This window comes from Streptomyces sp. CB02009 (assembly GCF_001905825.1).
In the GTDB taxonomy this organism is placed as follows: domain Bacteria; phylum Actinomycetota; class Actinomycetes; order Streptomycetales; family Streptomycetaceae; genus Streptomyces.
In genome coordinates, this window is sequence record NZ_LIVV01000007.1 from 400,748 (window position 1) to 458,418 (window position 57,671).

The following is a 57,671-nucleotide window of genomic DNA, read 5'->3' on the forward strand; positions in this document are numbered from 1 at the left end:
TACGAGGTCACGGCACTCCTGCCGACAGGCCTGCGGCACTGACACCGCCGAAGCCGGTCGGCCGTCGCTCCGGCGAAGCCCCCGCGGCGCGCGCGTCGGTTCAGCGCGTCGTCTCCGCCTTCCCCATCACCCGCTGCAGCCCCTCGAAGTCCTCCACGCACCGCCCCGAGCCCAGCACCACGCATTCCAGCGGCCGGTCCGCGACGAAGACCGGGATGCCCGTCGCCGAGGCCATCCGCAGGTCGAGGCCCGGCAGCAGCGCTCCGCCGCCGGTCAGCACGATGCCGTGCTCCATGACGTCGCCGGACAGCTCCGGCGGGCACTCCTCCAGGGTGGCCCGTACCGCCGAGATGATCGCCTCGACGGGCTCGTCGAGCGCCTCCCGCACCTCGGGCACCGTCAGCCGCACCGTCCGGGGCAGTCCGCCGACCTTCTCCCGGCCGCGCACGGTGAAGGTCGCGTCCTCCCGCTCCTCCTCGCCCGGCACCGGCCAGGCCGTGCCGATGGCGACCTTGACGTCCTCGGCGGTCCGCTCGCCGATGAGCAGCGCGTGCCGCTTGCGGACGTACTCGGTGACGGCCGTGTCCAGACGGTCGCCGCCGACCCGCAGCGACCGGGCCGTGACGATCCCGCCGAGCGAGATCACCGCCACCTCGGTCGTACCGCCGCCGATGTCGACGACCATCGATCCGCGCGGGGAGGAGACGGGCAGCCCGGCTCCGATCGCCGCCGCCATCGGCTCCTCGATCAGGTGCACCGCCCGCGCGCCGGCCGAGAGCGAGGCGTGCACGATGGCCCGCCGCTCGACCTGGGTCACCCCGCTCGGCACGCACACGACCATCCGGGTACGGGGCCGGCGACGGCCCGGGACGGCCTTGCGCACGAAGTGCCGGATCATCTCCTCGGCCGCCTCGTAGTCGCTGATCACGCCGTCCCGCAGCGGGCGGATCGCGGTGATCGAACCGGGTGTGCGGCCGATGGTCTCCTTCGCCTCCGTGCCGACCGCGAGCGCCTGCCGCGAGCCCGCCTGGACCGCCACCACCGACGGTTCGTCGAGCACGATGCCCTGGCCCCGTGCGTAGAGGAGCGTGTTGGCCGTGCCGAGGTCGATCCCTATGTCCATGATCGCCAAGTTTGCCCGGCCGGTCCGGCGGACGGTGGACCGAAGGTCCCGAATGGGGTGGGTCCAATGTCCTGTCAGTACCGCTCCGTAGACTGGGCCCGTGAGCGAGCCGAGCGACCCGAGTGACCAGTTCGACGACATCGTCGACGCCGAGACCGACCGAGACCCCGACCTGGCGGTGATCGAGGCAGGCAGCCGTACCCTGCGCACCCAGGGCGGCCGGCCCCAGGGCGACCCGGTGCCCAGCCGCCCCGAGGACCCGGAGCTCGACAAGGCCCTGCGCGAGGTCGAGACCGAGCTGTCCACCCGCTGGGGCGAGACCAAGCTGGAGCCCTCGGTCACCCGGATCGCGGCCCTGATGGACGTCCTCGGCGATCCGCAGCGCGCGTACCCGTCGATCCACATCACCGGCACCAACGGCAAGACGTCCACGGCCCGCATGATCGAGGCCCTGCTCGGCGCCTTCGAGCTGCGCACCGGTCGGTACACGTCGCCGCACGTGCAGACCATCACCGAGCGCATCAGCCTGGACGGCGCCCCGATCTCCGCCGAGCGGTTCGTCGAGACGTACCAGGACATCAAGCCGTACGTGGAGCTGGTCGACGCCCGGGAGGAGTACCGGCTCTCCTTCTTCGAGGTCCTCACCGGAATGGCGTACGCGGCCTTCGCCGACGCCCCGGTCGACGTGGCCGTCGTCGAGGTCGGCATGGGCGGCACCTGGGACGCGACGAACGTCATCGACGGCTCCGTCGCCGTGGTGACCCCCATCGACCTGGACCACACGGACCGGCTCGGCTCGACCACCGCCGAGATCGCCGGCGAGAAGTCCGGGATCATCAAGCAGGGCGCGACCGTGATCCTGGCCCAGCAGCCGGTGGACGCGGCGCAGGTCCTGCTGAAGAAGGCCGTCGAGGCGGACGCCACCGTGGCCCGCGAGGGCATGGAGTACGGCATCGTCGCCCGCGAGGTGGCGGTCGGCGGCCAGCTCCTCACCCTGCGCGGCCTGGGCGGCGAGTACGACAACATCTTCCTGCCGCTGCACGGCGCCTACCAGGCGCACAACGCGGCGGTGGCGCTGGCGGCGGTCGAGGCCTTCTTCGGGATCGGCGCGGACCACGCGCGGACCCTGGACCTCGACACGGTCCGGCAGGCGTTCGCCCAGGTGGCCTCGCCCGGTCGGCTGGAGATCGTGCGCTCGTCCCCGACGGTCATCCTGGACGCCGCGCACAACCCGCACGGCGCGCGGGCGACGGCGGAGGGCGTCAGCGAGGCCTTCGGCTTCTCCCGGCTCGTCGGCGTGGTCTCCACGAGCGGCGACAAGGACGCCAAGGGCCTCCTGGAGGCCTTCGAGCCGATCTTCGCGGAGGTCGTCGTCACGGCGAACTCCAACCCCCGTGCCACGGACGTGGACGCGCTCGCCGCCCTCGCGGTCGAGGTCTTCGGCGAGGACCGGGTCGTCGTGGAGCCGCGGCTGCCCGACGCCCTGGAGGCGGCCATCACCCTCGCGGAGGAAGAGGCCGAGTACGGCGGCGCGGGTGTCCTCGTGACCGGTTCGATCTTCACGGTCGGCGACGCCCGGCTGCTGCTGCGAAGGGGCTGAACCCGATGCGTACGCTCTGTTCCTCGACGCTCATCGGCGAGTTCTTCGTGATCGGTTTCGCCGGTCTCGTCGCGATGAAGGACGACAGTCTCACGATGTCCACCGTCTGGTGGGTCTGCGGTGTCGCGATGGTCGTCTCCGTGCTGCTCTGTGGGATGGTCACCCGCCCCGGCGGTGTGCAGCTCGGCTGGGCCCTGCAGATCGGCCTGATCCTCAGCGGTTTCGTCGTGCCGACGATGTTCTTCCTCGGGGCGGTTTTCGCCGGTCTGTGGTGGGCGTCCGTTCACTATGGGCGACGGATCGACGACATCAAGGCACGGTGGGCCGAGGCCCAGGCCGCGGAAGCCTCGGCAGGGCCTGACGCTGCGTAATCGAGGGGCGTGCGGGGCCTGTAGCCTCGGAGGTCCCGCACACCGCTTTTCCGAAGGAGTTCCCCCGTGAGCCAGCGCACGCTCGTCCTGCTCAAGCCCGACGCCGTCCGCCGTGGCCTGGTCGGCGAGATCATCGGCCGCATCGAGCGCAAGGCCGGCTGGTCCCTGGCGGCCCTGGAGCTGCGCGAGCTGGACCAGGAGACCCTGGAGCAGCACTACGGCGAGCACAAGGGCAAGCCCTTCTACGAGCCGCTGATGGGCTTCATGTCCTCCGGTCCCGTCGTCGCGCTCGTCGTCGAGGGCGAGCGGGTCATCGAGGGCGTCCGCCAGCTGGCCGGTCCGACCGACCCGATCGCCGCCGCGCCCGGCTCGATCCGCGGCGACTTCGGCACCATCGTCCGGGAGAACCTGATCCACGCCTCCGACTCGGAGGAGTCGGCCCTGCGCGAGCTGAAGATCTTCTTCCCCGGTCTCGTCTGAGCCGACCCGACTCCGCTGACTCGGCGTCAGCCGAACGCAGCAGCCTGTGGGGCGACCGAAGGAATTCGGTCGCCCCCAGGCATATGAACGCCGATCCCGGGAACGGATCGCCGCGTCCTACCGTCACCTGTACAGAGGTGGACCACCGCGCGGTATCCGGGCGGGCGGCACTACGATGGAAAACTCCACGCCGCACCACCTTCAGCCACCCACTTCAGCACCGTTTCGCCTGCCTGAGCAGCCGTCAACGCTCGCTGGGGAAGGCCCGAAGCATCCTCATGGGAAACAAGGGGAACTCAATGTCGTTCATCGGCCGTGACATGGCTATCGACCTCGGGACTGCCAACACGCTGGTGTACGTCAGGGGGCGTGGCATCGTCCTCAACGAGCCGTCCGTCGTCGCGATCAACACCAACACCGGCGGCATCCTCGCGGTGGGCGCCGAGGCGAAGAAGATGATCGGCCGGACGCCCGGCAACATCGTCGCCGTCCGGCCCCTGAAGGACGGCGTGATCGCCGACTTCGAGATCACCGAGCGGATGCTCCGCTACTTCATCCTCAAGATCCACAAGCGCCGCTACCTGGCCCGCCCCCGGGTCGTCGTCTGCGTGCCCTCCGGCATCACCGGAGTGGAGCGCCGCGCCGTCATCGAGGCCTCGACGCAGGCCGGCGCCCGCCAGGTGCACATCATCGAGGAGCCCATGGCGGCGGCCATCGGCTCGGGCCTCCCGGTCCACGAGGCCACCGGCAACATGGTCGTGGACATCGGCGGCGGCACCACCGAGGTCGCCGTCATCTCCCTCGGCGGAATCGTCACGGCACAGTCGATCCGGGTCGCCGGCGACGAGCTGGACAACGCGATCATCCAGCACATCAAGAAGGAGTACTCGCTCCTCCTCGGTGAGCGCACCGCCGAGCAGATCAAGATCACCATCGGCTCCGCGTACGACCTCGACAAGGACGAGCACACCGAGATCCGCGGCCGCGACCTGGTCTCCGGCCTGCCCAAGACCGTCGTCATCTCGGCCGCCGAGGTCCGCAAGGCCATCGAGGAACCGGTCAACGCCATCGTCGACGCGGTGAAGACCACCCTCGACAAGTGCCCGCCCGAGCTCTCGGGTGACGTCATGGACCGCGGCATCGTTCTCACCGGTGGCGGCGCCCTGCTCCGCGGCCTCGACGAGCGCCTCCGCCGCGAGACCGGCATGCCGATCCACATCGCCGAGGACCCGCTGGACTCGGTGGCGCTCGGCTCCGGCAAGTGCGTGGAGGAGTTCGAGGCCCTCCAGCAGGTCCTGGACGCCCAGCCGCGCCGCTAGCACCACCCGTACGGCCCACGCGAGCACCACAGCAGGGCCGTACGGCCGCACAGCCCGACAACCGAACCCCGAGGAAAGGCACGGCCGCCGCACGTGAGGGACACACGAGAGAGCCGGCTGCTCCTGGTGCTGCTGATCGCCATCGCGTTCGCATTGATCACGGTGGACATCCGCGGCGGCCAGGAGTCACCCGTCGACGGTGCCCGACAGGCCGCAGCGGCGGTCTTCGGGCCGGTCGAGAACGGTGTGGCGGCCGCCGTCGATCCCATCGGCAACGCCATAGGCGCGGTCAGGGACTCCGGCGAGCGGCACACCCGGATCGCGGCCCTGGAGAAGGAGAACGCCGAGCTCAAGGCGGAGCTCGGCAGCGACGACCGCAACCGCAACCGGCTGCGCGAGCTCGACTCCATCCTGAAGACCGCCGGCGCCGGGCAGTACGGCATCAAGGGCGCCCAGGTCATCGCCATAGGAGCGGCCCAGGGCTTCTCCTGGACCGTCACCGTCGACGTGGGCGCGCGCGACGGCATCAAGCGGGACATGACCGTCCTGAACGGCTCCGGGCTCGTCGGCCGCGTCACCACCGTCGGTCCCTCGACCTCCACCGTCCTCCTCGCCAACGACCCCGACTTCACCGTCGGCACGCGCATGGAGAAGTCCGACGAACTCGGCTTCGCCACCGGCCAGGGCGACCGCCCGCTGCTCGTGCAGCTCCTCAACGGCAAGGCCAAGGTGAAGAACGGCGACCGGCTCGTCACCTTCGGCTCGCGCGCCGACAAGCCGTTCGTGCCGGGCGTCCCGGTCGGCGAGGTCGTCCGCGTCGACCCCGCGGGCGGCGGCCTGACCCGCAACATCTACGTCCGCCCGTACGTCGGCTTCACCAAGCTCGACATCGTCGGCATCGTGGTCCAGGCCCCCCGCGCCGACCCGCGCGACACGGTCCTCCCGCAGAAGCCCAAGCCGGCGCCGACCGTCACCGTCACGGTCACGCCGACGGCGACGCCGCAGGACGGGCAGCAGGCCGCCGACGGACAGCCGAACACGCAGGGCCGGAACCAGCAGCAGGGCCAGGACCAGGGGGACGTGACACCGTGAAGTTCAACCGGATCCTCCTCTCCGCCACCCTGATCGTGGTGGCCCTGGTCGTGCAGGTCTCCGTGCTCGCCCGGCTCCAGCTGCCCGGCGCCGTCCCCGACCTGGTCCTGCTCACCGTGGTCGGCCTGGCCCTGGTGTACGGACCGGTCAGCGGCTCGCTCATCGGCTTCAGCGCCGGCCTCCTCGCCGACCTGGCCCCGCCCGCCGACCACGCCGCCGGCCGCTACGCCCTCGTGCTCTGCGTCATCGGCTACCTCGTGGGCCTGGCCCGCCCGGAGAACGGCCGGCTGACCTCGGCGGCCGGCCCGATGGCCGTCGTCGTCGCGGCCGCCGTCGGCTCCACCCTGCTGTACGCGGGGGTGGGCGCCCTCGTCGGCGACACCGCCGCCCGCCATGTCGGCCTGGGGTTCCTGCTGTTCACCGCGGCCGTGTACGACCTGCTCCTCGCGCCCTTCACGGTGCCGCTCATCATGGCGCTGGCCCGACGCGCGGAGAACGACCCGCTCGCCGACGCGGGCGGGGGCAACGGCGCCGACGTCGCCTCCGGCTGGCTCTCCTCCGGCACCGGCCTGAGGATCGGCAACCAGCGCGGCGGCCTGCGGGTGAAGACCGCCCGGAGCCGCGCCTCACGGGCCGGACGCATCAAGGGAGTCAAGCGACTGTGACCGAGGGGGCCCCGACCGTATGAGCAACATCCCCGAGACAGGGCGGACCCCTCGGGTCCAGATCCGGCTCGTCGTCATCCAGATCCTCGTCTTCTCGCTGCTGCTGACCCTGGGGGGCCGGCTCTGGTACCTCCAGATCCGCAACGGCAAGGAGTACACGGACGAGGCGAAGAACAACCACGTCCAGCAGGTCGTGCAGCCCGCCGTGCGCGGCTCCGTCCTCGATGCCCGCGGCGTCCCGCTCGCGGACAACGAGACCCGGCTCGTGGTCTCCGCGTCCCGCACCGAGATGATGAAGATGAAGGACCGCGGCAGGACGGTCCTGACCCGGCTCGCCGACGTCCTCGACATGAAGCCCGACGACGTCATCAACAAGATCCGGCTCTGCGACTCCAAGACCCCGAAGCCCTGCTGGAACGGTTCTCCCTACCAGCCGATCCCGGTCACGGACGAGGCCACCACCCAGCAGGCCCTCCAGATCCGCGAGCGCGCCGAGGACTTCCCCGGCATCACCGCCGAACCCACCGCCGTACGCCGCTACCCGGCGCCCGGCAAGGCCCGCACCTCGCAGGTCCTCGGCTACCTCTCGCCCGTCACCGACGGCGAGATCGAGAAGGCCAAGGACACCGACTCGCCGTTCCTCCGCTCCGACCAGATCGGCCGGTCCGGCATCGAGCGCACCTACGACAAGGAACTGCGCGGCAAGGCCGGCGTCACCCGCTACGAGGTCGACAACCTCGGCCGGGTCATCGGCCAGGCCCAGAACGACCCCGCGGTCCCCGGCTCCAACGTCGTCACCTCCATCGACGCCCGCGTGCAGGCGGTCGCCGAGTGGGAGCTGCACAACGCGATGGTCGAGGCCCGCAAGGTGTACGACAAGAACACCAGCGAGAACTACAAGGCCGACTCCGGCGCCGTCGTCGTCATGGAGAACAAGACCGGCCGGATCGTCGCCATGGCCTCCCAGCCCGACTACGACCCCAACGCCTGGGTCGGCGGCATCTCCGCCAAGGACTACGCGGCCCTCACCGGCAAGGACTCCAACTTCCCGCTCCTCAACCGGGCCATCCAGGGCCAGGCCGCCCCCGGCTCGATCTTCAAGGTCATCCCGACCACCGCCGCGGTCAACGCCGGATACGACTTCAACGGGCGCTACCCGTGCCCCTCCTCGTACTCCATCGGCAACCAGGTCTTCAAGAACTTCGAGTCCCAGGGCCACGGCTCCATCACCCTCGGCCAGGCCCTCGAGGTCTCCTGCGACACCGTCTACTACGCCCTCTCCCACCAGCAGTGGCAGAAGGACGGCGGGATGAAGCCGAAGAAGAACGCCAACGACTGGTTCTACAAGACGGCCCACCAGTTCGGCCTCGGCGCCGAGACCGGCATCGACCTTCCCAACGAGGTCACCGGCCGGGTCCCCGACCGGAAGTGGAAGCAGGACTTCTGGGCGGCCAACAAGGACTACTGGTGCAAGATCGGCAAGCGCGGCGGCACCTACGTGCAGCAGCTCTCCTACGAGAACTGCCTCGAAGGCAACCTGATGCGCGCCGGTGACTCGGTCAACTACTCCATCGGCCAGGGCGACACCCTCGTCACCCCCATCCAGATGGCCACCATCTACGCCGCCATCGCCAACGGCGGCACCCTCTGGAACCCCACCGTCGGCAAGGCGATCATCAGCCCCGACGGCAAGGACGTCACCGAGATCAAGCCCAAGGCACACGGCAAGCTCCCCATGGACACCAAGACGCAGGCCTTGATAGAGGAAGCCCTCGCGGGAGTCGCCACCCGCGGTACGGCCGCCTGGCGATTCGGCGGCTGGCCGCAGGACAAGATCCCGATGCACGCCAAGACGGGTACCGCCGAGGTCTACGGCAAGCAGACGACCTCCTGGTTCGCCACGTACACCAAGGACTACGCGATCGTCATGACGATCGCCCAGGGCGGTACGGGCTCCGGCGCCTCGGGCCCCGCCGTCCGCAACATCTACGACGCGCTCTACGGACTCGACGACGCCGGCAACCAGGACCTCAAGCGGGCCCTGCTGCCGCAGCCGCAGAAGACCCTCCCGAAGATCGAGGCCGACGGCTCCATCGACCCCCCGAAGGTCACGCCGTACGACCCGGAGATCGGGAAGATCGACCCCGACGCGCCCCTGAGCACGCCGGACGGCACCCAGCAGCCCGACCCGGCCGACCCCGGCGGGACCGACCCGGCCGACCCCGGCCAGGCCGACCCCGACAAGCCCGACCAGCAGGAACTCGCGGGCCCGCCCGCCGCCTGGCGGAGGGACTGAACCGATGACCGCACCCCACGGCTTCTCCGTCTCCCGGTACGCCCCCGAGCGCGGCACGCTCGCCAAACTGGCCGCCCGCGACTCGGTGGTCCGCCGGCTCGACTGGCCGATCCTGCTCTCCGCGCTCGCGCTCTCCTTCATCGGGGCGCTGCTCGTCTGGTCCGCCACCCGCGGCCGCACCGAGCTCAACCAGGGCGACCCGTACTACTTCCTCTTCCGGCACCTGCTCAACACCGGCATCGGCGTCGCCCTGATGATCGGCACGATCTGGCTCGGCCACCGCACCCTGCGGGGCGCGGTCCCGGTCCTCTACGGCCTCTCGATCGTGCTGATCCTCGCCGTGCTCACCCCGCTCGGCGCCACCATCAACGGCGCCCACGCGTGGATCGTCGTCGGCGGCGGCTTCTCGCTCCAGCCCAGTGAGTTCGTGAAGATCACGATCATCCTGGTGATGGCGATGCTGCTGGCCGCCAAGGTCGACGCGGGCGACCAGATCCACCCCGACCACCGCACCGTCGCCAAGGCCCTCACCCTGGCCGCGCTCCCCATGGGCATCGTCATGCTGATGCCGGACCTCGGCTCGGTCATGGTCATGGCGGTCATCGTGCTCGGCGTGCTGCTCGCGTCCGGCGCCTCCAACCGCTGGGTCCTCGGACTGATCGGCGCCGGCGTCGGAGGCGCGGTCCTCGTCACCGCGCTCGGGATGCTCGACGAGTACCAGATCAACCGCTTCGCGGCCTTCGCCAACCCCGACCTCGACCCGGCCGGCGTCGGCTACAACACCAACCAGGCCCGGATCGCGATCGGCTCCGGCGGCCTCCTCGGCGCCGGGCTCTTCAAGGGCTCCCAGACCACCGGCCAGTTCGTGCCCGAGCAGCAGACCGACTTCGTCTTCACGGTCGCGGGGGAGGAGCTGGGCTTCGTCGGCGCCGGCCTGATCCTGCTGCTCCTCGGCGTCGTCCTCTGGCGGGCCTGCCGGATCGCCCGCGAGACCACCGAGCTCTACGGCACGGTCGTCGCGGCCGGGATCATCGCCTGGTTCGCCTTCCAGTCCTTCGAGAACATCGGCATGACGCTCGGCATCATGCCGGTCGCCGGACTGCCGCTGCCGTTCGTCTCGTACGGCGGCTCGTCGATGTTCGCGGTGTGGGTGGCGATCGGACTGCTCCAGTCGATCAGGGTCCAGCGGCCCATGACCGCCTAGAGGACGTCCGGCGGATCCCCCAGGGGATTTCCGGACAGGCTGACGGGCGTACTCCCGCGGAGTTCACTTCCCGTCTAGATTCGATTCATGGCGGACACGAAGCGAGAGATCGAGCGGAAGTACGAAGCCACCCCCCGGACCGGCCTCCCGGACCTGACCCGGGCGGCCGGGGTGGCGTCGGTCACCGACGAGGGCGTCACCGAACTCGACGCCGTCTACTACGACACCCCCGACCTGCGGCTCGCCGCCGACGCGCTCACCCTCCGCCGCCGCACCGGCGGCGCGGACGCCGGCTGGCACCTGAAGTTCCCCGTCGCCTCCGGCATCCGCGACGAGATCAGAGCCCCGCTCTCGGACACGCTCCCGCGGTCCCTGGCGGGGCTCCTGCGTTCCCGCGTCCGGGACGCCGAGGTCGTCCCCGTCGTCCGCCTCCGCTCCTCCCGCGACGTCCGCCACCTCCGCGACGGCGACGGCACCCTCCTCGCCGAACTCTCCGTGGACACCGTGCACGCCGAGGGCCTCACGAGCGGGGGAGAGGCCGCCTGGACCGAGATCGAGGTCGAACTCGCCGACGACACCGACCCCGCCGTCCTCGACGCCGTCGAGAAGCGCCTCAGGAAGGCCGGCATCCGGCCCTCGGACTCCCCGTCGAAACTCTCCCGCGCGCTCACCGAGACGGGCGTGGAGCCCGAGACGCCCGCGGCCCCGCCGGAGCCCCCCGGTGCGCCCGGCACCGCCGGAGCCGCCGTCCTCGCCTACGTACGGGAGCAGGTCGAGGCGGTCGTCGCGTACGACCCCGCCGTACGGCGGGGCCTGCCCGACGCCGTCCACCAGCTGCGCGTCGCCTGCCGCCGGCTGCGCAGCGCCTTCAAGACGTACCGGAAGGTCCTCGACCGGGAGGTCACCGACCCGATCGGCGAGGAGCTGAAATGGCTCGCCGGAGAACTCGGCGTCGCCCGCGACCAGGAGGTCCTCGACGAACGGCTGCGCGCCCGCCTCGACGAGCTGCCCCGCACCCTGGTCCTCGGCCCGGTCAAGGCCCGGCTGCGCCGCCGTGACGCCGCCCACGGCAGGACCGCCCGCCGCCAGGCCCTCGCCGCCCTCGACTCCGCCCGCTACCTCGCCCTCCTCGGCACCCTCGACGCCCTGCTCGCCGACCCGCCGCTGCGCGCGGACGCCGCCGGCGACGCCCGGACGGTCCTCGCCCGCGCCGTCCGCAAGGACCACGCCCGCCTCGGTCACCGGATCGGCCACGCCCTCTCCCTCGAACCCCCGCACGCACGCGACCTCGCCCTCCACGAGGCCCGCAAGGCCGCCAAACGCGCCCGGTACGCGGCCGAGGCGGCTCGCCCCACCCTCGGCAAGCCCGCGAAACGGCTTGCGAAGCGGGTGAAGGCCGTCCAGAGCCTGCTCGGCGAGCACCAGGACGCCGTCGTCGCCCGGGGCGCCCTGCGCGAGCTCGCGGTCGTGGCCCACGGCGCCGGCGAATCGGCCTTCACCTGGGGACTTCTGTACGGACACGAGGAGGCCGCCGCGCTGGCCGCCGAGCGGGCGCTCCCCGGGGTCTGGGCCAGGGCCTCGGCCCCGGAACTCACGGCGTCCCTGACCCGCTGAGCACCGGGGTACGCTTGAGAGTCGCCCCCCTGCCAGCTCACGAAGGTTCGAGATGTCTGCTGCCGAGTCTGTCTTCCCGCAGCTCGAAGCTCTGCTCCCGCACGTGCAGAAGCCGATTCAGTACGTCGGTGGAGAGCTGAACTCCACGGTCAAGCCGTGGGAGTCCGCCGATGTCCGCTGGGCGCTGATGTACCCGGACGCGTACGAGGTCGGTCTGCCCAACCAGGGCGTGATGATCCTGTACGAGGTGCTCAACGAGCGCGAGGGCGTCCTCGCCGAGCGCACCTACAGCGTCTGGCCGGACCTCGAAGAGCTGATGCGGGAGCACAAGGTCCCGCAGTTCACGGTCGACAGCCACCGCCCCGTCGGCGCGTTCGACGTGTTCGGCCTGAGCTTCTCCACCGAGCTCGGCTACACGAACATGCTCACCGCCCTCGACCTGGCCGGCGTCCCGCTGGAGTCGAAGGACCGGACCGTCGACCACCCGATCGTGCTCGCGGGCGGCCACGCGGCCTTCAACCCCGAGCCGATCGCGGACTTCATCGACGCGGCGATCATCGGCGACGGCGAGCAGGCCGTCCTCGACATGACCGAGATCATCCGCGCCTGGAAGGCCGAGGGCCGGCCGGGCGGCCGCGAGGAGGTCCTCTTCCGCCTCGCCAGGACCGGCTCGGTGTACATCCCGCGGTTCTACGACGTGGAGTACCTGCCGGACGGCCGCATCGGCCGCGTCGTGCCCAACAGGTCCGGCGTGCCGTGGCGCGTCTCCAAGCACACCGTCATGGACCTCGACGAGTGGCCCTACCCCAAGCAGCCCCTCGTGCCGCTCGCGGAGACCGTCCACGAGCGCATGTCCGTCGAGATCTTCCGCGGCTGCACCCGCGGCTGCCGCTTCTGCCAGGCCGGCATGATCACGCGCCCCGTGCGGGAGCGAAGCATCACCGGCATCGGCGAGATGGTCGAGAAGGGCCTCAAGGCGACGGGCTTCGAGGAGGTCGGCCTCCTCTCGCTGTCCTCCGCGGACCACTCCGAGATCGGTGAGATCGCCAAGGGCCTCGCCGACCGGTACACGGAGGACAAGGTGGGCCTGTCCCTCCCGTCCACCCGTGTCGACGCCTTCAACGTGGACCTGGCCAACGAGCTGACCAGGAACGGACGCCGCTCCGGCCTCACCTTCGCCCCCGAGGGCGGCTCCGAGCGCATGCGCAAGGTCATCAACAAGATGGTCTCGGAGGAGGACCTCATCCGGACCGTCTCCACCGCGTACGGCAACGGCTGGCGCCAGGTGAAGCTGTACTTCATGTGCGGCCTGCCGACGGAGACCGACGAGGACGTCCTCCAGATCGCCGACATGGCGATGAACGTGATCGCCGAGGGCCGCAAGGTCTCCGGCCAGAACGACATCCGCTGCACCGTCTCCATCGGCGGTTTCGTCCCCAAGCCGCACACCCCGTTCCAGTGGGCCCCGCAGCTGTCGGCCGAGGAGACGGACGAGCGGCTGCGCAAGCTCCGCGACAAGATCCGCGGCGACAAGAAGTACGGCCGCTCGATCGGCTTCCGCTACCACGACGGCAAGCCGGGCATCGTCGAGGGCCTCCTGTCCCGCGGCGACCGCCGCATCGGCGCGGTCATCCGCGCGGTGTACGAGGACGGCGGCCGCTTCGACGGCTGGCGCGAGCACTTCTCGTACGACCGCTGGATGGCCTGCGCCGAGAAGACGCTGCCGGAGATGGGCGTCGACGTCGCCTGGTACACGACCCGCGAGCGCACCTACGAGGAGGTCCTGCCCTGGGACCACCTGGACTCCGGTCTCGACAAGGACTGGCTCTGGGAGGACTGGCAGGACTCGCTCGACGAGACCGAGGTCGAGGACTGCCGCTGGACCCCGTGCTTCGACTGCGGCGTCTGCCCGCAGATGGACACCCACATCCAGATCGGCCCCACCGGCAAGAAGCTGCTGCCGCTGTCGGTCGTGAAGTAGCCCACGCGGGACCCGCGCGAAGGACCGGACCCCGGACCCGCGCGGACAGGCACGAAGAAGAGGCGCCCGGAGCGGATTCGCTCCGGGCGCCTCTTTCGTACGCGCGGTCCGTGGTCGGCCGCCGGCCGCTAGGCCCGGGCCACCGGGCGGTCCTCCGTGTCCGCCTGGGCGTCCGCCTGGCGCGGCACCGACGCCTCGGCCACCCGCGGCGACGGGGCCGGGGTGCGCTCGGCCACGGGCACCACGGCCGGCCGGGGCCGCTCCTCGCCGAGGAAGACCCGGCGGACGACCCGCTCGGCGGCGAAGCCGTCGTCCCAGGAGCAGAAGCGCTCCCGGAAGGCCTGCCGCAGGGCGGCGGCCGGCTCGGCCTCCCAGGCGCCGCCGCGGAAGGCCTCGATCAGCTCGTCCTCGGTGGTGGTGATCACACCGGGGGTGTCACCCGGCTCGCCCGAGAGCAGGTCGAAGGTCACACCGCGGCAGGTGCGGTACATCTCCCAGTCGTCGGCGTACGTCACGATCGGCCGGTCGAGGTTGGCGTAGTCGAACATGATCGACGAGTAGTCGGTGATCAGGGCGTCCGACGCCAGGCAGAGCTCCTCCACCGACGGGTACCGCGACACGTCGATCAGCGCGCCCCGCTCGGCGAGGGCGGCCAGCTCCGGGTCGCCGCCGTAGAAGTAGTGGGCACGGACCAGCAGGACGAAGTCCGGGCCGAGTTCGCGGGCGAAGCGCGCGAAGTCGAGGCGCGGGACGAAGGAGTCCTTCTGGTGGTCGCGCACGGTGGGGGCGTACAGGACCGCCTTCCTGCCGTGCCCGATGCCGAGTTCGCCGCGGATCCGGCGGACGTCCGCGGCGGTGGCGCGGTAGTACACGTCGTTGCGCGGGTAGCCGGTGTTCAGGGTCCGGAAGGCGGCCGGGTAGACCCGCTCCCAGTGCTCGGTGGAGTGCTGGTTCGACGAGACGCTCCAGTCCCAGCGGTCCACCCGCTCCAGGAGCTTGTCGAAGTCCATGCTGCGGGCGACGGCCGGGTACTGCTGCTGGTCGAGACCCATCCGCTTGAGCGGGGTGCCGTGATGGGTCTGCAGGTGCACCTGGCCGGGGCGCTTGACCACGGAGTCCGGGAAGTTCACGTTGTTGACCAGGTACTTGGCCCGGGCCATCGCCTTCCAGTAGCCGAAGGTGGCCGGGGCGATCCGGGTCACACCGGCCGGCACGCTGCCCGCGTACGCCTGGTTCACGACCCACACGCCGCGCAGCGCGGGCGCGAGCTTCTTGGCGGCCTCGTGCACCGCGAGCGGGTTGCAGCCGGGGGTGCGGCCCCAGTACGCCGAGTAGACGGCGAGGTTCTCGTCCAGCGGGAGGCGGCGCTGCACACCGTAGTAGGCGCGCAGGGCCTTGCGGCCGCCCCAGCGCTTGGTCCGGCCGAGGGCGCCGAAGGCCGTCTCCCGGGTGCCGTTGACCGTCTTGAGGGCCTCGAACGCGGCGTACGAACCGGTTCGCATCACCTTGAACTTCAGGCCGAGCATGCCGGGCGGCGGGGTGAAGCCCGCGGGCTCGTTCCTGCGGTAGGTCTTGCCGGCCTGCTTGATGTAGGCGCGCCGGTGGCTGCGGGGTATTCGGAAGCCGCGGGCGAAGGTGAAGAGGAAGTGCGCGACCATCCGCTCGAAGACGAGCCTGCGGTACGCGTCGAGACCGGGACGGCCCTCGAGGTGGTCGAAGACCCGCTGGTACTGATCGAAGATCACGAAGTGCTTGCGCGGGGAGCTGCTGCGCATCGAGCTGCCCTGGCGGCGCTGGCGGTACTCGACGACCACGTACTCCAGGCCCGCGACGCGCTGGGCGTCGGCCATGGTCGTGTAGACCATGAGCGCGTCCTCGTACAGCCCGTCGGTGAAGGTGTAGCCCCCGCCGGTGAAGAAGTCGCGGCGGTAGACGCGGTTCCACACCACGGCGAAGATCCGCAGCAGTTCGAGCTCGTCGACGGGGCTGACCACCCGGTCGCGGATGGCGGCCAGGTACGGGCCGGTCTTGCTGGTCTCGACGCTGCCGTCCACATGGGTGCGGACGTGGTCGAACAGCAGGATCTCGGGGTCCCGGGCCGCGTCGAGGCGGTCGGCCATGGCCTGCAGCGAGCCGGGGCGGATCGAGTCGTCGCCGTCGATGAAGAGCAGGTAGTCGCCGCGGGCGTGCTCGACGCCCGTGTTGCGGGCGGCGCCGATGCCGCCGTTCTCGGCGCGGTGGACGGCGCGGACCCGCGGGTCACGGGCGGCGAACTCGTCGATGATGGCGCCGCTGCTGTCCACGGAGCAGTCGTCGACCGCGATGATCTCGAAGTCCCCGTACCCCTGCGACGTCACCGACTCGAGGCACTCACGGATGTAGCCCTCGACCCCGTAGACCGGGATGATCACGCTGAATCTGGGGGTAGCTGCAGCCGCCATGCCTTGTCGTCTCCTCAGTCGAACCGCTCGGATGAAGTATGACAGGAGCCCTTCCGCGCCCCCGAGGCCGCGGGCGGCCGCCCCGGAACCGTTCCCGCCCACGTCACCGCCGCTTTCGCCCCCTGCGGGGCCCTCCGTCCGATCGGTGACCCGGCGACGAAGGGGTGATGACGGACACAACGGCAGGAAAACGGCCGTGGTACGGATCGTCTATTCTGGAGTGCTGCGGCGGCCGGGGGGTCGCCGCAGAGTCGTATAGGCCGAGCGGAACCAGGTCTTGCCGAGGGCTGGGCGGGTTTTTCCCGGAGGGCGGAGACGCCCTCGTCGGTCCGCAGGAAAACCGAAGAGCACGCCCCGTCACCCCTCAGGCGCTCGAGCTTGTCGAGCGGGTCTGAAACGGAAAGGAACGCAGAACTACATGGCACCCCGGCTCAGCGTCATCGTCCCGATCTACAACGTGGCGCAGTACCTGCCCGCCTGCCTCAACTCGTTGGCCGTGCAGACCTTCCAGGACCTGGAAGTTCTCATGATCGACGACGGCTCCACCGACGAGTCCCACGCGATAGCGGCGGAGTACGCGGCCAAGGACGCCCGTTTCCGGCTGATACGCAAGGAGAACGCCGGCCTGGGTGCCGCCCGTAACACGGGTATCGACAGCCTGGCCCCGCAGAGCGAGTTCCTGGCGTTCGTCGACAGCGACGACATGATCCCGCCGGACGCCTACCGGATGATGATCAGCAGCCTGGACGAGACCGGCTCCTCCTTCGCCACCGGCAACGTCGAGCACATCAACTCGACCAAGGTGTGGCAGTCCCCGATGCACCGGTTCCTTTCCCGGGGCGCGGTCAAGCGCACGCACGTCAGCAGGAAGCGCCAGCTCCTCACCGACCGGATCGCCTGCAACAAGGTCTTCCGCCGCGACTTCTGGGACCAGCACGCGCTGCGCTTCCCCGAGGGCGTGCTGTACGAGGACACCCCGGTCATCGTGCCGGCCCAGTACCTCGCCGAGTCCGTCGACATCATCAGCCAGGCCACGTACTACTGGCGGCTGCGCGAGGGCGAGGCGAGCCCCTCGATCACCCAGCGCCGCAACGAGCCGAAGGCCGCCCGCGACCGGGCGTCGGCCGTGGAGTCCGTGAGCCGCTTCTTCGCCGCGCAGAAGGACCCCGTCGCCGACTCGCTGAAGCGTGAGTACGACCACACCGTCCTCACCGGCGACCTCCGCATCTTCCTCAACGTGCTGCCCGACGGCGACGAGGAGTACCGCGCCGAGTTCCTGCGCGTGGCCAACAAGTACCTCGACCAGGTCGACATCAAGGCCCTCGACCGGCTGCCCACCGCGCTGCGCGTCAAGTGGCTGCTCGTCCGCAAGCACGCCATGGCCGAGATCCTCGAGTTCATCGAGGCGGAGCGGCTCGGCGAGCCCGTCGAGCTCGGCGGTGTCATCCGCAAGTACGCCAAGTACCCCTCGCTCGAGTCCCACGCGGACCTGCTGCCCAAGAGGTTCCTGCGGGTCGACAAGGACCTCCAGCTGCGCTCGCCGCTGAAGGAGCTGTCCTGGGAGAACGGCAAGCTGCGGCTGGCCGGCCACGCCTGGATCGACCGCGTCGACCAGACGGGCAAGCGCAGCGTCGTCAAGCTGCTCCAGCTGAAGAAGGACGGCACGCAGCGCCGCATGCTGCTGCCGCTCGCCAACATCTTCGACCCGGAGGCCACCACCGGCTCGGGCCACAAGGGACGCGGTCACAGCTTCGACTGGGCCGGCTGGGAGACGGTCATCGACCCGGCCCGCTTCCGCAAGGGCGACCAGTGGCAGGAAGGCCTCTGGCACGTCGGCATGCGCGTGCTGTCCGGCGGCCTCGTGCGCTCCCGCTCCGTGCACTCGTACGGCTCCGACCGCCTCACGTACCCGCCCTACCAGTGGCTCGACGAGAACTACCGGATGGTGCCGGAGATGCGGCGCGCGGCCCTCAAGCTGCGCATCGAGAAGGTCCCGGTCCTGATCAACGGCTTCGAGCAGTCCGGCGACGACATCCTCGTCGAGGGCGAACTCCGCGAGACCGTCGCCCCGGGCGCCGAGATATCCCTGCGCGTCGCCAACCAGAACAGCGGTGAGGCGCTCCTCTACCCGGTGGAGCTCCTCCCGGCCGCCGGCGGCCGCATCCCCCTGCGGGTCCGCGTCCCCCTGCGGGACGTCGCCCTGCTGCCGGAGCACCTGGACACCGCCGCGGCCCGCGCCGCGGGCGGCGCCGACCCGGCGAAGCTGATGCGCCGCAACTGGAGCACGCAGATCCAGATCGACGAGCCGGAGCAGACCCCGCGCAAGCTCCGGGTCGTCGTCCGGGACGGTCTCGCCGACCTCCAGATCCGGCTGACCGAGGCGTTCGGCGAGGAGGCCTCGCTGAACGAGGTCGCCGTCCTCTCCGGCGCCAACGGCTACCTGAAGTTCTCCGGCCGCCCGCTGCGCGCCACGATCACCGGCATCTCCGAGTCCGACGGCACGTTCACGATCCGCGGCACCGCGTCGGTCGACCTGTCGGGCCACCACCTGGTCGTCAGCGCCAAGAACCGCTTCGACGAGAAGACCGTCCCGCTGACCGCCCTCCCGGACGGCGGCTTCGAGGCGACCTTCCGCCCCTCCACGATGTCGGGTGCCGGCGGCAGGCTGCCGCTGAAGGCCGGCCGCTGGGTGTTCCGCCTGGACGGCGCGGAGGACGAGCCGTCGATCCCGCTCGTCGTGGACCGCCTCGCCGCGACCCAGTTCCCGCTGGAGGCCACGCACAACGGCCGCGAGTACCAGCTCGAGGTCCACTGGCAGGACCACCCGCAGCTGAACTGCATGACCGACCTCACGGCCATGGAGAAGGGCGCGAACCGCCAGTACCAGCTGCGCCAGGAGGTCTACGAGGCCGGCCGCGAGCTGCCGCTGCGCGACTCGGTGCTGTACATCAGCTACAACGGCAAGCAGTACTCGGACAGCCCGCGCGCCGTCCACGAGGAGCTGCTGCGCCGCGGTGCGGACGTCGAGCACCTGTGGCTGGTCAGGGACGGCCAGGTCGAGCTCCCCGACACGGTCAAGGCCGTCAAGTTCCAGGGCCGGGACTGGTACGAGGCGCTGGCGCGCTCGCGCTACATCGTCACCAACGCCCACCTCCCGCACTGGATCAAGCGGCGCGAGGGCCAGGTGATCGTGCAGGCCTGGCACGGCACGATGCTGAAGAAGATCGGCCTGGACATCGACGCCCCGAAGTTCGACCCGAACTACCACGAGCGGCTGGTCCAGGAGGCGGCGAACTGGAACGTCCTCGTCTCGTCGAACCGGTTCAGCACCCCCATCCTCAAGCGCGCCATGGGCTACAACGGGCTGATCGCGGAGACGGGTTACCCGCGCAACGACTACCTCTACGCCGAGGACCGCGACGAGCGGGCCCGTGAGGTGCGGGAGAAGCTGGGGCTGCCCGAGGGCAAGAAGGTCGTGCTGTACGCGCCGACCTGGCGCGACGACCTCTCGCACAGCCGCGGTCAGTTCAAGTTCGACCTCCGGGTCGACCTGGAGGACGCCCGCCGCCGGCTCGGGGACGACCACGTCTTCCTCATCCGGCGCCACTCCAACATCGTGGACAGCATCCCCGGTGCCGGGAACGGCTTCGTCTTCGACGTCTCCGAGTACCCCGACATCGCGGACCTCTACGTGGCCGCCGACATCATGATCACGGACTACTCCTCGGTCATGTTCGACTACGCGCACCTGCGCCGCCCGATGCTGTTCTTCACGTACGACCTGGAGCACTACCGCGACAAGCTGCGCGGGTTCTACTTCGACTTCGAGAACGACGCCCCGGGTCCGCTGGTCGACAACTCGAACGACCTGCTCCAGGCGATCCGTGAGATCGACGAGGTGGCGGCCGAGTACCAGGAGAAGTACGACGAGTTCCACCACCAGTTCTGCGACCTGGACGACGGCCACGCGGCCGGCCGTCTCGCCGATCTGATGTTCAAGATCGCCGAGGAGGGCGCGCCGCTGTAGGCGGTGCCCCCGGGCATACGGAAGAGCCCCGGTCCGCAGGTCTCCCTGCGGGCCGGGGCTCCGTCGTGACGGGCCGGGGCCCGCCTGCCGGTCGGCGGGCCGTGGTCCGCCTACCGGTCGCCGGTCACTTCTTGTCGATGATCTTCAGCGAGAACTGGCCGTTGCTCGCGAAGTACGGGCGCAGCTCGTGCTTGACGCCACCGGTGACGGCGGCGGGGACGGTCGAGGACAGCCGGTTGCGCCAGCCGCTCTTCGCCTTGGTGTCCGCGGCGGCCGCGACCGGGGCGCCGGAACCGTTCACCACCGGGTACGGGTAGGTGAAGACGGTCATCGGGGTGAGCACGTCGGTGGCCAGCTTGCAGACGCGGATCCGGGCGGAGTCGCGGTCCGGCAGCAGCCAGAGGTCCCAGATGTCCTCGGTGCCGGCCTGGTGCAGACGGGCCGCGGCGGCGTTGTCCAGGGAGGCCGTGAAGCGGCCGCCGGCACCGGGCTTCACCGGGACGGTGAAGTTCTTGTCGGCGTCCTTGCGGTGGACGGCCTCGATCACGCTGCCCGTGCCGGGCTCGACGCCCCAGGCCGCGGCGTCGATGACGATCGAGGTGGCACCGGCGTGCACGGCCGCGACCTCGACGTGCTGGGCGCGCACCCGGCTCTGCACCCGCAGAGTGCCGTCCGTGTGGTCGTGCGGCAGCAGCAGGGACAGGGCGGGGCCCTCGGCGCGGGGCAGCTTCAGCGACAGGATCTGGAGGGTGTCGCAGCCGGACGACCGCAGCGGCATGTCGAAGCCGGCGGCGCGGATCGCCAGCTCCCAGTCGCCCTCGACGAGCGTGCCGAGCGAGGGGACGAGCGCCTCGCCGCCGATGAGGGGGAGGACCACCTCGTCGGCCTTCTTGCGGATGTCCTTGCAGACCAGCACGGCGTCGCTGCCGGCGGGCAGCTCCTCGACCTTCACCCGGACGTCGCCCTGCGGGGTGACCACGGCGGCGGCCGTGCGGGGGATGGCCCGGCGGGCCCGCATGGTCTCCACGAGCTGCTCGAAGCGGGCGACCGTCTCGGCCTCCTGGAAGCGGACGACGTTGGCCACCGCGGCGGCCGCCATCTTCCGGCGCAGGTCCTCGTCGGCGATCAGCTTCTCGATGTGCTCGGCGAGCGCCTTCTTGTCGCCGAGCGGCACGACGTAGCCGTCCTCGCCCTGCGTGATGATGTTGCGCGGGCCGTGCGGCGCGTCGTACGCGACGACCGGCAGGCCGGCCGCCATCGCCTCGACGGTGACGTTGCCGAAGGCCTCCAGGCGGGAGGGGAGGACGAACACGGACGCCTTGGCGAACTCCGGGGTGACCGGGGTGGCCGGGCCCATCAGGAAGACCTGGTTGTTGCTGCCCGAGTCGTTGATCTTCTTGCGCAGCTTGCCGTGCTCGGGGCCGGAGCCGTAGATCCGCAGGCTCCAGTCCGGGTGGCGCGGCGCCACGCTGGAGAAGGCCTCGATGAGGTCGTCGAAGCCCTTGTGCGGCTTGAGCAGGCCGGCCGTGACGACGATCTTGTTGTCGCCGGTGGACATCTGGCCCTCGTGGGCCGGGATGCAGTTCGGCATCGGGGAGAGCAGGTGGCTCACGCCGGGGACGACGCCGGCGATGGTCCGGCACTCGTCCGGCGTCGGCGCGGTGATCGCGTCCATCTTCGGGTACGCGTCCTTGAAGAGCGCGTCCCGGATGTGCGGGCCGTACTGCGCGGGCCGGGAGTGCTCCATGGCGACCTTCAGGAAGTCGCGGTCCGCGTAGGCCAGCATGATGGTGATCTTGGGGTTGTTGCTGACCACCACGTCGGCGTCGGTCGTGGCCAGGTACTCCATCAGCCGCCGCTCGGCGAGGCGGCTGATCCACGGCTTCTTGTCCGTGGGCTCGTTCGGGTAGATGTGCGGGAACGTCTCGATGTGCGGGTCGTCGCCGTCGTACGTGTGGGAGTGCTTCCGCATGTCGCTGAGCGCGAGGGTCTTCACCCGGGGGTCGAGCGGGAAGAACGCCTGGTCGCGGTTGCGGCGGAGGGAGACGAGCTCGACCTCGTGGTGGTCCGCGAGCGCCTTGGCGAGGTTGTGGATCGCGCTGACCACGCCTCCGATGTGGCAGCGATCGACCAGAAGAAAGGATATTTTCATACCAAGCCTCAGCGTGTCGGGGGTATGCGGGGGACGGACGTACAGACTCAGGCTACGGGGACGCCCCTGCAGGCGGTGCCCGTCCGTCCGGTTACGGCGGCGCCCACCGTAGCGCCACGACCGGCGAACCCCGAATGGACCGGGAAGAAACCACCGGTGCACGTGATGCGTCTCCAGGCATATGCACCCGGAGAGAACAGGCCACCCGCCGCAGCCCGAGGGCTGTCTGACGGCGGCCGTCAGGATTCCCGTACGGATCGTGGTGCTGGTCCTCGTCGTCCCCCTGCGCCTCGGATGGGACGTCCTCGTCCTGTGCGGCGCGTTCCTGCGCAGGGTGTTCCGCCCGGTCGGCCGGGCCCTCGCCTGGTTCGGCGACGCGGTGCTGGCCCCCGTGGGCCGGGCCGTCGCCCGGCTGGCGGAGTGGGTCGCCACCGCGTGCTGGTGGCTCGTCGCGACGCTCTTCAAGACCCTCTTCTACTGGCCGTGGCTCGGGCTCTGGCGGTACGTGATCGTGCCGGTCGCCGTCCACGGGATCGCGGCTCCGGCGGCCTGGCTGCACCGGACCGTCCTCGCCCCGCTCGGCCGCGGCCTCGCCCGCGGCACGGCCTGGGCGTACGCCCGACTGCTCGCCCCGCTCGGCCGCGGCACCGGCCTGGTGCTGCGGGCGGTGCTCGTATGGCCGTGGACGGCCCTGTGGCGGTACGCGGTCGTGCCCGTCGCCACGGGGGTGTACCGCCGGGTCCTCACCCCGCTCGGCCACGGCCTCACCTGGCTCGCCAGGGGCGCGGGTCGGGGTCTCGCGCTGCTCGGGCGGGGCGTCGCGCTGCTCGGCCGCGGTGTCGGCCTGCTGCTGAGGGTCCTTGTCCTCGCCCCCCTCGTGTTCCTGTACCGCTGGGTCCTCACCCCCGTCGGACGGGTCCTCGCGGTCGTGGGACGCGAGCTCGCCGACGCGCTCGTCGTCGCCTGGCGCGTCGCCGGCTACGTCACCAGGGCCGTCGGCCGCGCCCTGAAACGGCTGGCCCGCAACCTGATCGGCCGACCCGTCGCCTGGTTCTACCGAAGCGTCTGCACCCCGGTCGGGCACCTCGTGCGCGACGCCGTGTGGCGCCCGGCCAGGAAGGCCGCCGTCGAGGCGGGCCGGGCGGTGTCCGCGGCCCTCGCCTCGGCCCGCGCGACCGTGGCCGCCGCCCGCCGCGACGCGTGGCGCGCCCTCTTCGGAGGGCTCCGGGAGCCCGAGCCCGTGCCCGGCATCCCCGGTCGGGCGCGTAACCTGGGAGGTGCTGCATCACGACAGACCGTTCCCGGCGTGGCGGCCGAGTCCGAGATCTCCCCGCGCCAGGGGGGATGAGCCGGCTGCCCCCGAGAGAGCCCCCGTACATTCGTGGGCGGCGCGCCCCCCGCGCCCGCCCCGCACCGAGGAGAAGAACCACTGGGCAAGCGACAGCCCGAAGGCCCGCCGCCCGCACCGGCGGTGCAGCGCATCCGACTGCGCTACACCAAGCGCGGCCGCCTCCGGTTCACCAGCCATCGTGACTTCCAGCGCGCTTTCGAGCGTGCGCTGCGCCGTGCCGAGGTGCCCATGGCGTACTCGGCCGGCTTCACCCCGCACCCCAAGGTGTCGTACGCCAACGCCGCCCCCACGGGCACGGGCTCCGAAGCCGAGTACCTGGAGATCGCCCTCACCGAGGCGCGCGACCCGGAGACCCTGCGGGCCCTGCTCGACGAGTCCCTCCCCGCCGGCCTCGACATCACCGACGCCGTCGAGGCCCGCACCTCGGGCCTCGCCGACCGGCTCACCGCCTCCATCTGGGAACTGCGTCTCGAAGGCGTCGCCGTCGAGGACGTGGAGAAGGCCGCCGAGGCGTTTCTCGCGGCCGAGACCGTGGAAGTACAGCGCAAGACCAAGAACGGCGTCCGCACCTTCGACGCGCGCTCCGCGGTCACCGAGCTGACGGCAGCCGCTCCCCAGGGCGATCCCCAGGGTGATAGGCCGCTGGACAGCGCCTGTGCGATACTGCGGCTGGTTGTTCGGCACGTGACACCTGCCGTACGACCCGACGACGTCCTGTCCGGTCTCCGAGCTGTGGCCGACCTGGCGCCGCCGGTCCCCGCTGCGGTGACCAGGCTGGCGCAGGGGCTCTTCGACGAGGAGTCCGGCACGGTGACCGACCCGCTCGCGCCCGACCGCGAGGCAGTCAAGGCCGCATCTACCACGGCCGCCGCGACCGCCTCTGCGACGGCGCCGGGTGCCGGCATCGCGTAGGGAGCGGTCGTCGTAGCGCCGCCCTGGTACTCGGGAGCCACCTGGGTCGGGCAGCGCACTGACCAGGAGACTTTCGCCAGGCCGTACGCACAGTGCGTACGGAACCGGCGAGCCAGACACAGAGCTCCCGTGCGGCGCCCGCGCCCCGGACGGCGGCACCGCGCCCCAGGCGCGACCGTGCCGCCGGACCGGACCAAGACGCGGCGCCCGGGAGCGTGACGGGAGAACCCCGCATGCTCGAGTCCAACGAAGACACCAACGCCCCCGGTGACAAGCTGCCGCCGCGCCGCAGGCGCCGCGCCGCTTCCCGCCCCGCCGGTCCGCCGGTGACGGGTGCGAACACCGAAACCGCAGAGGCCGCAGAGGCCGTAGCGGCCGCGCCGGCCGCCGAGGCCGCGCCCGTGGAGGCCGCCCCGGCCGAGACCGAGGCCGCACCCGCGCCGCGCGCCCGCCGCCGGGCCACCCGCAAGGCCACCGCACCGGCCGCGGAGACCGCGGCACCCGCCGTGGAGACCCCGGAGCCGGCCGTCGAGGCCCCCGCCGCCGAGGCCGCCGCCCCCGAGGCCGTCGAGGAGGCCTCCCAGGCCGCCCCGGCCCGCCCGCGCCGCCGCGCCACCCGCAAGGCCACCTCGCCGGTGACCTCCCCGGCCGCCGCCGAGGCCCCCGAAGAGACCACCGCGGTCACGCCGGCCGAGCCCGTGGCCGAGGAGGCCCCCGAGGCCGCCCCGCCGGCCCGCGCCCGCCGCCGCGCCACCCGCAAGGCGACCGCCCCGGCCGGCGCGCCCGCCGCCGCCGAGGAGACCGCGGAGACCGTGGTCGCCGCCGCTCCGGCCGCCGAACCGGTGGCCGCTGCCGCTCCGGCTGCCGCGCCCGCCCCGGCCGCCGAGGTCGCGGAGGAGGCCGCCGCGCCCGCCCCGCGCACCCGCCGCCGCGCCACCCGCAAGGCCACCTCGCCCGAGGTGACCGCCGCGCCGGCCGCCACCGCCGAGCCCGCCGCCACCGGCGAGTCGCTGCCGACCGCCGCCGTCGCGCAGATCACCGCCGACGAGGCCGAGGTCGCCGCCGCCGAGACCGCCGCCACCCGCGGCCGCGGCCGCCGCCGCGCGACCTCCCCGCAGTTCACCTCCGAGCCCGCCCCGGCCCGCGAGTCGCGCCGTGCCGCGCGCCCCTCCGTCGCCGTCTTCCAGGCCCCGGTCTTCACCGAGCCGATGTTCCAGACCCCGGAGACCGCCGCCGCGGCCGCTGCCGCCGCCCCGGTGGAGCCGGAGGAGGACGAGACGGTCGAGGAGATCGAGACCGTCGAGGCCGTCACCGAGGTCGAGGAGGCCCCCGAGACCCCCGAGCCTGCCGAGCGCCCCGAGGGCTCCCGCCGTCGCCGTCGCCGCCGCGGCGAGCCCGTCGCCGTCGAGCCGGTCCCGGCCACCGTCGCCGACGAGCCCGAGGTCGAGGCCGCCGCCGACGAGGCCGAGGAGGCCGACGACTCCGAGGAGACCGACGAGTACGAGGACCGCCCGTCCCGTCGCCGCCGCCGTGGCGGCCGTCGCCGTCGCCGCGGTGAGCTCGCCGACGCCGAGGAGTCCGAGGACGAGGAGCCGCGCTCCGAGGACTCCGACGAGACCGAGGAGTCCGAGGACGGCGAGGAGGAGCACGACGAGGCCGAGGCCTTCGCCGGCGGCTCCAGCAGCTCCCGCCGCCGCCGTCGCCGCCGCCGTCGCAGCGGGGACGCCTCCGCCGACGCCGAGGGCACCGACGAGGAGGGCGTCCGTACGGTCGTCAAGGTCCGCGAGCCCCGCCCGGCCCGTGAGAAGGCCGAGCCCGGCACCGGCGCCGACGAGGTCCAGTCCATCAAGGGCTCGACCCGCCTCGAGGCCAAGAAGCAGCGCCGCCGCGAGGGCCGCGAGCAGGGCCGCCGCCGCGTCCCGATCATCACCGAGGCCGAGTTCCTGGCCCGCCGCGAGGCCGTCGAGCGCGTCATGGTCGTCCGCCAGAGCGGCGAGCGCACCCAGATCGGCGTCCTCGAGGACAACGTGCTGGTCGAGCACTACGTCAACAAGGAGCAGGCCACCTCGTACGTCGGCAACGTCTACCTGGGCAAGGTCCAGAACGTCCTGCCGTCCATGGAGGCCGCCTTCGTCGACATCGGCAAGGGCCGCAACGCCGTCCTGTACGCCGGCGAGGTCAACTTCGAGGCGCTCGGCATGGGCAACGGCCCGCGCCGCATCGAGACCGCCCTCAAGTCCGGCCAGTCGGTCCTCGTCCAGGTGACCAAGGACCCGATCGGCCACAAGGGCGCCCGTCTGACCAGCCAGGTCTCGCTGCCCGGCCGCTACCTCGTGTACGTCCCCGAGGGCTCGATGACCGGCATCAGCCGAAAGCTCCCGGACACCGAGCGCGCCCGTCTCAAGACCATCCTCAAGAAGATCGTCCCCGAGGACGCGGGCGTCATCGTGCGCACCGCCGCCGAAGGCGCGAGCGAGGACGAGCTGCGCCGCGACGTCGAGCGACTGCAGGCGCAGTGGGAGGACATCCAGAAGAAGGCGAAGAGCGGCAACGCCCCGACGCTGCTCTACGGCGAGCCGGACATGACGGTCCGCGTCGTCCGCGACATCTTCAACGAGGACTTCTCCAAGGTCATCGTCAGCGGTGACGAGGCGTGGGAGACCATCCACGGCTACGTGCACCACGTCGCCCCGGACCTGACCGACCGCCTGTCCAAGTGGACGAGCGAGGTCGACGTCTTCGCGACGTACCGGATCGACGAGCAGCTCATGAAGGCGCTCGACCGCAAGGTTTGGCTGCCCAGCGGCGGCTCGCTGGTGATCGACAAGACCGAGGCGATGATCGTCGTCGACGTCAACACCGGCAAGTTCACCGGCCAGGGCGGCAACCTCGAAGAGACCGTGACGAGGAACAACCTCGAAGCGGCCGAGGAGATCGTGCGCCAGCTCCGGCTGCGCGACCTCGGCGGCATCGTCGTCATCGACTTCATCGACATGGTCCTGGAGTCCAACCGCGACCTGGTGCTGCGCCGCCTCCTGGAGTGCCTGGGCCGCGACCGGACCAAGCACCAGGTGGCCGAGGTGACCTCGCTCGGCCTGGTGCAGATGACCCGCAAGCGGGTCGGCCAGGGCCTCCTGGAGTCCTTCTCCGAGACCTGCGTCCACTGCAACGGCCGCGGTGTCATCGTGCACATGGAGCAGCCGACCACCGCCGGTGGCGGTGGCGGCGGCAAGCGCTCGAAGAAGCGCGGCCGCGGCGGCGCCGAGCACGTCCACGAGCACGAGCACGCCGAGACGGACGTCGAGACCGCCGAGGTCGAGACCGAGGCCGAGGTCGCCGCCGAGGTGGCCGCCCCGGTGGCGCTGCCCGAGCCGATCGCCGCGGACGAGGAGCTGTACGGCTCCGTCGCCGAGGCGGAGGCCGCCGCGACCCGTGGTCGCGGCCGCCGTCGGGCGACCCGCCGGGTGTCCGCGCCGGCCACCGCGCGGCCGGTCGTGGAGACCGAGGCCGTCGAGTTCGAGGCGAAGCCGAAGGCCGAGCCGAAGCCGGAGCCCGTGGCGGCGCCGGAGCCGGTCGTCGAGCCGGAGCCCGTCGTGGCCCCGGTCGCCGAGACCGTCGCCGAGCCGGTGGCCGAGGAGACCGCGGCCCCGGCCCCCCGCGGCCGTCGCCGTGCCACCCGCCGGGCGACCTCCCCGGTCGTCTCGACCACGGAGCCGGCCGCCGCGCCGACCGTCGTCGAGCCGGTCGTCGAGACCGCCCCGGAGCCGGAGCCCGTCGTGGCGCCGGTCGCGGAGCCGGAGCCCGCCGTCGCGCCCGTCGCCGAGGAGGCCCCCGTGGCCGCCCCGCCGCGGGCCCGCCGCCGGGTGGTCCGCAAGGCCACCGCTCCCGCCGGTTCGCCCTCGGGCGCCGAGGACGCGGCCGTCGTCGTGGTGACCACGGCTCCGGCCGAGGCCGCCGAGACGGCCCCGCAGGCCGCAGAGACCGAGGCCGAGCCCGCCCCCGTCAAGAAGACGGCGGCGCGCAAGACCGCGGCGAAGAAGACCACGGCCAAGAAGGCCGCCACCAAGAAGACGGCGGCGACCAAGAAGACCGCGGCGAAGAAGACCACCACCAAGAAGGCCCCGGCCAAGAAGGCGGCGGAGAAGACCGCCGCCCCGGCCCAGGACTGACCGGTGGGTGCGGGCCGCCCCCTCACCGGGGCGGCCCGCACCGAACGGGCGAATTTGACCCTCTGCGGCAGCCGCCCGTAACCTAGACCGTCGGCGTGTCTATCGACGCGTCGCGCCTCTGAGCACCTCCCTCCCGCTCGTCGGGAGAGGCCGCTCGTCCGATTCCGGAACGCCGCGGGCCCTCGGGTCCGTGTGAGTGGCTGGCTTCAGAGGTTTCGATCCCGAGTGAGAGAGAGATCCGCGTGTACGCCATCGTGCGCAGCGGTGGTCGCCAGCACAAGGTTGCTGTCGGCGACATCGTTGAGGTTGACAAGATTTCCACTGCCAAGGTTGGCGACACGGTCGAGCTCTCGACCCTGCTCGTTGTCGACGGCGACGCCGTGACCAGCGACCCGTGGGTCCTGGCCGGCATCAAGGTCACGGCCGAGGTCGTGGACCACCACAAGGGCGCGAAGATCGACATCCTGCGCTACAAGAACAAGACCGGCTACCGCCGTCGCCAGGGTCACCGCCAGCAGTACACGGCGATCAAGGTCACCGGTATCCCCGCGGCTGCGAAGTAAGAGGGACTGAGACATGGCACACAAGAAGGGCGCATCGTCCACCCGGAACGGGCGCGACTCCAATGCCCAGCGGCTCGGCGTGAAGCGCTTCGGCGGTCAGGTCGTCAGCGCTGGTGAGATCCTCATCCGCCAGCGTGGCACCCACTTCCACCCGGGCTCCGGCGTCGGCCGTGGCGGCGACGACACGCTGTTCGCCCTGCAGGCCGGTTCGGTGCAGTTCGGCACCCACCGTGGCCGCAAGGTCGTGAACATCGTTCCGGTCGCCTGATCGGTTCATTCTGCGGAGGCGGACCTCACTTCCCGGTCGGGAAGCGGGTCCGCCTTTCGCGTGTTACTAGATAGACATTCCGCACGTATTCAGATGGAGGCACACCCATGACCACCTTCGTGGACCGCGTCGAGCTGCATGTCGCCGCGGGTAACGGAGGCCACGGCTGCGCCTCCGTTCACCGGGAGAAGTTCAAGCCGCTCGGCGGGCCCGACGGCGGCAACGGCGGCCGCGGCGGCGACGTGATCCTGGTCGTCGACCAGGCGATCACCACGCTCCTCGACTACCACCACTCGCCGCACCGCAAGGCGACCAACGGCCAGCCCGGCGCCGGCGACAACCGCTCCGGCAAGGACGGCCAGGACCTCGTCCTGAACGTGCCCGACGGCACCGTCGTCCTCGACAAGGAGGGCAACGTCCTCGCCGACCTCGTCGGCCAGGGCACCACCTTCGTCGCGGGCCAGGGCGGCCGCGGCGGCCTCGGCAACGCGGCGCTGTCCTCCGCGCGCCGCAAGGCCCCCGGCTTCGCGCTCCTCGGCGAGCCCGGTGAGGCCCGGGACATCGTCCTGGAGCTGAAGACCGTCGCCGACGTGGCGCTCGTCGGCTACCCGAGCGCCGGCAAGTCCTCGCTCATCTCGGTCCTCTCGGCCGCCAAGCCGAAGATCGCGGACTACCCCTTCACCACGCTCGTCCCGAACCTGGGCGTCGTCACGGCCGGCTCGACCGTCTACACGATCGCCGACGTGCCGGGTCTCATCCCGGGCGCCAGCCAGGGCCGCGGCCTGGGCCTGGAGTTCCTGCGCCACGTCGAGCGCTGCTCGGTCCTCGTGCACGTGCTGGACACCGCGACCCTCGAATCGGACCGCGACCCGGTCACCGACCTCGACATCATCGAGGAGGAGCTGCGGCAGTACGGCGGTCTCGAGGACCGGCCGCGCATCGTCGTCCTCAACAAGGTCGACATCCCCGACGGCCAGGACCTCGCGGACATGATCCGCCCGGACCTGGAGGCCCGCGGCTACCAGGTGTTCGAGGTCTCCGCCGTGGCCCGCCTCGGCCTCAAGGAGCTCTCCTTCGCCCTCGCCGGCATCGTCGGCGAGGCGCGCGCGTCGAAGCCGCAGGAGGAGGCGACCCGTATCGTCATCCGCCCGAAGGCCGTCGACGACGCGGGCTTCACGGTCACGTACGACGAGGCCGAGGACGTGTACCGGGTGCGCGGCGAGAAGCCGGAGCGCTGGGTCCGCCAGACCGACTTCAACAACGACGAGGCCGTGGGCTACCTGGCCGACCGCCTCAACCGCCTCGGCGTCGAGGACCAGCTGATGAAGGCCGGTGCCCGCGCGGGCGACGGCGTGGCGATCGGCTCCCTGGAGAACGCGGTCGTCTTCGACTGGGAGCCCACGATGATGGCCGGCGCCGAGATGCTCGGCCGCCGAGGCGAGGACCACCGCCTCGAAGCCCCGCGTCCCGCGGCCCAGCGCCGCCGCGACCGCGAGGCGGAGCGCGACGACGCACAGCGCGCGTTCGACGAGTTCGACCCGTTCTAAAGGGGCTGCTCCGGCGGGGCGGTTCGGCTAGACCGCTCCGACAGGACCGGTTCGGCCGGGGCTGTTCCGGCGGGTCCGGGCGGTGCGCCGGTCGCCGGACGGAGTCCGGCGCAGTCGTCCGATGCCGGTGAGGCCCCTCGGGGCCGAGCCGTGCGAGGGCGGCCGGTAGCAGGCTCTGCCCACCGCCTCGAAGCCCCGCGTCCCGCGGCCCAGCGCCGCCGCGACCGCGAGGCGGAGCGCGACGACGCACAGCGCGCGTTCGACGAGTTCGACCCGTTCTAACGGGAGCGTTCCGGCGCAGCCGGGTGGTCGGGCTGCCTCTCGCGGCGCCCCGCCCCGGTTCCCCGGTTCGTCAACCGAGCGGCCTCTCTCACCCGTCCTGTTGGACGGGGCGGGCAGAGGCCGTTCGGGTGTCCGGGGGACCGTAGCATCCTCGATGTGAGCAGCATCACGTCCACTGAGGTGGCAGGAAAGCTCGGCGTCGTCGTCATCGCGCACAACGACGAGGCGCTGGTGGGTGACGCGATCCGGTCCGTGCTCGACCAGGGACCCGTCGTCGCCGAGGTCGTGGCCGTCGACGACGGATCGAGCGACGGTACGGCCCGGGTCCTCGACGAACTGGCCGCGCTGCACCCCCGGTTGCGGGTCGTCCACCGCACGGTGAACAGCGGCGGTTGCGGCACCCCCCGCAACGACGGCTTCCGGGCCGTCACCGCGCCCATCGTGATATTCCTCGACAGCGACGACGTCCTGCCCGAGGGCGCGGCCGAGACCCTGGTGGCGGCGGCCGAGCGCCACCACACCCCCGTCGCCGTCGGCGCCTGCGTACGGCGGGAGCTGCCCGAGGGCCGCGACGTGCGCTGGCAGCCCGCGCTGTACCGGGAGCCCGCCGTCCTGGAGACCGCGGACGACCTGCTGCCGCTCGTGCACGACACGCTCTGCGTCAACAAGGTCTACGACCGCGCGTTCCTCGCCGAGCACGGCATCCGCTTCCCCGAAGGCCGCTGCGTCTACGAGGACTTCCTCTTCACCGCCCGCGTCCTCGCCGCCGCGCCGCGCGTCGCCGTCGTCCCCGACACGGTCTACATCTGGCATGTGCGCCGTGCCGCCACCGCCCGGCTGTCGATCTCCCTCGACCGGGACGGCATCGCCAACTGGCAGGCCCGGATCTCCGCCCACCGCACCGCCGTGGAGACCTTCGAGGCGGCCGGCCGCAAGGAGCTCGCCTCCGCCTGCCGCACCAAGTTCCTCGAGCACGACCTGCGTCTGTACGCCCGTGACCTGCGGTCGCACGACATCGCGTACCGCACCGAGTGGTGGGAGCTGACCCGCGCGTACCTCGGGACCTTCGGGGAGGGCGCGATCGCCGCGGCGGCCGCCCCCGCCCGCTGGGCCGCCCGGTTCGTGCTGGCCGCCGAGGAGCCGCGGGACCTGGAGCGGCTCTCCCGGCTCACCGCCGACCCCGCCCGGCTGCTGCCGCCCCACGCCCTGAGCGGGGACACCGCCGTCTGGTCCGAGGACCTCCCGGTGGAGCTGGACGGGCTGGACTCGGTGCCGCTCGACGGCCTCCCGCTGCTCGTCGACGGCAACCTGCGCGCCGGAGCGACCGGCGGCGCGGGGGCGGGCATCGGCGGCGAACTGCGGTTCACCGTCCGCGACCTGTACGGACGGCTGGGCGCCGCCGTTCCCCGTACCGCGCGGATCGACTTCCTGCCCCGGGGCGCCGACATCCCCGCCCGTACCGAGCGGGCCGAGCTGGCCGAAGGGCCCGCCGGCTGGTCCGGCCGTGTCCCCGCCGGACTCACCGGTCTGGCCCGCGAGGGCCGTCGCCGTGGGAACCGGGGCGTGCAGCTCTGGGACGTGCGGGCCACGGTGACCTGCGCGGACGGCGCGGTCTTCACGACGGCCCTCCGACTCCCGGCGGAACGGCAGCGTCGGTCGCTCGTGCCGAGCAGCCGGTACGGTGTACTGCTGGTGCGGCAGTACACGACGGCGAACGGATCGCTGGCGGTGCGGCTCGCACCGGGTGTCCGTGACGGGCTCCGGGCGATCGGGGCAAAACTCCGCAGGATCTCCCGCAGCTCTCATTGAAAGGGGTTTGGGGCTATGACTTATCTGATCACCGGTGGCGCCGGATACATCGGCTCCCATGTCGTCCGTGCCATGACGCAGGCCGGCGAGCGGGTCGTCGTCCTCGACGACCTGTCCACGGGATACGAGTCGCGGGTGCCGGAGGGCGTCCCCCTGGTGGTCGGCTCCACGCTCGACCGCGAGGTCCTGGACCGCACGATCGCCGAGCACGGCGTGACCGGCGTCGTCCACCTCGCCGCGAAGAAGCAGGTCGGCGAGTCCGTCGAGCTGCCGCTGCACTACTACCGCGAGAACGTCATCGGTCTCACGGTCCTCCTGGAGGCCGTCGCCGCCGCCGGCGTGCGCAACTTCCTCTTCTCCTCCTCCGCCGCCGTCTACGGCATGCCGGACGTCGACCTCGTCACCGAGGAGACCCCCTGCCTGCCGCTGAGCCCGTACGGCGAGACCAAGCTGGCCGGTGAGTGGCTGGTGCGCGCCGCGGGCGCGGCGCACGGCATCTCCACGGCCTGCCTGCGCTACTTCAACGTGGCCGGCGCGGCCGCCCCCGAGCTGGCCGACACCGGGGTCTTCAACCTGGTGCCGATGGTCTTCGAGCGCCTGGACGCGGGGGAGTCCCCGCGGATCTTCGGCGACGACTACGCCACGCCCGACGGCACCTGCATCCGGGACTACATCCACGTCGAGGACCTGGCCGACGCGCACCTCGTCGCCGCGCGCAAGCTCGCGGAGTGGGCCGAGGCGGGCGAGCCGCGCGACCTGACGGTGAACATCGGCCGCGGCGAGGGCGTCTCCGTCACCGAGATGGTCGAGCTGATCAACGAGATCACCGGCCACACCACCGAGCCGCTCGTCACCCCGCGCCGCCCCGGCGACCCCGCCCGGGTCGTCGCCGCCGCCGACCGCATCCACGCGGAGCTGGGCTGGAAGGCCCGTCACGACGTGCGCGACATGATCACCTCGGCCTGGGACGGCTGGGTCGCGCGCCGGGGCGCGTCGGTCTGACGGACGGACGGGGCGCACGGAGCGATCCGTACGCCCCGTACGCCGTACCGAGGAGTCGTACGGAGGAAGGGCCGGGGAGTCGTCTCCCCGGCCCTTCCCCCGTGTCACGGCGATGCGTCACGGCGATGCGGCGTCACGGCGATCTGCCACGGTGGCCCCGTGCCGGCCCCTCAGCGCTCCAGGAAGGCGAACAGCGCCTCCCAGCGGTCCGTGATCCGGTCGGCGGAGTACCGCTTCACGTTCTCGAAGGCCGCGTCGCCCATGCGGTCCCGCAGCTCCTTGTCGGTGATGAGGGTGCTGATGCGGCCGCCGAGTTCCACGGTGTTGCCGAGCCGCGCGAGCAGTCCGTCCTCGCCGTCCCGGATGATCTCGCGCACACCCGGCGCGCAGTCGAACGCGGCACAGGGCACCCCGGCCGCCATCGCCTCCAGGAGGGTGATCGGGAAGCCCTCGGCGCGCGAGGCCTGGGCGAAGACGGAGGCCCCGGAGAGCGCCCCGAGGACGTCGTTGGTGCGGCCCGCCCACTCCACGGAGCCGTCGAGACCGAGGTCGGTCGTGCGCCGCCGCAGCGACTCCTCCTCGTCCCCGGCCCCGTAGATCCGCAGGGTCCAGTCGGGGTGGCGGTGGGCGATCTCGGCCCAGCTGTCGAGCAGTATGTCCACGCCCTTCTCGTGCGAGAGGCGGCCGACGGAGACGACCGCCTTCTCGGTGCGCGGTACCGGCGCGGCGGGCATGAAGGGCAGGGCGTTGGGCATGTGGCCGACGTTGTCCATGCCGGCCCTGATCCAGCGGTCCGCGTCCCCGGGGGTCAGGACGAGCAGCCGGTCGACCTCCCGGTAGTGGCGCTTCACGCGGGCGAGCCGGGAGGCGGCCGCGCTCGCGGCGTACGACTCGTGGCTCATGCCGATGACGACCAGGCCCTTGGTATCGGCGAGGGCCACCCACTCCATCGCCCACACCTGGGTGACGATCACCACGGCCCCGGGCCGGGCGGCGGCGAACAGGGCCGTCATCCGCTCGGCCCGCTCCCGCATCCCGGCGGCGCGGAGCGCGTGCCGCCGCCGCTCGGCGGCGTTGAGCCGGCCCTTGAGGCCGCGCAGCGAGCGGACCTGCGGCGGGTGAGCGTCGTACAGCGTGGTGGTGGGGTACGGCAGCGGCTCGGGGAAGTCGTGCTCGCGTCCCTCGGGGGCCGGCCGGATCCCGATGACGTGCACCCGGTGGCCCCGGTCGGTGAACGCCCGGGCCATCTGGTGCGTCCAGGTCGTCACCCCGCCCATCTCGTCCACGCTGTTGGAGACGATGAAGATGTCACGGCCGTCGCCGACGGGGGACGCGGGCGTCCCAGGGGTCTCGTTGGTCACTTCCCGCTCCCGGTGAAGAACGTGGTGACGATCCGGCGGGCCGCGTCGCCCCGGTCGTACTCGCTGAAGTCCGCGTTGAACCGCTGGCGGGCCGCCGCGTACTTGCTGTCGGCCTCGTCCGTCAGGTTGGCGATCACCCCGAAGAGCTCGTCCTCCGTGGCCACCACGGGACCGGGGGCATGTTCCTTCAGGTCGAAGTAGGTGCCCCGGTTCTCCTTGGCGTACTCCTCGTAGTCGTACGCGAAGAAGACCATCGGGCGGTCGAGCAGCCCGTAGTCGAACATCACGGAGGAGTAGTCGGTGATCAGCCCGTCCGCGAGGGCGAGCAGCGGGGTGACGTCGTGGAGGCGCGACACGTCGACGACCCGACCCCGGACCGACGGCGGCAGCGACACGCTGTTCAGGTAGTGCGTCCTGATCAGCAGCGTGTAGGTGTCGCCGAAGCGGTCGGCGAACTCCTCGATGTCGAAGGGGGCCTCGAAGGCGCGGACCTTGCCGCCGGGCGCCGCGCGGAACGTCGGCGCGTAGAGCAGGATCTTCTTCTCCGGGTCGATGCCCAGCTCCGCCGCGAGCGGTCCGCGGTCCCGGCGGCCCGTCCGCGCCTCCTCGCGCCGCGCCTCGACGAGGCTGTCGTTGCGGGGGTAGCCGACGGGCAGCAGCACCTCGTCGCGGAGCCGGAAGGCCCGTGCGAGGGTGCGCCGGTCGTGCTCGCCGCGGATGAGGAAGTGGTCGAAGCGGTCCAGGGCCTGCTGGAAGGAGGCCTGGGCGGCGAGGCCGCGCGACTTGGTGTGGGGCTCGTCGAAGCCCATCCGCTTGAGGGCCGTGCCGTGCCAGGTCTGGATGTACGTGGTCCCCGGGCGCTTGGCGAGCCGCAGCGGGAAGCCCTGGTTGTCGATCCAGAACTCGGCCTGGGCCAGCGCCCGCAGATACGGCCAGCTCCAGCGCCTCACCAGGGTGGCGTCCTCGGGGAAGCCGGTCGGTTTCGCCCCCGCGTACGACCAGACGGCCCCGAAGGCGACGCCCTGCCGGCGCATCTCCTCGTAGACGGCCCGGGGGCTGTCGCTGTACTGCTTGCCGAGGTGGCTCTCGAAGACCACCAGGCCCTTGCGGATCGGCAGCCGGCTGTAGACCTCGTGGTAGACCCGCAGCTTGGTCTCGCCCGAGTTCAGGTCCTTCTTGGCCCTGAGCAGGCGGCGCAGGCTCGTCTTCGCCAGCCGGGCGGCGCGTCCGTGCATGGCGCCCTCGATCATCGCCGTGGTGTGCACGGCGGCCCTGCCCTCGGCGGCGAGCACGTAGGACAGGTTGCCCTTCCGGGTGACCTGGGGCACGAACCGGTCGGACACCAGCGTCGTCAGCCGCGGGCGGATCCGCAGGCTGCCGGCCTGGTCGACGGGGGTGCCGCCGACGGACACCCGGGTCCGCAGGTCCTGGCCGTCGACCGTGAGGATCAGCCGGACGTCCCAGACGGCGTCGATGATGCCGAGCGGGCGGACCGCGCGGGCGATGTCCGCCTCGCCCTCCCACTCGATCCAGGCGCCGGCGTGCCGGATCGTGCCGACCGGGATGCGGACGGTCCTGCCGCCGACACTGCGGCGGGCCGAGAACTCGAGGACCGCGCCGAGCTCCATGTCGGGGCGGATCCGGCCGAGCGGGTTGACGACGCGCCCGGCGAGGCTGACGACCCCGGCCCTGCTGGAGTACGAGGTCAGCCGGTTGCCCAGGGCGAGCGAGGTCAGCGGTTTCGCGTCGTAGTGGGAGGAAGTGACGTCCAGGATCTGGCGGCCCTGCTCGGTGTCCAGGTGCTCGGCGCACCAGTAGACCTGCCCGTCCCGCTCGGCGAGCGGGACGGTGAGCCGGCCCGGGTTGGTGAGGGCGTCGGTGGCCGGGATGAGGTTGGGCCAGTCCTCCTTGCTCAGCAGGTAGGCGCAGATGGCGTGCATGCGCTGCACCTCCTCGTACGCCCGCGGGTCGATCTCGGCCAGGTAGCCGTTGGCCAGCCGGGCGAACTCGCGCCGGTAGTCGTCGCCGAGCAGCGGAAGGTCGCGCAGGTGGAGGACGAGGTCGTGCTTGAGGAACTTGATGTCCTTGCGGTACTTCAGCTCGTCGTAGCCCCGGCTCTCCAGGAGGGCGTCCACCCGGCGGTGGATCTCCATCCGGTGCACGAAGTTGGCGATCTCGTGGCGCCGGTTGCTGATCGACTTCGCGGCGGCCTTCTCCTGCACGTTCCAGTAGTAGACGTGGTTCGGGATCAGGGTGATCCGGCGCGCGGCGACATAGGCCTGGGCCGAGAAGAGCAGGTCCTCGTAGTGGATGCCGACGGGGAACTCCAGGCCCTGTTCGAGGAGGAACGCGCGCCGGTAGCACTTGTTCGTCGACAGGGTGTCGAAGACCAGCAGGTCGGCCAGCTCGGTGATCGACTCGATCGTCCGGGTCCGGGCGTAGAGCCAGGGGTACCACTCGGTGGTCTTCTTGTGCCGGCTGTCGAGGTGGACACGGACGCACAGGCCGGAGACCAGGTCGGAGCCGGTGCTCTCGGCGGCGTCGAGCATGTTGCGGCAGGCGTTGCGCTCCAGCACGTCGTCGCTGTCGAGGAACATGACGTACGTGCCGGTGGCGTGCCGGATGCCGTGGTTGCGGGGCGCGCCGCAGCCGCCGCTGTTCTCCGGCAGCTGGAACGCCCGGACCCGGTCCGGGTTCTCGGCGGCGAGAGCCTGGGCGACCGTGAAGGTGTCGTCCTTGCTGCAGTCGTCGACGATGACGACCTCGACGCCGTGCAGGGTCTGCTCCAGCACCGACCGGACGGCCGTCGGCAGACGCTCTGCGTCGTTGTAGGCGATGACGACCACGGAGACGTCAGGCACGTGCACCTCGATTCACTTGTCGTTCGTCCACTCCTCCTCAAACTACCTGGTGTTCACCATCCGTTACGCAATGTCACCCTTCGCAGGGCTGTTCGGTCAGGATGGGTTGATCCGGTCCACGCCGTAGTACCCGGCCGTACACCGGGCGGCCCAGTCCTTCTCGTACACCTTCGTGAAGAACGGCTCCGCGAGCACACCGATGTGGAGCGGGCGGTACGTGACCTCGCTCCGGCCCGCCGCCACCTCCGCCCGGATCCTGGCGTCCTGCCGGTCCCAGGCCAGGCTGCGCGCCACCGTCTGCGTGGTCAGCGCCCGCACCTCGGGCACCAGGGCCACCGTGCTCGCCACGGCGACGGCCCCGGTGGCGACCAGGGCCGCGAGCCGGGCGGCGCGGACACCGGGGGGTGACGACGGCGCCCCGCTCCCGGGTGCGTCCCCGGCCGCGGCCGCCGCCGGGGACGCGAGCCCGCGCCCGAGGCGGTACCCCAGCCAGGCCCCGTAGCCGCAGAGCGCCAGCAGGAACGGCACGACGAAACTGGTCCACGTGCGCGCGTACGTCCAGCCGGTCGGCCCGTAACCGCTGCGCAGTCCGTACGCGGCGACCAGGCTCCCCAGCACGATCAGCGGCAGGGGGAGCACCAGGACGGCGACGCGAAAACTTCCGCCCGAAGACCGGCCCGCCCCGGCGTCCTCGCCGTCGGCCCGCACGTCCCCGTCCCGCGGGCGGCGGGGCGAGAGGGCCACCGCCAGGCCGAGGAGCACCCCGGCGGCGAGCGCGCCCCCGTACGCCCACTGCCCGCCGATCGTCTCCCAGATCCGGTACCAGTCGCGGACCGTCTCCCCGGCCCCCGACAGGGTCAGCGGCTCCTTCGGCTGCTGGGCGCGCCGCCAGCGGGCGCCGGGGGAGGTGGTGAGCAGCACCAGGCCGATCACCAGCCCCAGGCACCAGGCGGCGCACCAGGTCGACGCGAACCGGTCCCGCGTCCGGCCGAACCGCGGCAGGCAGAGCACGCCCGCCGCCGCGGCCACCAGCCCGGACATGGCGACGAAGGGCTCGCTCAGCATGCCGGCCGCGGTGCCGAGCAGCGCCGCGGTGCCGACGGCGGTGCCCCGCGCCCAGCGCCGCCGGCTGCGGGCCGCCCACACCGCCGAGAGGACCGCCCAGACGCCGAGGACGCTCGGCAGGGTGTGGGAGATGGTGGCCGGGGCCCAGAGCAGCACCTGGTACGCGCGGGTCCCCGCGAAGAACAGCAGTGCTTCGAGGACCAGGACCGCCGCGGCGGCCGCCGCCGCGGGGAACGGCAGCCGGAGCGCCCGCAGCGTCGCGCGGGCGAGGAGGAAGAGGCCCGAGCCGAGCGCGACGACGAGGAAGGCGGGCAGCAGCTTCGGCCCCCGCATGCCGTCGGAGTAGAGCAGCCCGGTCAGGAGGGCGTTGGTGACGCGTCCGTTCTGGGTCAGGTAGAAGTCCGACGTGATGCCGAAGACCCCCAGGTCGCGGGTCTTCCACAGGGCGCACCAGTCGTCCGACGTGGGGCGTACGTACAGACCGAGGAAGGCGCCGACCGAGAGCAGCGCACCCGCTCCGGCGGCGATGACCAGCGCGATCCAGGGGAGGACCTGGCGGAGCCCGCGCGCCGGGTCGGTGCTCTGTTCTCCGTCGTCCGACATCCGTGCGTCACCGAGGTCCGACAGGGTCGTTCTACTCACGGGGCATTGCTCCAGGGGGCCGAGTTCCGTGGCACGAAGGCGCCGCCTCCGTGGCGTCGCCAAGGTATCGGCGCAACGGTCTCTAGGGTGACAAAAGACAAGAAATGCCACGTATACCAAAATCTTCCCCGCATGCTTTGCCGCATGGACGACATGCCGACCGGGGGCGGCCACCCGGGCGACGCCGGACGGTCACCGCCGCTTCGTACCGTGACCGCGCTGCTCGAAGGCGAGTTCGGTGGCGGTCCCTCAGGACGTACTCTTGCCCATCCCTCTGGAGTGACCGTTCATGACCAGGCTTTCCGTCGTCGTCCCCTGCTTCAACGAGGAGGACGTCGTCGAACGCTTCGACGCGCGGATGCGCCAGGTGCTCGACACGCTCCCCGTCGGATACGAGATCTGCTACGTCGACGACGGCAGCTCCGACGGAACGCTCGGCAAGCTGCGCGAGATCGCCGCCCGGCACCCGCACCGCACCCAGTACGCCTCCTTCAGCCGCAACTTCGGCAAGGAGGCCGCCATGCTGGCCGGCCTGCGCAAGTCCACCGGCGACGCCGTGGTCATCATGGACGCCGACCTCCAGCACCCGCCCGAGCTCCTCGCGCGCATGCTCGACCTGCACCACCAGGGCCACGACCAGGTCATCGCGCGCCGGACCCGCGAAGGCGACAAGAAGCTCCGCTCCGCGCTCAGCCGGATGTACTACCGGGCGGTCAACCGCTGGGTCGACGTGGAACTCACCGACGGCGTCGGCGACTTCCGCCTCCTGTCCCGCCCCGCCGTCGACGCGCTGCTCTCGCTGCCCGAGTACAACCGCTTCTCCAAGGGCCTCTTCTCCTGGATCGGCTTCGACACCGTCACCTTCGACTACCAGAACGCCGCACGCGAGGGCGGTGAGACGAAGTGGAAGTTCAGCTCCCTGATCAACTACGGCATGGACGGGCTGATCTCCTTCAACAACCGCCCGCTGCGTATCGCCCTCTGGCTCGGCATGACGCTGACCGGCCTCGCCGCCCTCTACGCGGCCTGGGTCGTCGTCGCCGCCCTCACCCAGGGCGTCACCGCCCCCGGATACGTCACCCTGGTCGCGATCATCGCGGGACTCGGAGGCGTGCAGATGGTGATGCTGGGACTGATCGGCGAGTACATCGGCCGCATCTACTACGAGACCAAGCGCCGGCCGCACTTCCTCGTCAAGGAGACCCACCGCTCCTTCGGCCGCGGTGCCTCCGAGCGCGCCGCCGCCGAGCGGATCCGCGTCGTGGCCACCGACGGAGAGCGCTGATGGGCCCCGCGTCCCCCGCCACGGGGCGCGGACGGCTCGCCGAGATCTTCCGCTTCGCGCTCGTCGGCGGCGTCAACACCGGTACCTTCTTCGGCTGTTACCTGCTGCTCCACCCGTGGATGCCGTACTTCGCCGCGTACTCCCTCGCCTTCGTCCTCAGCATGATCGGCTCCTTCTTCCTCAACACCTACTTCACCTACCGCACCCGGCCGACCTGGAAGAAGTTCGCCCTCTTCCCGCTCACCAACGTCACCAACTACCTGGTGCAGAGCGTCGGTCTGTACGCGCTCGTCACCTGGGCCGGAATGGACGACAGGATCGCGCCACTCGTCGCGGCCGTCGTCGCCATCCCCTTCACCTACCTGATCTCCCAGCGGATCCTCGTGCCCCGGAACGGCGGACAGGACACCGGTGACTCCGGTCCAGGGAGCGAAACGGACGAGCGGCAGCCCTCCCGGCTCGCGTAGATTGCCTGGCAGTCGCGGCGGGGAACACACGGCGCGCGGGACAGCCGAGTGAGGACGACGCAGGTGGCGGCAGAGGTGACGGCGCAGATGACCGGAGAGACGGACGACGCGAGGCGCTATGTGACGGAGGCCCGCAGGATCGTCATCAAGGTCGGCTCCTCCTCCCTCACCACCGCCTCCGGAGGCCTCGACGCCGACCGCGTCGACGCCCTCGTCGACGTGCTCGCCAAGGTCCGCAGCGGTGGCGAGAAGGAGATCGTCCTGGTCTCCTCCGGTGCGATCGCCGCGGGACTCGCACCGCTCGGCCTCACCCGCCGCCCCAAGGACCTCGCCCGACAGCAGGCCGCCGCCAGCGTCGGCCAGGGCCTCCTCGTCGCCCGGTACACCGCCTCCTTCGCCCGCTACGGCGTGCGCGTCGGACAGGTCCTCCTCACCACCGACGACACCAGCCGGCGCGCGCACTACCGCAACGCCTACCGGACCCTCGACCAGCTCCTCGCGATGGGCGCGCTGCCCGTCGTCAACGAGAACGACACCGTCGCCACCGACGAGATCCGCTTCGGCGACAACGACCGGCTCGCCGCCCTCGTCGCCCATCTCGTCCGCGCCGACCTGCTCGTCCTGCTCTCCGACGTCGACGGCCTCTACGACGGCGACCCGTCCAAGCCCGGCACGTCGAGGATCGCCCAGGTCGCCGGCCCCGACGACATCGCCCATGTGGAGATCGGCTCCGCCGGAAAGGCGGGCGTCGGCACCGGAGGCATGGTCACCAAGGTCGAGGCCGCCCGGATCGCCGCCGCCGCGGGCATCCCCGTGGTCCTCACCTCCGCGAGCCGCGCCGCCGACGCCCTCGCCGGACGCGACACCGGCACGTACTTCCACCGCACCGGGCGCCGCTCCGCCGACCGGCTCCTGTGGCTGGCGCACGCCTCCACCCCCCAGGGCTCCCTCACCCTGGACGACGGAGCCGTACGCGCCGTCGTCGAGGGCAAGAAGTCCCTGCTCGCGGCCGGTGTCGCCGGCGTCGAGGGCGACTTCGTGGCGGGCGACCCGGTCGAACTGCGCGACACAGCCGGCCGCGCCGTCGCCCGCGGTCTCGTCAACTTCGACGCCAAGGAGATGCCCCGGATGCTCGGGCGCTCCACCCCCGAGCTCGCCAAGGAGCTCGGCCCCGAGTACGAGCGCGAGGTCGTCCACCGCGACGACCTGGTCGTCATCCGCTGACCCTCGCGCCCCTCCCGAAACGGCTGAAAGTGCGGCCATCCGGAAGGGACGTTTACCAAAACCGCCCCAAGTGCAGCCTCGGGCTGGTCAACTTTGTCTCGGGGGTAAGAGAGCAGGGGCGGGGTACAGCACCACACGCATCACACAGGAGGCCGCCGGTGAGACGAGCGCGCCCAGGGGCACCGCCCCGAGGGACTGCCGAACGCGCCCTGACCAGTGTCGAGGCCGGAGCCGACTTCGACGAGGCACGGGACAGGTCCACGGACACCAAGACCGAGACCACCACCGAGACACGCGAGGTTCGCGAGGCACGTGAGGTACGCGCCAGGGAACAGCCCGTGTCCAAACTCTGGCACATCACGCTCAGCGTGTCGGGTGTCGAGTCACCGCTCAAGGAGGTGCGCCGCGGGCTCGAACAGCTGGCCCACGACCACCCCTTCCTGCTGACCAGCAGGTATGCCAACGACCACGCCGAGATCCGGTACTGGGAGGAGGCCCGCGACCTGCACGACGCCGCGGCCGTCGCCCTGCGCCTGTGGGGCGAGCACCGGCAGACCGCCAAGCTGCCGCCGTGGGAGATCGTCGGCCTCGAGGTCATCGACCGCGAGACCTACCACCAGCGGATCGCGGAGGGCTACGGCCCGCCGCCGGCCGCCCCGGTCGGCGTCCACCCGTACTGAGCGGGGGCGTGTTCAGGACGCCTCCCCGTGCGGCGTCTCGGAACCACCGGGGCACGTCTCGGAGTGCGGGATACGTGAGGGATGTCCGCAGGGGTGCCAGTACCCTGCGGGCATGACCTCGCTCACGCCCCTCGACAACCTGTCCCCGGTCGCCCGGGCCGCCTACCGAGCCCGGGGAGCCGCCGCCGAAATCGCGCCACTCCCGCGTGCGACGAAGGACGACGCCCTGCTGGCGATCGCGGACGCCCTCGAAGTGCGCACCGCCGAGATCGTCGAGGCCAACGCCGAGGACATCGCCAAGGCCCGCGAAGCCGGGACCAGCGAGGCGATCATCGACCGGCTCACCCTCACCCCCGAGCGCGTCCGGGCCATCGCCGCCGACGTCCGCGACGTCGCCACGCTGCCCGACCCCGTCGGCGAGGTCGTCCGCGGCTCCACCCTCCCCAACGGCATCGACCTGCGCCAGGTCCGCGTCCCGCTCGGCGTCGTCGGCATCATCTACGAGGCCCGCCCCAACGTCACCGTCGACGCCGCCGCCCTCTGCCTCAAGTCCGGCAACGCCGTCCTGCTCCGCGGCTCGTCCTCCGCCTACGCCTCCAACAGCGCCCTGGTGAAGGTCCTGCGCGACGCCGTCGGCGGCGCGGGACTGCCCGCGGACGCGATCCAGCTCGTCCCCGGCGAGTCCCGCGAGTCGGTCCGCGAGCTGATGCGCGCCCGCGGCCTCGTCGACGTCCTCATCCCGCGCGGCGGAGCCTCCCTGATCCGGACGGTCGTCGAGGAGTCCACCGTGCCCGTCATCGAGACCGGCACCGGCAACTGCCACGTCTACGTGGACGCCCAGACCGACCTCGACATGGCCGTCGAGATCCTGATCAACTCCAAGGCCCACCGGGTCAGCGTCTGCAACGCCGCCGAGACCCTCCTCGTCCACCAGGACGTCGCCGCCGCCTTCCTGCCCAGGGCCCTCGACGCGCTCGCCGAGGCCGGCGTCACCGTCCACGCCGACGAGCGGGTGATCGCCTTCGCCGAGGGCTCCAAGGCCACCGTCGTACCGGCCACGCCGGAGGACTGGGAGACCGAGTACCTCTCGTACGACATCGCCGCCGCCGTCGTCGACTCCCTCGACCGGGCCGTCGAGCACATCCGGACCTGGTCCTCCGGCCACACCGAGGCGATCGTCACCACCTCGCAGGCCGCGGCGCGCCGTTTCACCCAGCTGGTCGACTCCACCACGGTCGCCGTGAACGCCTCCACCCGGTTCACGGACGGCGGACAGTTCGGCTTCGGCGCGGAGATCGGCATCTCCACCCAGAAGCTGCACGCCAGGGGCCCCATGGGCCTTCCGGAGCTCACCTCGACCAAGTACATCGTCACCGGCGACGGTCACGTGCGGTAACCACTCCTTTCGGTACGGGGCGGTACGGGCAGGGAGGCTTCGCCTTCTCCCTGCCCAAAACCACCTCGCGGGTCTACTCTGAACCCGTGCCGGACGACGTGGGGGGCATGCCGTTCCAGGACGGCGGGGACCCTGAGGACTCTGTCGACCGCGGAGGCGCCGACGAGGTCTACGCCGACGTGGTGTTCGACGAGGACTTCGTACGGGCCGCGACCGTTCACGAGCCCACCGCCGTCGAGCGGCTCCTCGCCGCCGCCCAGGCCCGCGCGGAGGCCGAGTCGGCCCGCGCCCGCGCCGGTGGCGGATCCGGCGACGACGACCTCTACGAGGACTTCCACGACTCCTCCGGCCTCACCTACGAGCCGGACGACGTCGGGGACGACGCCAGCCCCTACGGCCGGCACGGCGGCGCCCTGCGCCCCTACCGGGGCAGCGCCCGCTGGCACCGGCCCGTCGCCTGGCTCCTCGCCCTCGTGATGGGGATCGGCATGGTCGCCCTGGCGTTCAGCGCCGTCTACCGGGGCGCGGCCGCCAACCGCCAGGACCAGGTCCCGCCGCCGGCCACGACCGGCGTCGACACGCCCAACCCGAACCCGGCCCCACCCGCCGCCTACGCGCCCGCGGCAAGCTCTCCGTCCCCCAAATAGCCCCGCTCCCCGCGCCCGGGCAGGCCCGCTCCCCGCGCACGGGCAGGCGTGCTCCGGCTCGCGTCGGCGGGTTCGCCCCTCAGCCGCCGGCAGGCCCGCTCCGCATCCCCCTGGGGCCTGCTCCCCATCCCCTGGGGCACGCTCCGCGTACCCCGTGTGGCGGTCCGCTGCCGTCCCGGGTTCTCCGTGTCCCCCGGGTGGCCGAGCCGCGCTGCTCCGCGGCGCCGCGCACACACCCTGACGGCGGAATTCTTCCGAACTTGTCGTGTACCTGGGCGTTTACCGAAGCCCCCGCAGACCTACCCTGAAGGTATGGCAGGGCGTGGCGACCCGCCTGAGGGGACACCCGAGGGTCTCCCCGGTGGTGAGGACGAGTACAGGTCCGTCGTCTTCGACGAGGCGTTCGTCCGCGCTGCCCACCTCCAGGAGTTCTCGGCCCGGGAACGGATGGGCGAGCACACCGAGGCCGTCCGCAGCCGCCCGTCGTCCTGGGAGGGCCGGAGCGGCTCCCGCCAGGCCCTCATGCTGGTCCTGCTGATCCTCCTCGCCTTCGGTACGGCCATCTATCTGGGCGTCCGCAACCCCTACCAGCCGCCCGCCGACCTCCGGGCCGAGCCGCTGCGGACCACCGTGGTCCCGCTCGCCCCGCAGGGACCCGTCGTCGGCGGACAGCCCGACCGGCTCTTCGACCACAGCCCGGTCGCCGAGTACCGCACGGGAGCCGCCGGCATCAACCTCCCCGTCGCGGGGCGCACCACCCACTTCGCCGAGAGCCAGGTCGTCACCGCCCTCAGCATCGCCAAGGACTACCTGGTGGCCTCGTCCCTGGAACCCGACGTCCTGTCCGGCGTCACCGTGCGACCCGTCCGCCTGCTGCTCGACCCCGACCAGCTGGAACAGTTCGACCGGACCGTCGAGGCACCGGCCGACGACGGCCGGCACGCCCTCGCCGCCTGGCTGGTCCGCTTCGACCCGCGCCAGGCGGTCCTCGCGGACCCCTCGACCCGCGTCCAGGGCACCCTGCGCTTCGAGGAGACCGGGCCCGACACCCTGGACGTCACCGCGGACCACACGTACACCTACGCCCTCCGCCCGGCGGCCCAGGGCGCGGGACCGGTCGGTCAGGCCTCGCTCTTCACCGTGCACCGCGAGGTCCACTTCCGCTTCGACCCCGAGGACCTGCGCATGCACCGGGCCGAGCTGGTGACCAGCACCGCCGAGGCGGGCCCGCAGGCGTGCGGCGCGGACACCACCGGCTCCCTGAAGCCGCTCCTGGCCGGAGCGAGGGCCCCCCAGGCGGGCGGCGGTCCGCCGGTCACCGACCCGTACGCCACGGGCCGGCCCGCCGCCCCCTCGCTGTGCGGAGCACTGTCGCCGGACGCCCAGCCCTCGCTCTGAGGGCCCCGGCGTCTGCGCTACGACTCGCTACCGGGCGTCCCCGGTGGCGCCCTCCGGGCCGCTCTCGCCGTCCCCGGCGGCTCCGTCGGTCCCCGCCGCGTCCGACTTCTTCGGGCCCTGGGCGCCGCCGAAGGCGTTGCGCAGCTTCCCGCCGAGGTCGCCCGCCAGGTCACCGGCGCCGCCGGCTATGTCACCGACCAGCTTCATCAGCGGATCCTTGCTGGTCCGCACGGTGTCGGCGTAGTGTCCCGCCGACTCGCGGAAGGAGTCCGTGACCGAGGTGTCCTTGTCCTCCGAGCGCTTCGGGTAATGGCCGTCCATGATCCGCTGGAAGTCGCGGCTCTCCGACCACTTCTTCAGCTCCGCCGCCCGGACGGTGGTGAAGGGGTGCGTCCGCGGCAGCACGTTGAGGATCTTGAGGACGGAGTCCCGCAGGTCCCCGGCCTTCTCGTACTCGTCGGCCTGGGCGAGGAACGCGTCCACGTTCATCTCGTGGAGGTGGTTGCCGCCGGCGATCTTCATCAGGCCGCGCATCGAGGCCTGCACGTCCTGGCCGACGAGCAGCCCGGCCCGGTCGGCGGAGAGCTCCGACTTGCGGAACCACTCGCGCAGCGCCGTGACGATGGCCATGATCGCGACGTTCCCCAGCGGGATCCAGGCGATCTTGAGGGCCAGGCCGGTGAGGAAGAGCAGCACCGTGCGGTACACGGAGTGCCCGGAGAGCGCGTGGCCCACCTCGTGGCCGACGACCGCACGCATCTCCTCCTCGTCGAGGAGCTCGACGAGGCCGGTCGTGACGACGATGATCGGCTCGTCCAGGCCGATGCACATCGCGTTGGGCTTCGGGTCCTGCGTCACGTACATCGGCGGGACCTTCTCCAGGTCCAGGATGTAACAGGCGTCCCGCAGCATGTCGTTGAGATGGGCGAACTGCGCGTCGCTCACCCGGACGGAGTCCGAGAGGAAGAGCAGGCGCAGACTGCGCTCCGGCAGCAGTCCGCTGAGTGCTTTGAAGACCGTGTCGAAGCCGCTGAGCTTGCGCAGCGCCACCAGCGCCGAGCGGTCGGCCGGATGTTCGTAGGCCCGCGAGGAGATGCCGGGGAACCGCTTCCGCTGCCTGCTCGGCACGTTCCCCTGGTCGTTCTCGGTCATGGATGCCCCCTGTTCGTACGAGTCGGTGCTCGTCCCCCTGACGCACCCCAGCCTAGGTGCTGGCGCTACCGTGTGCCGGGGCCTGTGGATAACTCGGGCACCGAGGACGACCGAGGAGCACAACCGACATGCCGGACACCGTCGACACCGCCGCCGCCCTGCTCGCGGCCGCCGCGCAGGAGGGGCCGGGCGACACGCTCCGTATCGTGCTGCTGGTCTCGATCGTGGGCGGCGCGCTGCTCGCCTGGTTCCTGCTGCGCGGCTACCGCACCGACGACTCGGGCGACGCCGGCACCGGCGACGGCGCCGCCCGCGGAGCCGGAGACGGCCCGGACGGCAACACAGACCGTGACGCGAGTGCCTGAGTCGGCGTGAGCCCTTCCGGACCGCCCGCATACGATGTGCGCGAAGTCTCCGCTCCCATCCCCGATCGATAGGTCTGCCGAAGATGAGCCTCCACAGCACCGCCGCCAACCTGGTCACTCTCGCCGAGGGCGCCGAGCACGGCGGCAACCACGACAGCCTCAGCCCCTACCTCACCGGCTTCGGCGCCTTCGGTGCCCTGCTTCTGCTGCTGTGGATCACCACGCGCTTCAACCGCGACCGCTGAACCGGCGACCCTGATCAGGCGTCCGCTGCCGTGCCAGTAGGCTCTGCACGCATGGGAGAGCAGGAAATGCCTACTGGCGGGCGCGGGAAGCGCCGACTCGGCGTGATGGGCGGAACGTTCGACCCGATCCACCACGGACACCTGGTGGCGGCCAGTGAGGTCGCCGCCCTGTTCCACCTGGACGAGGTCGTGTTCGTGCCGACCGGGCAGCCGTGGCAGAAGAGCGAGCGGGCCGTCTCGGCGGCCGAGGACCGCTATCTGATGACGGTCATCGCGACGGCCTCCAACCCGCAGTTCTCGGTCAGCCGCATCGACATCGACCGCGGCGGCGCGACCTACACCATCGACACCCTGCGGGACCTGCGCTCCCTCAACAGCGACGCGGACCTCTTCTTCATCACCGGGGCCGACGCGCTGTCGCAGATCCTCACCTGGCGCGACGCCGAGGAACTCTTCTCGCTCGCGCACTTCATCGGCGTCACCCGGCCGGGCCACGACCTCACCGACGACGGACTGCCCAAGGGCGGCGTCTCGCTGGTCGAGGTGCCCGCGCTCGCCATCTCCTCCACCGACTGCCGGGCGAGGGTCGCACAGGGCGATCCCGTCTGGTACCTGGTCCCGGACGGCGTGGTGCGCTACATCGACAAGCGCCAGCTGTACCGCGGCGAGTGAGCTTCGGGGAGGGCCACCGGTGAACGACCAGCAGCAGCCGTACGACCCGTACTATCCGCAGCCGCAGATCATCGGCTACGACGAGTACGGGCAGCCGGTGTACCAGCAGCCGCAGCAGGGATACGGATACGACCCGTACGCCCAGCAGCCGTACCAGGAACCGCAGCAGCCGTACCAGGGGCAGCCCTCGGCCTACCAGGGGCAGCCCTCGGCGTACCAGGGGCAGCCCCAGCAATCCCAGCAGTCCCAGCCGTCCCACGAGCCGCAGTACGACCCGTACGGACAGCAGGGCTACAGCTACCCGTCCTACGACGCGACGGGGCAGCAGTGGGCCGCCCAGCCCGAGACCGCCGCGCCCGCCGCCCCGGTCGCACCCCCGGCTGCCCAGGCCGCACCCCCCGTGGCGCCCGCCGCGCCCGTCGCGGCGCCCGCGGGGGTCCCCGGGCAGCGCCCCGCCTCGGAGCGCTCCGCGCCGCCCCGGCCCGCCCCCGACGACGACCGCGAGTACCGGACCGAGCAGTTCTCGTTCATCGAGGAGCCGGACGAGGACTCCGAGGACGTCATCGACTGGCTGAAGTTCACCGAGAGCCGTTCCGAGCGGCGCGAGGAGGCCAGGCGCCGGGGCCGCAACCGGATCATCGCCCTCGTCGTCGTGCTCGTCCTCGCCGCCGTGGGCGGCGTCGGCTACCTCTGGTCCGCCGGGATGCTCCCCGGGGCGTCCGAGGAGCAGCAGAAGGGGAGCACCGCGACCGGTCCGCAGAAGCGCGACACGATCGTCGTCCACCTCCACAACACCACGGGGGGCGGCACCTCCACCGTCCTGCTCGTCAACAACGCCACCACCCGCCAGGGCACCTCGGTCCTGATCCCCAACTCCGTCGTCGTCGCCGACGGCGAGGGCGCCGCGACCACGCTCGGCAAGTCGGTCGAGGACGACGGGTCCGGCGGGACCCGCGAGGCGATCGGCAACCTCCTCGGCGCCCCGATCACCGGCACCTGGCGCCTGGACACGCCGTACCTGGACACCCTCGTCGACCTCGTCAGCGGGATCGAGACGGACACCGACACCGACGTGCCCGATGCGAAGAAGGGCGCGGAGCCGCTGGTCAGGAAGGGCGAGAAGCAGTCCCTGAACGGCCGCGCCGCCGTCGCCTACGCGACCTACCGGGCTCCCGGCGAGGCCGAGACCAAGCAGCTCCAGCGCTTCGGCCAGGTCATGTACGCCGTGCTCCGCAAGATCTCCGACAGTCCCGAGTCCGCCACGGTGACCGTCGAGAGCCTCACCCAGATCTTCGACCCCTCGCTCTCCGAGAAGGACCTGGGCGCCGCCCTGGCCAAGCTCGCCGAGCACGCCAAGGTCGGCGACTACAAGACGGCCCTGCTCCCGGTGGCCCAGGACGGCACGCTGACCGAGGGTGCGAGCGACAGTGTGGTGAAGGACATCCTGGGCGGAAAGGTCACCGCCCCCGAGGCGGGCGACGTGCCCCGGGTCTCGGTGCGGGACGGCTCGGGCAAGAAGGCGACCGAGGCGGCCAGGATCGTCCTGATCAACGGCGGCTACACCTTCGTGGGCGGCGGTGACGCGGACACCCAGGAGAAGTCGCAGGTCGTCTACGGTGACGACCTCCAGAAGGCGACGGCTGCCGAGGTGGCCAAGACGCTGGGCCTGCCGGCCGGCTCGGTCACCAAGGGCAAGACCTCGGGAGCGGCCGCGGTGACCGTGATCCTGGGCCAGGACTACAAGGCGCCGGAGGCCCCGTAGCGGCGCTCCGTAAAACGTTGGCGGGGCCGTCGGCGGTCCGTGAGACCCTGGAGGGGTACTGGACCGCCGACGAAAGCCTGCTTGTGACCGCCACGGATCGTTCCATCGAGCTCGTCAACGCCGCCGCTCAGGCGGCCGCCGACCGGCTCGCGCACGACATCATCGCGTACGACGTCAGCGATGTGCTGTCGATCACCGACGCCTTCCTGCTCGCCTCCGCGCCCAACGACCGCCAGGTCAAGTCGATCGTCGACGAGATCGAGGAGCGCCTCAACAAGGACCTCGGCGCCAAGCCGGTCCGCCGTGAGGGCGACCGCGACGCGCGCTGGATCCTCCTGGACTACGTCGACATCGTCGTCCACGTCCAGCACAGCGAGGAGCGCGTCTTCTACGCGCTCGAGCGCCTGTGGAAGGACTGCCCCGAGCTCGAGCTCCCCGAGGACGCGGCGAACACCCGCGGCAAGGGTGCCGAGCACGCCGCCCTGACCGGCGTCGACCTCTCCGAGCACGCCGCCGGGCTGCCCGACGGACCCGACGGTGAGCTGAGCTGAGCACCACCAAGGGCGGCACTGGCCGCCGCATCGTCCTCTGGCGCCACGGCCAGACCTCCTGGAACCTGGAGCGCCGCTTCCAGGGCTCGACCGACATCGAGCTGACGGAGGCCGGCGTCGCCCAGGCGCGCCGGGCCGCCAGGCTGCTCGCCGCGCTGAAGCCGGACGCCATCGTGGCCTCCGACCTGAAGCGGGCGGCGGCCACCGCCGCCGAGCTCGCCTCGCTCACCGGCCACACCGTCGACCACGACTCCGCGCTGCGCGAGACGTACGCGGGGGAGTGGCAGGGGCTGACCCACGACGAGATCGTCGCGCGGTACGGCGAGCAGTACTCCGCGTGGAAGCGCGGCGAGCCCGTGCGCCGGGGCGGCGGCGAACTGGAGACCGAGGTGGCCGACCGGGCCGCCCCGGTGGTCCTGGAGCACGCCGACAAGCTTCCGGAGGACGGCGGCACGCTCGTCGTGGTCAGCCACGGCGGCACGATCCGCACCACGATCGGCCGGCTCCTCGGGCTGGAGTCCCAGCACTGGGAGAGCCTGGGCGGCCTCTCGAACTGCTGCTGGTCGGTCCTCGGCGAGGGCGCGCGCGGCTGGCGTCTGATGGAGCACAACGCGGGCACGCTGCCCGAGCCGGTCCTCGGCGACGACGACTGAGCCCCACGACCGGCCTGCCGGACCCGGATTTCACTTTCCGGCAGGTCACAGGCTAAAGTTCTTCTTGTTCGCAGCGCAGAGCGCGAAGAACACGAGGGGCTATAGCTCAGTTGGTAGAGCGCCTGCATGGCATGCAGGAGGTCAGGAGTTCAATTCTCCTTAGCTCCACAATCACCGGATCCCGTCCCCAGCAGGGGGCGGGATTCGTCGTTCCCGGGCCGTCGTTCCCGGGCCGTCCGGTCCATGCGGTCCGTCCGCCCCGACGGCGGCGTCGGCCCGCTCTACGGGGTCCGTCGCCCTGTCATCTCCCGCAGGGACGCGAGCGCGTGGCGGCTCTCCTCGTCGTTCGGCGTGTAGGCCACGATCCGGCACTCCGGCATCCCGTTGACCGAGAGGGAGACCGAGGTCAGCCGGATCTCGCCGGTCCGCGCGTGCCGGAAGGTCTTCACCCGCGTCCCCGGCGGGACCACGTCGCCGCTGCGCCACAGCCGGGCGAACTCCGAGCTGGCCTCCGCCAGTGCCCGTACGAACTCCTCCCAGGCCGGCTCGCCGACATGGCGGCCGTACGCGCCGCGCAGCTGGGCCACCATCAGCGGCAGCTCCCGCTTCCGGTCGACCACCGGGCAGGTGGGCCCGGTGTCGCTGAACAGCGCCCACAGCACGTTGCGTATGCCGAACGGGCCGGTGTCCTGGCCGCCCCTGCGCTCCTGGAAGAAGAGCAGCTCGTACATGGCGTTGGTCGCGAGCACGTCGTACCGCGCGTTGTAGAGCACCGCCGGGTGCGGGTCCAGGGCATCCAGGATGCCCTGGATCTCCGGGCTCACCACCGCCACGTCCGAGCCCGACCGCTCCGGCGCGTACGGCACCTCGGCCAGGTGGTAGAGGTGCTCGCGCTCGGGCCGGTCGAGCCGGAGCGTCCTGGCCACCGCGTCGAGCACCTGCGCCGAGGCGTTGATCGGGCGCCCCTGCTCCAGCCACGTGTACCAGGTGACGCCGACGCCGGAGAGCTGCGCGACCTCCTCGCGGCGCAGCCCCGGCGTGCGGCGGCGGAGTCCCGGGGGCATCCCCACGTCCTCCGGTGTCACCCTGGCCCTGCGGCTGCGCAGGAACGCGGCCAGCTCCGGTCGTCGGCGCCGCTGTGTCGGTACTGCTGCCACGATCGTCACACCCCCATGGTCGAGTCCCCGTGCCGCCGCTGCCAGGTGGTGCCAGTACCAGCATCGGCGGGCTCTCGTTACCCGTATCCGATCGAGGTCACGCTCGGCGTATGACCTCGACCACGACACGTCCCGTACTCAGTAAAGACGGTGGCACCGACAACCGCCCCGGACTGTTGCTCGGCGTGGTCCTCGCCGCCCAGTTCATGGCGCTGCTCGACGTCTTCATCGTCAACGTCGCCGCGCCCACGATCCGTGTCGAGCTCTCCGCGTCCGGAGCCGCGCTCCAGCTCGTCGTCGCCGGATACACCATCGCCTACGCGGTGTTGCTGATCACCGGTGCCCGGCTGGGCGCCCTCGTCGGGCACCGCCGGATGTACCTCGGCGGACTCGCCCTCTTCACCGCGGCCTCCCTCGCCTGCGGACTCGCGGCCGGAACAGGCCAGTTGATCGCCTTCCGGCTCGCGCAGGGCGCGGGCGCCGCCCTGATGATCCCTCAGATCCTGAGCCTCATCCAGCGCGAGTTCACCGGCGAGCGCCGCACGAAGGCGCTCAGCGCCTACTCCGCGGTCCTGGCCACCGGCGCCGCCGCCGGACAGGTCGTCGGCGGGATCCTGGTGAGCGCCGACCTCTTCGGCACCGGCTGGCGGCCCGTCTTCCTCGTCAACGTCCCGATCGGCATCGCCCTGCTCGTGCTCGGCGCCCGGGTCCTGCCCCGCGACGCCCGGACCGGGGCCACGCGGGCGCGTGATGCCCGGACCGGGGCCACGCGGGCGCGTGCCCTCGATCTGCCCGGCCTCGTCCTGCTCGCCGGCGCCGTGTCCCTGCTGACCGTCCCCCTGGTCCTCGGCCAGGAGCAGGACTGGCCCCTGTGGTCCTGGCTGTCGCTCGGCGGCTCCCTCGTGCTCCTCGCCCTCTTCGGGGCGTACGAGTCGCGGCTGGCCCGGCGCGGCGGTGCCCCGCTCGTCGCCCCGCGCGTGCTGCGGATCCCGGGCATGGGGCGGGCGGTCCTCTGGATCGCGGTGTCGATGGGAGTCAACGCCGGCTTCCTGTTCACCCTCACCCTGCATCTGCAGGGCGGGCTCGGGCACAGCGCACTGCGCGCCGGGCTCACCTTCGGTCCCGCCGCCGTCGTCTTCGGCATCGTCGGACTGACCTGGCGGCGCCGGCCGGCCCGGCTCCACCGCGCACTGATCCCGGGCGGGTTCCTGCTCGCCGCCGCGGGAGCCCTCGGCGTCGGCGGTCTGCTCGCGGACGGCGGTACGGGCGGCTGGGGGCTCTATCCGGCCCTCGGGGCGCTCGGCGCCGGGATCTCGCTGGCCTTCAGCCCCGCCCTCACCGGCGCGTTGGCCACCGTACGGCCGGAGGACGCGGCCGACGCGAGCGGGCTGCTCGCCACCGTCACCCAGCTCGGCCAGCTCATCGGGGTCGCCGCGTTCGGGACCCTGTTCCTCGCCGCAGCGGACGGCTCCGGAGCGCAGAACTCCGCCGACGCGCTGCGGACGACCATGATCGCCCTGTCCGTCACCGCCCTCGCCGGCGCGATGGCCGGACCGTGGCGTCGAGCACGCTGACCCCCTTGCGGGGCCATGGCAGAATCGGACGGCCGGAGGGGGACGAGGATCCGGACGGGAGGGTGGCCCAAGTGCTCGGCGACAACGGCGGGGTGTCCTATGGGTGCACGGCCTGCGGCCACAGCTGGAGCTGACTGATGGGTGCACACAGGCGGAAATGCGACTGGTGCGGCAGCGGCACGCCCATCGTGCGGGACATGGACCCCGTCAACCCGGGGTTCCAGTACTGGTGCGAGGAGTGCGCGCGGGCGCTGATCATAAAAGGCGACCCCATCGAGACGTACCGCGAGCTCGAGGGGGAGCCGATCTACGGCCGGCTCCTCGACGAGCACTGCACCCTCAAGCGCTTCTACTCCTTCGCCACGGCCTGACGCCGCAGCGTCAGCACGTACCCCACGAGCAGGGCCGCGGTCGTCAGCGGATAGATCGCGGACAGCACCATCTGCCCCGCGTTCTGGTCCAGTTCCGGCCGGCCCGGGTCGTGCGGGACCCACCACAGCGCGAACGAGGCGAAGGCCAGGGCCACCGCCCCCGTTACCGGCCACGCGCGCGTGGCGCGGTCCGCGATCAGGATCAGCAGGGGCACGCACCAGACCCAGTGGTGGGACCAGGAGATCGGGCTGATCATCAGCGCCGTGAACGCACAGACGACCACCGCCACCGCCTTGTCCCCGCGCACCGCCGCCCGCACCGCGAGGACCATCGCCAGGCCGCCCAGGACGGCCGCGGTCACCGCCCACCACATGCCCGGGTCGTCGGTGTGCATCAGCCGGGCCAGGACGCCGCGGATCGACTGGTTGGCGGTCTCCTCCGCGAAGCCCACCCGGCCGGTCTCGAACAGCGTCTCCGTCCAGAACCGCTTCGAGTCCGCCGGCAGCACGAGCGCCACGGCCAGCGTCGTCCCCAGGAACACCCCGGTCGCCGTCACCGCCGTGCGCAGCCAGCTGTTCCAGCCCCGGTCCCGGCGCCACAGCAGCACGCCCGCGACGAGCAGCAGGACCACGAAGAGCCCCGGTGTGAGCTTCACCGCGGTCGCCAGGCCGATGCCCAGGCCGGCCCAGCGGCTGTCCCGGCGCCGGGTGAGGTCCCAGAGGACCGCCACCGCTATGAGCAGGTTGATCTGGCCGTACCGCAGGGTCGTCCACACCGGCTCGCACCAGACCACCACCGCGGCGACCCACAGGGTCGTGCGCCACAGGTCCGTACGCGACAGCGTGGGGCGGACCAGCTGGAGCGACAGCTGCACCAGCGCGACCACCAGGAGCAGGTTCCCCGCGGTGGCGAGCGTCCGCATCACGGGGACGCTCACCAGGGTCAGCGGAACGAACAGCAGGGCCGCGAAGGGCGGGTAGGTCATGCCGAGGTTCGCCGAGGTCGCGCGCATCGCGTAGAGATCGCCGCCCGCCCGGACCGTCTCGCCCTCCGCCCGGTAGACCATCACGTCGAGCATGTTCACGTGGGCGAGGCGTTGCGCCACCCAGAAGGCCACGAACGAGAGCAGGCAGATCGCCGCGGCGGTGGCCAGGGGCCAGGGCCGGGCGCGGGTCTTGGAGAGCACGGAGACGGACACAGTCGGCGACCCTACCCGGCAGGTCAGGAGGGCCCGGAGAATCGATTTGGAGATCTGCCGGGAAGCCGGTTAATGTTCTGTCTGTCGCCGCGAGGGAAACCGAAACGGAGACGGAAAGCAAGGGGCTATAGCTCAGTTGGTAGAGCGCCTGCATGGCATGCAGGAGGTCAGGAGTTCAATTCTCCTTAGCTCCACAGAAAAGAAGCGGGTCACCCGGATCGGGTGGCCCGCTTCTTCGTTGTCCGGCTTCTTCGTCGTCGCCCCGCGTTCGTCGTCCCGCTTCTGCGGCCGGCCTCCGGGCCTTCGCCCGGCCTCACCTGCCGCGACTCCGCTCCGTGGAACGTCGGTGCGGCCCGCTCGGGCCCTGCGGTACCCTGGCGCCATGCGTGCCGTACGCCTTCTGCTTACCGAGCCGCGCTGATCAGTCCCGGCGGATGACAGACATCCGCCGGAGTCGGCGCGGCGTCCCCTCCTGTGCGAGGGGCTTTTTCATTTCACGGCAGTCCGTGGCAGTGGGCAGAGACGATCGATGGAGCTTCAAGGACCATGACCGAGATCAATACGGCCGCCGAGACGGCGGCCCCGCATCGCTACACGGCGGCCATGGCCGCCGACATCGAGGCACGCTGGCAGGACTTCTGGGACGCCGAGGGCACGTACGAGGCCCCGAACCCCA

45 protein-coding genes and 2 tRNA genes (2 of these 47 running past the window's edge) are annotated in these 57,671 nt (G+C 71.7%); 38 read left to right on the forward strand and 9 right to left on the reverse strand.

Annotation, left to right across the window (positions count from 1 at the left end):
- Nucleotides 1–42, forward strand: the 3' end of a protein-coding gene (locus AMK27_RS28525; RefSeq protein WP_241847627.1) for a sensor histidine kinase. 1,098 nt of this gene lie to the left of the window's left edge; only the last 42 of its 1,140 coding nucleotides appear in the window; its start codon lies off the left edge, out of view; the stop codon is at nucleotides 40–42.
- Nucleotides 43–100: 58 nt separating this feature from the next.
- On the opposite strand, the gene AMK27_RS28530 is transcribed toward AMK27_RS28525, so the two are convergent.
- On the reverse strand, nucleotides 101–1,123 hold the full coding sequence (locus tag AMK27_RS28530) for a rod shape-determining protein (protein WP_198955950.1): 1,023 nt from the start codon (nucleotides 1,121–1,123) through the stop codon (nucleotides 101–103).
- Nucleotides 1,124–1,223: 100 nt separating this feature from the next.
- On the opposite strand from AMK27_RS28530, the gene folC reads away from it, so the two are divergent.
- The 10 genes from folC to AMK27_RS28580 all read left to right on the forward strand — a co-directional run bounded on the left by folC (nucleotide 1,224) and on the right by AMK27_RS28580 (nucleotide 13,745).
- Nucleotides 1,224–2,723 (forward strand): bifunctional tetrahydrofolate synthase/dihydrofolate synthase, encoded by a 1,500-nt coding sequence (gene folC, locus AMK27_RS28535; protein WP_073914042.1) that lies wholly within the window; start codon nucleotides 1,224–1,226, stop codon nucleotides 2,721–2,723.
- Between the two features lie 5 nt (nucleotides 2,724–2,728).
- The gene (locus tag AMK27_RS28540; protein ID WP_073914045.1) at nucleotides 2,729–3,094 is read left to right on the forward strand and encodes a DUF4233 domain-containing protein; all 366 of its coding nucleotides are present in this window, start codon (nucleotides 2,729–2,731) and stop codon (nucleotides 3,092–3,094) included.
- Between the two features lie 66 nt (nucleotides 3,095–3,160).
- Nucleotides 3,161–3,574 (forward strand): nucleoside-diphosphate kinase, encoded by a 414-nt coding sequence (ndk, locus tag AMK27_RS28545; protein WP_073914049.1) that lies wholly within the window; start codon nucleotides 3,161–3,163, stop codon nucleotides 3,572–3,574.
- Between the two features lie 299 nt (nucleotides 3,575–3,873).
- Nucleotides 3,874–4,893 (forward strand): rod shape-determining protein, encoded by a 1,020-nt coding sequence (locus AMK27_RS28550; protein WP_030317599.1) that lies wholly within the window; start codon nucleotides 3,874–3,876, stop codon nucleotides 4,891–4,893.
- Nucleotides 4,894–4,986: 93 nt separating this feature from the next.
- Complete coding sequence (gene mreC / locus AMK27_RS28555) at nucleotides 4,987–5,985, forward strand: rod shape-determining protein MreC (protein WP_073914052.1); 999 nt, start codon at nucleotides 4,987–4,989, stop codon at nucleotides 5,983–5,985.
- The gene (gene mreD / locus AMK27_RS28560) at nucleotides 5,982–6,650 is read left to right on the forward strand and encodes a rod shape-determining protein MreD (RefSeq protein WP_073914057.1); all 669 of its coding nucleotides are present in this window, start codon (nucleotides 5,982–5,984) and stop codon (nucleotides 6,648–6,650) included. The genes mreC and mreD overlap by 4 nt, the downstream gene beginning before the upstream one ends.
- A gap of 19 nt (nucleotides 6,651–6,669) precedes the next feature.
- Nucleotides 6,670–8,946 (forward strand): penicillin-binding protein 2, encoded by a 2,277-nt coding sequence (gene mrdA, locus AMK27_RS28565; protein WP_073914060.1) that lies wholly within the window; start codon nucleotides 6,670–6,672, stop codon nucleotides 8,944–8,946.
- A gap of 4 nt (nucleotides 8,947–8,950) precedes the next feature.
- Nucleotides 8,951–10,150 carry a rod shape-determining protein RodA gene (gene rodA / locus AMK27_RS28570; protein ID WP_073914064.1) on the forward strand — a complete coding sequence of 400 codons (1,200 nt, stop codon included), beginning with the start codon at nucleotides 8,951–8,953 and terminating at the stop codon, nucleotides 10,148–10,150.
- A gap of 87 nt (nucleotides 10,151–10,237) precedes the next feature.
- Entirely contained in the window at nucleotides 10,238–11,764 is a 1,527-nt protein-coding gene (locus tag AMK27_RS28575; RefSeq protein WP_073914068.1) for a CYTH and CHAD domain-containing protein, read from the forward strand.
- A gap of 52 nt (nucleotides 11,765–11,816) precedes the next feature.
- Nucleotides 11,817–13,745, forward strand: a complete 1,929-nt coding sequence (locus AMK27_RS28580; protein ID WP_073914073.1) for a TIGR03960 family B12-binding radical SAM protein — start codon at nucleotides 11,817–11,819, stop codon at nucleotides 13,743–13,745.
- Nucleotides 13,746–13,873: 128 nt separating this feature from the next.
- Here AMK27_RS28580 and AMK27_RS28585 read toward each other — a convergent pair whose 3' ends face one another.
- Nucleotides 13,874–16,186 (reverse strand): bifunctional glycosyltransferase/CDP-glycerol:glycerophosphate glycerophosphotransferase, encoded by a 2,313-nt coding sequence (locus tag AMK27_RS28585; protein WP_073914079.1) that lies wholly within the window; start codon nucleotides 16,184–16,186, stop codon nucleotides 13,874–13,876.
- 418 nt (nucleotides 16,187–16,604) lie between these two features.
- Here AMK27_RS28585 and AMK27_RS28590 point away from each other — a divergent pair, with 418 nt between their 5' ends.
- Nucleotides 16,605–20,213 carry a bifunctional glycosyltransferase/CDP-glycerol:glycerophosphate glycerophosphotransferase gene (locus AMK27_RS28590; protein ID WP_073914084.1) on the forward strand — a complete coding sequence of 1,203 codons (3,609 nt, stop codon included), beginning with the start codon at nucleotides 16,605–16,607 and terminating at the stop codon, nucleotides 20,211–20,213.
- Nucleotides 20,214–20,337: 124 nt separating this feature from the next.
- Here AMK27_RS28590 and AMK27_RS28595 read toward each other — a convergent pair whose 3' ends face one another.
- A complete protein-coding gene (locus tag AMK27_RS28595) occupies nucleotides 20,338–22,320 on the reverse strand; it encodes a glycosyltransferase (RefSeq protein ID WP_158076934.1) in 1,983 nt (660 codons plus the stop codon).
- A 226-nt stretch (nucleotides 22,321–22,546) separates the two neighbouring features.
- Between AMK27_RS28595 and AMK27_RS28600 the strand changes: the two genes are divergently transcribed.
- The 8 genes from AMK27_RS28600 (at nucleotide 22,547) to galE (ending at nucleotide 34,268) form a co-directional block, all read left to right on the forward strand.
- Nucleotides 22,547–23,713, forward strand: a complete 1,167-nt coding sequence (locus tag AMK27_RS28600) for a hypothetical protein (RefSeq protein ID WP_073914090.1) — start codon at nucleotides 22,547–22,549, stop codon at nucleotides 23,711–23,713.
- A gap of 123 nt (nucleotides 23,714–23,836) precedes the next feature.
- On the forward strand, nucleotides 23,837–24,628 hold the full coding sequence (locus AMK27_RS28605; protein WP_073914095.1) for a TIGR03936 family radical SAM-associated protein: 792 nt from the start codon (nucleotides 23,837–23,839) through the stop codon (nucleotides 24,626–24,628).
- A gap of 233 nt (nucleotides 24,629–24,861) precedes the next feature.
- Nucleotides 24,862–28,797 carry an Rne/Rng family ribonuclease gene (locus AMK27_RS28610; protein ID WP_073914104.1) on the forward strand — a complete coding sequence of 1,312 codons (3,936 nt, stop codon included), beginning with the start codon at nucleotides 24,862–24,864 and terminating at the stop codon, nucleotides 28,795–28,797.
- A 242-nt stretch (nucleotides 28,798–29,039) separates the two neighbouring features.
- The gene (gene rplU, locus AMK27_RS28615; protein ID WP_015033583.1) at nucleotides 29,040–29,360 is read left to right on the forward strand and encodes a 50S ribosomal protein L21; all 321 of its coding nucleotides are present in this window, start codon (nucleotides 29,040–29,042) and stop codon (nucleotides 29,358–29,360) included.
- Nucleotides 29,361–29,373: 13 nt separating this feature from the next.
- Nucleotides 29,374–29,628: a 50S ribosomal protein L27 gene (rpmA, locus tag AMK27_RS28620; RefSeq protein WP_073914109.1), complete on the forward strand. Its 255-nt coding sequence runs from the start codon at nucleotides 29,374–29,376 to the stop codon at nucleotides 29,626–29,628.
- Nucleotides 29,629–29,735: 107 nt separating this feature from the next.
- Nucleotides 29,736–31,175, forward strand: a complete 1,440-nt coding sequence (gene obgE, locus AMK27_RS28625; RefSeq protein ID WP_073914114.1) for a GTPase ObgE — start codon at nucleotides 29,736–29,738, stop codon at nucleotides 31,173–31,175.
- Nucleotides 31,176–31,613: 438 nt separating this feature from the next.
- Nucleotides 31,614–33,266: a glycosyltransferase family 2 protein gene (locus AMK27_RS28630; protein ID WP_241847628.1), complete on the forward strand. Its 1,653-nt coding sequence runs from the start codon at nucleotides 31,614–31,616 to the stop codon at nucleotides 33,264–33,266.
- Between the two features lie 15 nt (nucleotides 33,267–33,281).
- Complete coding sequence (gene galE, locus AMK27_RS28635; RefSeq protein ID WP_073914118.1) at nucleotides 33,282–34,268, forward strand: UDP-glucose 4-epimerase GalE; 987 nt, start codon at nucleotides 33,282–33,284, stop codon at nucleotides 34,266–34,268.
- Nucleotides 34,269–34,438: 170 nt separating this feature from the next.
- Here galE and AMK27_RS28640 read toward each other — a convergent pair whose 3' ends face one another.
- The 3 genes from AMK27_RS28640 to AMK27_RS28650 all read right to left on the reverse strand — a co-directional run bounded on the left by AMK27_RS28640 (nucleotide 34,439) and on the right by AMK27_RS28650 (nucleotide 40,197).
- On the reverse strand, nucleotides 34,439–35,545 hold the full coding sequence (locus AMK27_RS28640; protein ID WP_079188628.1) for a glycosyltransferase: 1,107 nt from the start codon (nucleotides 35,543–35,545) through the stop codon (nucleotides 34,439–34,441).
- Nucleotides 35,546–35,625: 80 nt separating this feature from the next.
- Entirely contained in the window at nucleotides 35,626–38,496 is a 2,871-nt protein-coding gene (locus AMK27_RS28645) for a bifunctional glycosyltransferase/CDP-glycerol:glycerophosphate glycerophosphotransferase (protein ID WP_073914128.1), read from the reverse strand.
- Nucleotides 38,497–38,586: 90 nt separating this feature from the next.
- Nucleotides 38,587–40,197 (reverse strand): DUF6056 family protein, encoded by a 1,611-nt coding sequence (locus AMK27_RS28650; RefSeq protein ID WP_073914133.1) that lies wholly within the window; start codon nucleotides 40,195–40,197, stop codon nucleotides 38,587–38,589.
- A gap of 289 nt (nucleotides 40,198–40,486) precedes the next feature.
- On the opposite strand from AMK27_RS28650, the gene AMK27_RS28655 reads away from it, so the two are divergent.
- From AMK27_RS28655 to AMK27_RS28685, 7 genes are all read left to right on the forward strand, one after another.
- Nucleotides 40,487–41,482: a glycosyltransferase family 2 protein gene (locus tag AMK27_RS28655; protein WP_073914138.1), complete on the forward strand. Its 996-nt coding sequence runs from the start codon at nucleotides 40,487–40,489 to the stop codon at nucleotides 41,480–41,482.
- Nucleotides 41,482–41,949: a GtrA family protein gene (locus AMK27_RS28660; RefSeq protein WP_073914143.1), complete on the forward strand. Its 468-nt coding sequence runs from the start codon at nucleotides 41,482–41,484 to the stop codon at nucleotides 41,947–41,949. The genes AMK27_RS28655 and AMK27_RS28660 overlap by 1 nt, the downstream gene beginning before the upstream one ends.
- A gap of 87 nt (nucleotides 41,950–42,036) precedes the next feature.
- Complete coding sequence (gene proB, locus AMK27_RS28665; RefSeq protein WP_073914521.1) at nucleotides 42,037–43,173, forward strand: glutamate 5-kinase; 1,137 nt, start codon at nucleotides 42,037–42,039, stop codon at nucleotides 43,171–43,173.
- A gap of 158 nt (nucleotides 43,174–43,331) precedes the next feature.
- Nucleotides 43,332–43,853 carry a hypothetical protein gene (locus AMK27_RS28670; RefSeq protein WP_073914148.1) on the forward strand — a complete coding sequence of 174 codons (522 nt, stop codon included), beginning with the start codon at nucleotides 43,332–43,334 and terminating at the stop codon, nucleotides 43,851–43,853.
- 112 nt (nucleotides 43,854–43,965) lie between these two features.
- Nucleotides 43,966–45,249 carry a glutamate-5-semialdehyde dehydrogenase gene (locus tag AMK27_RS28675; RefSeq protein ID WP_073914153.1) on the forward strand — a complete coding sequence of 428 codons (1,284 nt, stop codon included), beginning with the start codon at nucleotides 43,966–43,968 and terminating at the stop codon, nucleotides 45,247–45,249.
- Nucleotides 45,250–45,335: 86 nt separating this feature from the next.
- Nucleotides 45,336–45,896 carry an SCO2584 family spore wall biosynthesis protein gene (locus AMK27_RS28680; protein WP_073914158.1) on the forward strand — a complete coding sequence of 187 codons (561 nt, stop codon included), beginning with the start codon at nucleotides 45,336–45,338 and terminating at the stop codon, nucleotides 45,894–45,896.
- A gap of 312 nt (nucleotides 45,897–46,208) precedes the next feature.
- Nucleotides 46,209–47,294, forward strand: coding sequence for an SCO2583 family membrane protein (locus AMK27_RS28685; protein ID WP_073914162.1), 1,086 nt, complete (start codon nucleotides 46,209–46,211; stop codon nucleotides 47,292–47,294).
- Between the two features lie 27 nt (nucleotides 47,295–47,321).
- Here AMK27_RS28685 and AMK27_RS28690 read toward each other — a convergent pair whose 3' ends face one another.
- Nucleotides 47,322–48,446 carry a M48 family metallopeptidase gene (locus AMK27_RS28690; protein WP_073914166.1) on the reverse strand — a complete coding sequence of 375 codons (1,125 nt, stop codon included), beginning with the start codon at nucleotides 48,444–48,446 and terminating at the stop codon, nucleotides 47,322–47,324.
- Nucleotides 48,447–48,574: 128 nt separating this feature from the next.
- Here AMK27_RS28690 and AMK27_RS28695 point away from each other — a divergent pair, with 128 nt between their 5' ends.
- The 7 genes from AMK27_RS28695 (at nucleotide 48,575) to AMK27_RS28720 (ending at nucleotide 52,862) form a co-directional block, all read left to right on the forward strand.
- The gene (locus AMK27_RS28695) at nucleotides 48,575–48,811 is read left to right on the forward strand and encodes a hypothetical protein (protein ID WP_073914171.1); all 237 of its coding nucleotides are present in this window, start codon (nucleotides 48,575–48,577) and stop codon (nucleotides 48,809–48,811) included.
- Between the two features lie 83 nt (nucleotides 48,812–48,894).
- The gene (locus AMK27_RS43085) at nucleotides 48,895–49,056 is read left to right on the forward strand and encodes a hypothetical protein (RefSeq protein WP_015033566.1); all 162 of its coding nucleotides are present in this window, start codon (nucleotides 48,895–48,897) and stop codon (nucleotides 49,054–49,056) included.
- Between the two features lie 51 nt (nucleotides 49,057–49,107).
- On the forward strand, nucleotides 49,108–49,728 hold the full coding sequence (nadD, locus tag AMK27_RS28700) for a nicotinate-nucleotide adenylyltransferase (RefSeq protein WP_073914175.1): 621 nt from the start codon (nucleotides 49,108–49,110) through the stop codon (nucleotides 49,726–49,728).
- A gap of 19 nt (nucleotides 49,729–49,747) precedes the next feature.
- Complete coding sequence (locus AMK27_RS28705) at nucleotides 49,748–51,490, forward strand: LCP family protein (RefSeq protein WP_073914178.1); 1,743 nt, start codon at nucleotides 49,748–49,750, stop codon at nucleotides 51,488–51,490.
- Between the two features lie 83 nt (nucleotides 51,491–51,573).
- Nucleotides 51,574–52,041: a ribosome silencing factor gene (rsfS, locus tag AMK27_RS28710; protein ID WP_073914526.1), complete on the forward strand. Its 468-nt coding sequence runs from the start codon at nucleotides 51,574–51,576 to the stop codon at nucleotides 52,039–52,041.
- Complete coding sequence (locus tag AMK27_RS28715) at nucleotides 52,038–52,694, forward strand: histidine phosphatase family protein (protein ID WP_073914183.1); 657 nt, start codon at nucleotides 52,038–52,040, stop codon at nucleotides 52,692–52,694. Before rsfS ends, AMK27_RS28715 begins: the two co-directional genes overlap by 4 nt.
- A 95-nt stretch (nucleotides 52,695–52,789) precedes the next feature.
- Nucleotides 52,790–52,862 (forward strand) — tRNA-Ala (locus AMK27_RS28720).
- 113 nt (nucleotides 52,863–52,975) lie between these two features.
- Here AMK27_RS28720 and AMK27_RS28725 read toward each other — a convergent pair.
- Nucleotides 52,976–53,860: a helix-turn-helix transcriptional regulator gene (locus AMK27_RS28725; RefSeq protein ID WP_073914188.1), complete on the reverse strand. Its 885-nt coding sequence runs from the start codon at nucleotides 53,858–53,860 to the stop codon at nucleotides 52,976–52,978.
- A 101-nt stretch (nucleotides 53,861–53,961) separates the two neighbouring features.
- Between AMK27_RS28725 and AMK27_RS28730 the strand changes: the two genes are divergently transcribed.
- Nucleotides 53,962–55,425: an MFS transporter gene (locus AMK27_RS28730; protein ID WP_198955951.1), complete on the forward strand. Its 1,464-nt coding sequence runs from the start codon at nucleotides 53,962–53,964 to the stop codon at nucleotides 55,423–55,425.
- 137 nt (nucleotides 55,426–55,562) lie between these two features.
- Complete coding sequence (locus AMK27_RS28735; protein ID WP_015033559.1) at nucleotides 55,563–55,796, forward strand: hypothetical protein; 234 nt, start codon at nucleotides 55,563–55,565, stop codon at nucleotides 55,794–55,796.
- On the opposite strand, the gene AMK27_RS28740 is transcribed toward AMK27_RS28735, so the two are convergent.
- Nucleotides 55,775–56,995 carry a glycosyltransferase 87 family protein gene (locus tag AMK27_RS28740; RefSeq protein WP_073914197.1) on the reverse strand — a complete coding sequence of 407 codons (1,221 nt, stop codon included), beginning with the start codon at nucleotides 56,993–56,995 and terminating at the stop codon, nucleotides 55,775–55,777. The two genes, AMK27_RS28735 and AMK27_RS28740, sit on opposite strands and share 22 nt — an antisense overlap.
- 121 nt (nucleotides 56,996–57,116) lie before the next feature.
- On the opposite strand from AMK27_RS28740, the gene AMK27_RS28745 reads away from it, so the two are divergent.
- A tRNA-Ala gene (locus AMK27_RS28745) sits at nucleotides 57,117–57,189 on the forward strand.
- Between the two features lie 352 nt (nucleotides 57,190–57,541).
- A protein-coding gene (gene leuS / locus AMK27_RS28750) for a leucine--tRNA ligase (protein WP_073914201.1) crosses the window boundary here: on the forward strand, nucleotides 57,542–57,671 show its beginning. It continues 2,744 nt past the right edge of the window; only the first 130 of its 2,874 coding nucleotides appear in the window; it begins with the start codon at nucleotides 57,542–57,544; its stop codon lies off the right edge, out of view.

Bases quoted from the DNA above. Each gene is read 5' to 3' on its own strand.
- AMK27_RS28530 (WP_198955950.1), bottom strand. From the start codon at position 1,123: ATGGACATAGGGATCGACCTCGGCACGGCCAACACGCTCCTCTACGCA.
- AMK27_RS28540 (WP_073914045.1), top strand. From the start codon at position 2,729: ATGCGTACGCTCTGTTCCTCGACGCTCATCGGCGAGTTCTTCGTGATC.
- AMK27_RS28550 (WP_030317599.1), top strand. From the start codon at position 3,874: ATGTCGTTCATCGGCCGTGACATGGCTATCGACCTCGGGACTGCCAAC.
- mrdA (WP_073914060.1), top strand. From the start codon at position 6,670: ATGAGCAACATCCCCGAGACAGGGCGGACCCCTCGGGTCCAGATCCGG.
- rodA (WP_073914064.1), top strand. From the start codon at position 8,951: ATGACCGCACCCCACGGCTTCTCCGTCTCCCGGTACGCCCCCGAGCGC.
- AMK27_RS28575 (WP_073914068.1), top strand. From the start codon at position 10,238: ATGGCGGACACGAAGCGAGAGATCGAGCGGAAGTACGAAGCCACCCCC.
- AMK27_RS28580 (WP_073914073.1), top strand. From the start codon at position 11,817: ATGTCTGCTGCCGAGTCTGTCTTCCCGCAGCTCGAAGCTCTGCTCCCG.
- AMK27_RS28585 (WP_073914079.1), bottom strand. From the start codon at position 16,186: ATGGCGGCTGCAGCTACCCCCAGATTCAGCGTGATCATCCCGGTCTAC.
- AMK27_RS28590 (WP_073914084.1), top strand. From the start codon at position 16,605: ATGGCACCCCGGCTCAGCGTCATCGTCCCGATCTACAACGTGGCGCAG.
- AMK27_RS28600 (WP_073914090.1), top strand. From the start codon at position 22,547: ATGCACCCGGAGAGAACAGGCCACCCGCCGCAGCCCGAGGGCTGTCTG.
- AMK27_RS28610 (WP_073914104.1), top strand. From the start codon at position 24,862: ATGCTCGAGTCCAACGAAGACACCAACGCCCCCGGTGACAAGCTGCCG.
- rpmA (WP_073914109.1), top strand. From the start codon at position 29,374: ATGGCACACAAGAAGGGCGCATCGTCCACCCGGAACGGGCGCGACTCC.
- obgE (WP_073914114.1), top strand. From the start codon at position 29,736: ATGACCACCTTCGTGGACCGCGTCGAGCTGCATGTCGCCGCGGGTAAC.
- galE (WP_073914118.1), top strand. From the start codon at position 33,282: ATGACTTATCTGATCACCGGTGGCGCCGGATACATCGGCTCCCATGTC.
- AMK27_RS28640 (WP_079188628.1), bottom strand. From the start codon at position 35,545: ATGGGCGGGGTGACGACCTGGACGCACCAGATGGCCCGGGCGTTCACC.
- AMK27_RS28655 (WP_073914138.1), top strand. From the start codon at position 40,487: ATGACCAGGCTTTCCGTCGTCGTCCCCTGCTTCAACGAGGAGGACGTC.
- AMK27_RS28660 (WP_073914143.1), top strand. From the start codon at position 41,482: ATGGGCCCCGCGTCCCCCGCCACGGGGCGCGGACGGCTCGCCGAGATC.
- proB (WP_073914521.1), top strand. From the start codon at position 42,037: ATGACCGGAGAGACGGACGACGCGAGGCGCTATGTGACGGAGGCCCGC.
- AMK27_RS28675 (WP_073914153.1), top strand. From the start codon at position 43,966: ATGACCTCGCTCACGCCCCTCGACAACCTGTCCCCGGTCGCCCGGGCC.
- AMK27_RS28685 (WP_073914162.1), top strand. From the start codon at position 46,209: ATGGCAGGGCGTGGCGACCCGCCTGAGGGGACACCCGAGGGTCTCCCC.
- AMK27_RS28690 (WP_073914166.1), bottom strand. From the start codon at position 48,446: ATGACCGAGAACGACCAGGGGAACGTGCCGAGCAGGCAGCGGAAGCGG.
- AMK27_RS28695 (WP_073914171.1), top strand. From the start codon at position 48,575: ATGCCGGACACCGTCGACACCGCCGCCGCCCTGCTCGCGGCCGCCGCG.
- AMK27_RS43085 (WP_015033566.1), top strand. From the start codon at position 48,895: ATGAGCCTCCACAGCACCGCCGCCAACCTGGTCACTCTCGCCGAGGGC.
- nadD (WP_073914175.1), top strand. From the start codon at position 49,108: ATGGGAGAGCAGGAAATGCCTACTGGCGGGCGCGGGAAGCGCCGACTC.
- AMK27_RS28730 (WP_198955951.1), top strand. From the start codon at position 53,962: ATGACCTCGACCACGACACGTCCCGTACTCAGTAAAGACGGTGGCACC.
- AMK27_RS28735 (WP_015033559.1), top strand. From the start codon at position 55,563: ATGGGTGCACACAGGCGGAAATGCGACTGGTGCGGCAGCGGCACGCCC.